Origin of the sequence: Sphingobacterium sp. BIGb0165, assembly GCF_024810095.1 — a bacterium.
Lineage (GTDB): Bacteria > Bacteroidota > Bacteroidia > Sphingobacteriales > Sphingobacteriaceae > Sphingobacterium > Sphingobacterium detergens.
On sequence record NZ_JANUEB010000003.1, the window covers coordinates 519,044 to 576,714 of the forward strand.

Below are 57,671 nucleotides of genomic sequence, written 5' to 3' on the forward strand. Positions count from 1 at the left end.
ATTATGTCTATGCGAAGCAGGGTCTGAATGGGACAACAGACGCTAATAAGCTCATCTCTGATACGGTATTGGTGAAAATTGCTGATAATATCGCGCTCAAGTGGAATAAAAAAAGCAATTCTCTTATTAAAGATTTCAATTATCATAACTATCTGAAAAGTAAAAATACCTTACGACTTATTGCTGAAAGTATTGGTTCTACAACTGATCTTGGGGTCTTGGTTTGTTCGAAGAAAAAGGGGCACTTAAAAGTTGGAGATGTAGCATTTCTCTATCTAATGGAGAATAGGAAATTTTATTTGTTCCAATGTTTAAAAATACAATTTGATGTGCTGGATAAAGATTGTAAGATCCCTCGATCCCTTTTAGATTATATAGATAAAAATCGTCATACCGTTGGAAAAAAAGTCAGCGAATGTATGATCTAACATTTCTTTTCATCATTACTGCGTATTCTACCTGCGTACTTTAGGAATAGCTTATGTAACGTGTTTTTTTTATGTAAAATTATCTAGCTGTAAATAAGTTAGATATAAAAATTTTTATCTGTTTTTTTGAATACGCAAAAAGGCTACAGTATCCCAGTTTGATATTTGTGACAACGAAAAAGGAAAAACAAATAAAAGTATCAAACATGGAAACAAAGATAAGAAATAGGCTAAATGAAATAGCGGAATTAGAAGGCATAAGCATACTGTTTGCTTGTGAATCAGGGAGTCGAGGCTGGGGATTCCCCTCGACAGATAGTGATTATGATGTTCGGTTTATCTATGCAAGAAAACCTTCAGATTATTCCAGCGTTTTTCCGTTGGAAACAGAATTGCGCTATCCTATAACTGGAGAACTGGATATATCTGGTTGGGATCTAATTAAAGTACTGGCGTTGTTGTACAAAAGTAATGTTAGCCCATTCGAATGGATACAGTCACCAATTGTATATCATGAAACTTCCGGATTTAAAGAAGGTTTTCTACCATTGATCGAAGACTATTTTAGTGCGCGCAGACAAGCACATCATTATCTTGGAATAGTTCGTAGTAAGATCGGCGATCTCTGCGGTGGGACTATACCACTCAAGACCCTGTTTTATATCTTGAGATCTTTGTTGGCTGCGGAGTGGTGTATCACCTATCGTTCTTATGCACCAATGGCTTTAGCCGATTTATCTGGATTAATGCCTGAGGGGATACGAACCGAAGTTGCGAAATTAGTACAATTGAAGAGTGAGGTAGACGAAGGTTTCAACTTTAGCTGTCCCGCAATAATAAAAGATTATCTGGAAGAAAGATTTAATCATTTGGAACATGAAGTGCATGATCTTCCAATGGTTAAGCTCCATAAGGAGGGGCTTGAAGATTACTTTAAAACTATACTGAAATGACTATACATGAACTTCGGGATAATGGACTAATCCTGTTTGAGGCAGTGGTTGGAAGTCGGGCTTATGGACTAGCGACCGCTACTTCGGATACAGATATCAAGGGTGTCTTTTATTTACCGCGCGATTATTTTTTTGGGAATAAATACATTGCTCAAGTTGCCAATTCGAGTAATGATGAGGTTTATTATGAATTGGGGCGTTTCGTGGAACTCCTTTCCAAAAGCAATCCCAATATATTGGAACTTCTGGCTAGTACCGATGAATGTCTCTTATACAAAGATCCGATCTTTGAACGCTTTAAGATTCAGGAATTTATGACTCGCGAGGCTGTGACTACTTTTGCCCAATACGCAATGGTTCAGGTACATAAGGCGAAAGGATTGAATAAGAAAATTAACAACTCCATGGACAAGGAACGTAAAAGTTTGCTTGATTTCTGTTTTGTAATCGAAGGGAATGGTAGTCAACAGTTAAAACAATGGCTGGTCAATCGCCAATGGAAACAGGAAAATTGTGGTTTGGCAAAGATAGATCATACCAAAGGTATGTATGCATTGTTTTATGATTTGACAGGAAAGTTTGGATACAAAGGTATTATCTCATCCACAGCAAGCGATGAGGTCTCCTGTAGCTCGATTGCAAAGGACCAAACGTCCAGTGCATATCTCTTTGTTAACCATGAAGCCTATTCTTCCTATTGTAAGACTTACAATGAGTACTTTACTTGGGTGGCCAAACGCAATGAGGTTCGTTTTCAGGGCACAGTGGGCCATGGTCAGGGGTATGATGCCAAAAACATGATGCACACGATCCGCTTGTTGGAACAGGCAAAAGAGATCTTGTTCAATGGTGAATTGCATGTACATCGGCCAAATAGGGAAGAGCTCCTGCTCATTAAAAGTGGAACATACAGTTATGAGGAACTTTTTCTGCGCTCCCAACAGCTTTTTAAAGAGATACAGGATCTTTCTTTGTCGAGCATGCTTCCAGCGGCACCGGATCAGGCTATGCTGACAAAACTTTTGGTGGAATTACGGGAAGAACTCTACCGCTGATGTTTGTCCTACTTCGAGGCGCAACCTCATCGATTGATTGAAGTTCGCCTCAAGTTGCGATAGATCTCTACAATCGATATGTGTGGTCTATTCAAGAAGCTTAATTTGAAATTAATGATGCTGCAAATAATCGATTATTTTGGACAGATATTAAGTCCTACCCCCCGAATCATAAATCTATCTGGTATTCAGGATCATTACTTACTATATTTATAAAGCAAATTAAAATTGCATATTTCGGTTGCTGGAAAGGCTATGAGTAAAATTGAATAATGGTATTTTGGGGTTTAAGCCGTTACAAGGGATCTTATAGAGTACCACAAGACTCGGTCAGCATTTGTCAAAATATGCCAATTGAAAAAGAATAATAAAAGCATTTCAAAACAGATGAGTTACGATATTTCACTATACAGGACTGAAACAAAGGTAAGGGAGGAAAATGCTCATGATGCGGATTTTTTCGAAAAAGAGGAAAACCTTGTTCCTTTTACTGGACAACAGTTTCAAGAGCTTAAAGAGCGACTTTTAAGCTACAACTACAAGATCACAGGAGAGGATGATCATGGTCTACATTTTAGCCATTCCGATGGCGATTTTGGCATCGCCTTATTAACAGGACATGCCCTCTACTTTACAGCAAGCTGGAATGAAAACTCAATTTTTGAAGTAGGAATGGTCGCTTCAGAATTTACTGACAGTGGAGAATACGCAAAGTATGATTTCCAGCGTGGGGAATGGGAGGTCTGGGAATGATCAGGCGTTCCCATAAATTATTTTCGGTATTGCGTTAATGTCATACCTGTTTGTTTCTTAAAATAACGTGTCAAATACGAACTGTCTTCAAAATTGAGACGGTAGGCAATCTCTTTAATGGATAAATTTGTGCTGCGTAGGAGAGCCTTTATTTCCAATGTAACCTGTCTATCTATCAATCCTTTTGGAGAGTCATTCAAGAAATCTTTGATGATTTGTGATAAATAGAATGGGGTAATGTTTAATTTGTTGGCATAAAATGCGACACTGCGTTGCTCAGTACTATACTTACCAACTAGATCCCAAAACTTCCAACACAATCTTTCAGTATGGCTATATTGCCGCATTGTGTTGATCCCCGTTACTGGCATCGCTTCAGCGATATAGAGAAAGATGCTTTGTAAATGATTTCGTAGCATTGTATGCTGATGGAGCGTACATGCTGCCTTTATATATTTGATTTGTTCTATCCACATTTTCAGTAGAATAGCTTGCTCAGGCTGGGGTCGGCACAATGGTGATTGATGCAGAAATAAGAAAAGTTCATTTGGTAAATCATAGGCGACCTCCGATGCCATTTCTTTGTCTACAAGACAGTAAAAGGCGCTAAAATCACTCGATAAGCGTTGCACAACAGTGATACTGTCTTTCGCTAATACCATGATATCGTTGGGTTTGAGTAGATAATTTTTAAAATCTACATTCACCACGGCACTGCCTTTAAGGCAAACGATAAGATTGGTGTAACTAAGGGGTAAAGGGTAACCGAGACTTTCTCTCAAGGTACTTTCTCCAAGGCTGACAATTTCCTTTCCTTTAATCATATTAGCGAATAATTTATGCTGGCTTGCGATAAGCACTTTGAATATTTTTTTAGCAGTTTATACTTCTTTATAGTTTTCAAAAGTACCCATTTTACACAGTTTTTGTTTATATAAGCCTGTAAAGTCCCTATATCTTTGCAACGTACTAATAAAAAAATAGATTATTATGATTTTAGAAACAGAAAGATTGATTTTGCGACCATTTAAGGAGGCCGATGCTGCAGATTTATATCATTATGCCAAAGACGCTAATGTAGGACCAATAGCGGGGTGGCCACCACATACGAGTGTGGAGCAGAGCAGGGAGATAATCAATACAATATTTGCACAGGCTGGGGTATTTGCGATTGCACTCAAAGAAGATAATATTGCCATTGGAATGATTGGTTTGATTTTGGGGAAGAACAGCAATTTCCCAATTACAGAAGCTGAAGGGGAGATTTCCTACTGGATAGGGGTGCCATTCTGGGGACGAGGTTTAATGCCCGAAGCGATCCGTGCAGTAGTGCGCCATGGTTTTGAAGATTTAAGATTGGTGAATATCTGGAGTGGATATTATGAAGGCAATGCCAAGTCTCAGATTGCACAAGAGAAGTGTGGATTTAGATATCATCACACAGAAGAGGGGAGCCATAATGCCTTTTTGAACGAGGTTCGTAAGGAACATATAAGCCGTTTGACACGTGATGATTGGACTATGGCTAATTATGGTAAGGTTTCATTCTAATAGGTTTGCGTGTCACTTCAAAATATATGTTGGGACTGTATTATTAAACTCTATATATAGATATATCAGCTTCACCCAAAAATGGGGCTGATATATTCTAGTAAATACTCATTTTTTTCTTTTGTTGCACGACCATGTTTATTTGTATGAAAGGCTAGAAATAGTTTGTTTAGATCAGGAATTATTTCCTATGATCCATGACATTAAAATTGTAGTAGGGGCTAACAATATTATTGTTCTGATCTATGGGGCTTGCCTGTATTCCATTCGCTGTTGGCATAAGCTTAAAGTTATGATAATCAATTTTTGAGCCTTTGAAAGGAGGATCTAACGTTATAGTACTGTCAGTGCTCTTGTACCTTCCATATGAAATATCCGAGCCAACCAAAAATACACTTTCATAAATGTAAGTACTATCACTCCGTAGCCTAATACCAATACCATTTATATCACCGTTAAAATATAATTCCATGAAAACAGGCTTATTGAGTTCCTTTTTTACACTATGATTTAGTAAAAAGGCAGTGATCGTGATACATACGCACACAAGTGTTAGCAAAAAAGAACCTAACTTTTTACTCGTTTTGTATCCTTGGACATCCTTGAAAATTACAAAAATGGTTAATAGGATATCACATATTAGAATGAATATCCAAAAGAAATCAGCTATAAACGAAGTTCCATACTGCTGTTGATTAATATAACGGAGGCTTATAAAACCTAAGATCGCGACAATAATAGTTCTTGTAAAACTCATAAGAATTCAGATTATATTTTTGACTATTTTAATCATTCAAGTTTAAAAATCAATTAAAATACATTAATTTTCATTTTTTTTACATTGTGAATTGGATAAATATTTTGTTCTTGGTTCAAGCTCTAACTAAGTGGTTTTACATTAGCCATTGGAACAGGCTAAAACACGGATATTCTTATAATTTTTATATTATTGTAACACCATAAAAATCTAGAGACCAGCTGTTCGATATTCTGTAGGTGTTTTCCCTGTCCATTTTTTAAATGCCCGAACGAAGGCACTTGGCTCAGCATAGCCCAAAATGGTTGAAATTTCTTTTACCGAAGAACTACTGTTTTGCATGTAATGGACAGCCAGTGACTTACGCACCTCCTCAACAATTTGTACATAAGATGCTCCCTCATCTTTGAGTTTACGTTGTAAAGTCCTTACACTGATATTGAAATTTCCGGCTACCGCTTCGATCGAGAGTGAGTAAAGGTAAGAGTTCGCTAGAAGGTAGTTGAATATCCTCTTGGAAAGAGCACCTGTTAACTCGTTTGGATTTTGCAATTTGTTCATTTGGTTAATGAGCAAAGTTTGCACCTCATAGTTGGCTGTAATGATTGGAAAGTCCAGGTATTCTCTGGGAAATTCTACCGTATAATGTTCTGCTTTTCCTATTGGACATTTCAAAATTATCTCATAGTCCATGTAGCGATCTTTCTGAAAGCTTGGTAGACCAACCTTCGTGGGTTTCAGATTTTTAAGTAACAGCCCTTTCAATTCATAAATTGTAAACGCTATCAGGAAGTCTCCGAATTGTCTTTGGGTCATCTGGAAATGGTCAAAACCTGTATTTTTAAGGTATTGGATGACACATGTTTTAGGTCCGAGTTCTATTTCCATTGTATAAAGATCCGTGACTAGGTGCATCATTGATCGTACTTGTAGCAGAGCATCTTTCACAGTGCTACTCGTCTGGATAATCTGTCCGACAATATTCAGCGCCGCTAACTGCATTGTGGCTCCAAAATGCAAGCCTATCAGCTCATCTTTGGAAAACTGAACAATGTTCTTCCACAGATTTTCCACCTGTTGGTTAGAGATATCAAACCTGGCGCTGTTCATTAACTGGGCAATCGAAAACCCTGATAATGCAGTAATTCTAGCATTATCTAGCCCACGCTCGCCACAAAAGGCAATTAAGGCTTGCAACATGGTCTGTCTATAATTCATACTGTAAATCTAATGATATGTTTTACAGTTTGTATCTGATTGTCGCATAATGTCAATACCCTGTCGCTTATAGATAATCCAAAGCCGTCCGTACAGCAGTACTTTTGAGTAACAAAAAGATAGAGATTATGACACTAAAAAATGTATTGCTGACCAATGCGATCAGCTCAGGAATGACCGGGCTCTTATTAGCGACCATGCCTTCTTTATTTACACAACTATTTAAAACACCACACAGTAGCCCATTTACCTTGGTGGGAGGTTTCCTGATCGTGTTTTCTGTATTTGTACTGGCAACGGCTATGAAGAAAATTATCTCGAAAAGCTGGACCAAATTTATCATTACGCTAGATGTTATTTGGGTTATTGCCAGCGTTATTGCTGTCATCTCCTTATTTTATACAATCAGTATTATAGGTTCTGTTATGATCCTAGCTGTTGCCGTATGGGTTGGAATGATGGCTTATTTGCAAAACAGAAATCTAAACACTATTTGAGATGGAAAATATCAATGCTTTTGTGGATACCTTCCTAGGTTGCTTGCAGCGGCGAGAACTGAAAAATCTGGTTGATCTTTTTGCTGAAGAGTTTTACCTGGAAATTCCAGGCAATACTGCAAAGATAAAATGGCTGGGATCGAGAAGTTCAAAACCGGAGGTGGAACAACTTTTTAAGCTATTGTGGTCAGCTGTAGAACCCGTAACGGCTGCAATACAGACAGTATTGACCAACGAAGATCAGGCTATTATAAAAGGGAATTTTACCTCCAAGATGTTGGAAACAGGAAAGCTGGTCAGTTCTGTATTCTTTATTCACTTGAGGATACATAACCATAAAATTATCGAATATACGCTCTTGGAAGACAGTTATGCGGTTTCAGAGGCTTTGCTATAAAGATTGCCTAGTCTAATGAATAGGATAAAATGTATAAATTCAATTAAGAATTTATACATTTTATATAAGGAGGGTCTGTACCAACTGAACAGTTATATGCAATCTATTAACTGAAACAATTAGCAAACCAAAAATAGTATTTGGCTAAAAAAGTATGGTTTTTGTATTCTTGTATATGTGTAAAAATTAATATCTTTATTTTATATAGACCATTTTTCATAAATAAATGCAGGATTTTAATCAAGCCCCCTTCCTATGGAATGAATTGCGATATGCAATAGCGTTCGATCGAAGTCAGGTTGCATTTAAAACCTTATTCAAAAGTTTTCACCCCGATCTATATGAGTTTGGTGTCGCCATAATCAAGTCGTCGGAACCAGTAGAAGATATTATCTCAGAGATATTTATGAAATTGTGGCTATTGGAAGATAAGTTAATGGAAATAGAAAATATTAAAACTTATCTCTTTAGGTCTGTTAGAAACAATGCCATAAAATATCTTGAAAGACAACCCTCTCATGTTGATATTTCTGAGATTATTGATTTCAATTATCAATCTCCAAGTGTTGAACAGGAATATATATCAAATGAGAATCTGAAAATTATACAACAAACTATTGAGGAACTGCCCTCAAAATGCAAAATGGCTTTTACCCTCGTAAAAGACCTTGGCTGTACGTACCACGAAACGGCCGCTATTATGGAAATTTCCAAAAATACGGTGGATCGGCATATACAGCTTGCCCTGCGTCGTCTAAGAGAATCAATTTTTTTAAAAAAAATAAATAGCTAGTATACAGCTGTTTGAAGTTTTATTTCATTTTCAATTGGTGACATTCATCCTCTTTTGGCTCTTATTTTAAAGAATCAAAAGGAACTATGAACCAAGATCAATTTCTAGATTTATTAAATAGACAGCTTGAGGGAAGACTAAATCCTGAAGAAAAGCGGCTTTTGGAGAAATTGATCAATGAAGATAGTCGAAATAAAGTTCTTTATAATTTTATTGTAAGTAAAGTTCAATCTTCGCAATCGAGTATCCCAAATACTGAATCCGCATTTGATCAAATATGGCAACAGATAGAAAGCACTGAGTCAGAAATCAACACAGTGAAATCCGAGGAGATCGCGACTCCGTCGTTACGCTTATCTTTATTTGAGACGCTGAAATTAAAAGTTAAGAAAGTGGGCTATCCTTTTTATTTAGCCGCTGCCTCTGTACTAATTATCCTTTCCACCGGCATTTGGTGGTATAAACATCAAGCGAGATCCATTGAGTATGGAATGCATTATAGTAGTGCTAAAGGAGAGAAGAGAATTCTTAATCTTCCAGATGGCAGTACGGTCTGGCTGAATGGAGATAGTAAACTTTATTTGGCCAAAGGTTTCAACAAAAAGGATCGTCATGTCAAATTAATTGGTGAGGGTTTCTTCTCGGTAGCGAAAGACAAAAGGCATCCTTTTATTGTGTCATACAAAGACGCTGAAGTGAAGGTTCTTGGCACCAAGTTCAATATCAGAGCATATCCTGACGAGCATAAAATACAGACCTCACTCGTAGAAGGTGCGATCGAAATGACAGATAGAACGAATGGCGAAACCTACCGTATGATACCGGGTGAAAAAATAACTATTGCGGAAAAATTAGTTCAGCAGGCCTTGCGAAAAACTCGCAGTCCATTGGTACAACGTACAGAACTCCAAATTCAAGAAGGGGAAAAAATGCCATCGGAGACTTTGTGGCTTGAAAATAAGCTCTCGTTTGAAGGCGATCCGATGTCTATCGTCGCTTCTAAAATTAGCAAATGGTATAATCGAAATATTATAATTAACAATACGGAGCTTGAAAATACGACGTTCACAGGAACTATGGAAGGTTATAATCTTGACATGGCTTTAAAGACTATTACACTGGCTAATCCAGCTATACGTGTTAAACATGAAAATGACACAATTATTCTATATTAACCCTAAATAAACGATGAATAAAGACTACACATAACCCATCAAAAAAAGGATACACCGGTTGATGTATCCTCTAAGTTCATGAAATAAAGAGTACAAGGTCCCTGAGAAAGATAATGTACTCTATGGTTCCATAATCAAATTAAAACTATGAAAAATAATTTACATGGTCAGGTATTTTTTGCACGAAAATCAAGTACCATTAAATATGCATTAATGACAAAATTAACGCTAGCGCTCACTTTTGCATTTACCGTAAAGGTTTTCGGAATAAGCACCAAAGCTCAAGAGAAGGTATCTTTAAAAATCAGGAATACTGATCTTAAAACTGTGTTAAAAACAATTGAAAAGCAAACCAAAGTTAAATTCATCTATTTTGACAATGTTGTAGATGATAAAAACCTACCTTTAATCTCTGTCGAAAATCAAAATTGGAACAATGCTTTGGCGCCATTGCTGAATAGATTTCAGCTTCGAATGGAAAACACGAGCGAGAATACTTATGTGATAACCGTTAATGCTAAATCACTACAAGGTCTCGATATCAAAGGAAAAGTTGTGGATCGTCAGGGCTTCCCGCTATCTGGTGTAACCTTGGTTGAAAAGGACAAGGATCGCGGTACAAGTACCAATGACAAAGGCGAATTTACGCTCAGAGTAAGTGGCCCCAATGCAATACTGCTCGTTAGTAATGTTGGTTTTATAAGTCAGGAAGTTTCAGTTAGTCAATCTTTTATGGCGATTACCTTACAAGAAGATTTAACCTCTTTAGAAGAGGTTGTTGTCGTTGGTTATGGTACACAGAAGAGGGCAAATCTTACTGGATCTGTGGCTTCCGTTGATATGGAAAAGGTATTGGGCGATAGGCCGGTAACGAGTAGTTCCCAAGCCTTACAAGGTGCATTACCGGGGCTTCAAGTGACATTTGGTGGGGGGCGTCCGGGAACTTCAACCGAATTGAATATTCGTGGTTTACCTTCAATTAATGGTGGATCTCCTTTGGTTTTGGTGGATAATGTACCTATGAATATGGATGATGTCAACCCAAAAGATATTCTAAATGTCACTGTATTAAAAGATGCGGCTGCGGCTTCAATTTATGGTGCTAGAGCTGCTTTTGGTGTTATACTCATCACAACTAAGAAGGGGACTCGAAATCAACCAACCAGCATCAATTACTCCAGTAATCTAACTTGGAGCCGGCCGTCAACTTTGCCGGAAAAGGCAACTCCTTTGGAGTTCGTTCAGGCATTAAAAGACTTCGGAAACAGTTCAAATTGGGCAGGTCAAAATGTGGATACCTGGCTTGAACTGTTAAAGGAATATCAGACCAATCCCTCTAAATATGCCGATGGTATAGCCGAGATAAACAATACAAAATATCCTTTGAAAGAATACGATCTCTATAACGAAGTGTTCCAGACAGGATTTGAGCATTTACACAATCTGTCTATTCGGGGCGGTTCCGAAAAGATAGCATATAGGCTATCCGGTATGTATAGCAATGAAGATGGCATTATGATTACCAAAAAAGACAGCTACAGCAGGTATAATTTTAATGCTTTTGTGAATGCTGAACTGTTTAAGAATTTTAATGCAAGTGTCAATGTATTTTATAAAAAGGATAATCGCCTGACTCCAGCAAATATGGGCGAAATGTTTTACAGAGCTCTCACATTCGGATCCTATCTCAATCCGGGTGAAACCGTTGATAACGATGGAAAAACTATTCCCTATGGAACTCCAAACAATTACCTTAGGTACGAGGATGCCGCACGTAGATATGAGGAAAATCTTAGACTTTTTGGAAAATTGGAATATAATCCTTTACCCGGCTGGAATATAACCGCAGAGTACACCTTTAGCAAAAATAATCTAAACAATAAAAATGCCCAGAATAGAAATAGGTATATGAATCCGAACAATTTCAATACGGAATATCTATTTAATCAGGATTTTTATACCCGGTCAAATTCGCAGACAGATTATAATGCCTTAAATTTTTATACGAGCTATAGTCGTGCGATAGCAGATCATAATCTGAAAGTACTGGTAGGAACAAATTATGAGAAAAGTTATATCGAATCCTTTTCAGCCACAAGGTACGGCATATTGAGCCCAAATTCGCCTTCATTGGGGACAAGTACGGGGACACAAAATACATCCGATAGTTTCGGTCAATACGCTGTGTTGGGTTATTTCGGAAGAATTAACTATGATTACAAAAACCGTTATCTTTTGGAGCTAAATGGTCGCTTGGATGGTTCTTCCCGTTTCCTTAAAGATAGCAGGTTTGGATTTTTTCCCTCTGTGTCCGCGGGATGGAACGTCGCAGAGGAAGGTTTTATGGAGCATCTTAAAAACAGCATTCCAATGCTGAAATTTAGGGCTTCTTATGGAGAGATAGGCAACCAAGTAGTATTGAGTTCCGATAAAAACCAGGTCTATTTCCCAACAATTCCACAAATGAATACGGGTAATGCCAACTGGATAGACCCTAATACGGGTGTCCGTTTTCTGACGATCAATCCGCCCAATTTAATCAGTTCGACTTTTTCCTGGGAAAAGGTTCGCACCTTAAACCTAGGTGTTGATATTGCATTGTTCAACAGTAAACTGAATGGAAGTTTTGATTGGTTCAGACGTCAGACAATTGGCATGCTTTATCAGGGAGCAGATTTACCGGCAGTTTTGGGATCTGCACCACCATTTCAAAATGTGACTGACCTTGAATCGAAAGGCTGGGAGCTCGAACTTTCCTGGAAGGACAAAATCAAAGACTTTAAATATTCGTTTACCTTTAATCTTTCCGACAATAGGGCATTCATTACCAAGATCAATAATAGCGCAGGATTGATAGATGGTTATTACAAAGGGAAAGAAATTGGTGAGATATGGGGCTATGTAAGTAATGGATATTATACAAATGACGACTTTCAGCCTAATACATTGGATGCTAATCTGATGAATGGCAAACTTAAAGAAGGTATACCTTTTTTCAAGGGAGTGGCGCAGAATCCCGGTGACATGAAATACGCGGATCTGAACCAAGATGGTATTATTTTCAATGGCACCAATACGGTATCCGATCCGGGCGATATGAAGATCATCGGTAACAGCAATAGACGTTTTCAATTTGGATTAAATAGTAATTTTTCTTATAAAAATATTGATCTGAGCATTTTCATCCAGGGGGTGGGTAAGCGGGATATTTGGTTAGATAATTTCCTGATGTGGCCCTATAATAATCAGTTTGGAACGCTCTACAAGGGCAATCTTGATTATTGGACTCCGGAGAATACGGATGCGACCTATGCAAGAATATATGCAAATGCTGGATTAAATACCAGTGCCAATAGGCGTCGGCAGACGAAATATCTTTCAGATGCATCTTATCTGCGTGTACGGAATATTACGGTAGGATATACAGTGGACAATAAAATTTTACGCAGTAAAGTGGTCAACAACATCAAATTCTTTGTGTCGGGTGAAAATCTATTTAAAGCCGACCATATGCCCAGAGGGATGGAAGCCGATGGAGAAGATATCGGTTCGGGAGGGATTTATCCATTCCTGAAAAAATACAGTTTTGGTGTCAATGTTACTTTTTAATCATTAGAAAAACGTAAAATATTATGAAAAAGAGATTTATCCAATATATCATTTTCCTTGGTTTGAGCACATCCTTATCCAGCTGTAGCAATTTACTGGATCTGGATTCCGAGGGGACTTTAACCGAACAGAGCACATTCACTAACTACAATAATTTTATTTCGTATGCCTGGCAGTTTTATGGTACCTTCCCAGGATACAACGTTTCAATTCCAGATTCAGAGGTGAACAGCGATTTATTTGCAACTGCTCAAGCCAATAGTACTTCGGACTGGATCTGGCAGCGTATGGTTGTTCCTTCAACGAGCGTAGATTATAAGGATCCATTTATACAGATTCGTTCCATTAATATTCTTTTGGATAATATTGATCAAGCCAGCCAATTGTCTGAGTCTGAGAAAAAACATATTCGCAGTATCGGGTACTTTTTCAAAGCTTACCAATACATGGACCTGTTGAACAAATTCGGCAGCGCGATCTGGGTAGAACATGCCATCGATGATGGCGATAAGGAAATCTTATATGGTACCCCGAGCGACCGCGATGAAATCGCTGCTCATATTCTGGAAATGCTAAGCTATGCGGGAGAAAATATCAAAGAAACAGGTGATGGACCTAATACGATAAACCGTAAAGTTGTATTGGCCTTGACCGCACGCTTCGGTTTGCGTGAAGGTACTTGGCGTAAATATCGACAACTTAAAGATGCTGAAAAATACCTGCGTCTATCAGCTTTAGCTGCGGAGAAAATTTTGGTCAATAATATTCCGTTGATAAACAATTATGATTTGCTTTTTAACAGCGAGTCATTGGCTAATGTCAACGAAGTATTTCTTTACAAACAGTATGAATTGAATCAGATTACACATGGTCTGGCCTCTAGAGCCCGTAATTCAGCTGGTCGTTGGGATCTCACCAAGAAAGCCGTCGATATGTACCTGATGAAAGATGGGCAAACCCGTTGGACAAGTACTGCATTTGATGGGGATCAAAGTGCTTACGACGAATTTCGGAATCGGGATACCCGTTTATACTATACCATTCCACCTCCTTACAGAGTAAAAATGGGGAAAACAAATTTACTATGGGAATATACGGATAATCCAAATGATCGGGAATATATAGATTTAATGGCTACATTATACATTATCTGACGATAAGCATAAAACGTTACCATGGATGAACTGGGAAGGTCTGATATTGAAAGAAGAACCCCATTATGTAGATTTTACAAATGGACAGCCCTATAGTGTAAGTTATACGGGCTATCGTTTCTATAAATTCAGCAATAAAATCAATCGAATCCAAAATGTTGATATCAATGATGCACCAATATTTAGACTTGGTGAAATTTTGGTCAGCTATGCAGAGGCAAAATACGAATTAGACGAAATCAGCCAGCAGATTATTGATCAAACGATAAATAAATTGAGAGCACGGGGTGGTGTGGCGCCATTGCAGTTAACTGCAATCCCACAAGATCCTACACGCGATCAATCGGTGAATACCATCCTTTGGGAAATACGTAGGGAACGGGCAGTGGAATTGATGGGCGAAGGTTTTCGATTCGACGATCTCAGAAGATGGAGAAAAATGGATTATGCAGTAGCGACAAAATTGGGCCGATATATTACTAAAGGTGTGGATGTTCCGGCCAATACACCTATCCCAGTTGAAAATGGATCGACAAAAGGGTATATCTCTTACGAAGGTAAGGCGCCGTCACCATTTCCGGAGTATTATTATTTATACCCGTTTCCTTCTTCGGAACTTGTACAAAATAAAAATTTAAAACAAAATGAAGGTTGGTAATTACTTAACTTTGGATATACATGAACCTACTAAAATCTATTAATAATAAGAAGGTAGCTGTAGCTGTTTTCTTATTGGCTATATCAGGAGCCACATTTGCTCAAAATAGGGCGACAAGACCCAATATTGTTTTTATTATGGCGGATGACCTCGGTTATGGGGATCTTGGTGTATATGGTCAGAAAAAAATTGAAACCAAGCATATAGATTCACTAGCCAATAAGGGAATGAAGTTTGAGAACTTTTATGCTGGTACCTCTGTCTGTGCACCTTCGCGTTCTTCTCTAATGACAGGACAACATACTGGACATACCTATGTAAGAGGAAATAAAGAAATCGAACCAGAGGGACAACAACCGTTGGCAGATTCAGTACAGACAATAGCTATGTTGTTGCAGAAGGCGGGCTATGCGGCAGGTGCTTTCGGAAAATGGGGACTAGGGATGGTCAATACTACCGGATCACCGGATCAGAAGGGATTTGACGAGTTTTATGGTTACAATTGCCAACGTCAATCCCACCGTTATTACCCTACTCACCTTTGGCATAATAAGGAACGGATTGAGCTTGATGGTAATGGATTATTGGCCAAAGGTCAATATGCACCAGCATTGATCCAAGAGAAAACTCTTGCCTTTATTGATGCGAATAAAGACAAACCTTTTTTTCTCTTTGTACCTACTGTGCTTCCCCATGCCGAACTTTCTGGTCCAGAAGATGAATATTACCAGCAATATGCCAATTCATTTGATGAAAAACCACATAAAGGAAATGATTACGGACCAAAGGCAACAGTTCCGGGTTATGCTGGTGTAGAGAAACCGCATGCAATGTATGCGAGCATGGTAAGTCGTATGGATGCTTATGTTGGTCAGATCGTAGAAAAACTACGTCAAAACAAATTGCTTGACAATACCGTAATTATATTTACAAGTGACAACGGTTCACATAAAGAAGGGGGAGCAGATCCTAATTTTTTCAATAGTTCTGGAGGTTTACGTGGAAATAAGCGTGATTTGTATGAAGGAGGCATCAGGACTCCGTTCATTGCCTATTGGCCGGGAAAAATAGCTGAAGGAAAGACATCAAGCTATCTGGGGGCATTTTGGGATATTATGCCAACGATGGTCGAACTTGCTAAGGCAGATAAACCCAGATATACAGATGGGATTTCTTTTGTTCCTACTTTATTGGGACGCAATAAACAACAAAAGCAACATGATTATCTTTATTGGGAATTCCATGAAGATGGTGGACGTCAGGCCTTACGAAAAGGTGACTGGAAACTCATTTTGCAGAAAGTAACTACCGGTACTCCGATTAAAGAGCTGTACAATCTCAAACAAGATCCAAAAGAACAGAACAATGTTGCGAATAGCAATCCGAAAAAAGTACAGGAATTGCAACGCTTGATTGAGAAAGCGCATGTGGAGAGTGCTATCTTCCCGTTGACCAATAATACCAAATAAGATGTAAATCATTTACAAAAGATTTGGCAAACCGAATAAATATGGCCGCTTGGGACACCCAAGCGGCCATATTTATAACGATCACATTATTTTTTCGATACGTTGCTTATTATTGTCTGTATCCTGACTGCGTTAATTTTTCTGTATATCAATTAAGATTTTGACTTCAGTGGGATCATTAACCAGAGCTTCAAATCCTTCTGAAACGATATTGTCTAAGCTTATTTTGCGTGTCACAAGTTTCTCTACGGGCATACGTCCACTATCGATAAGTGCGATAACCTGTGGAAAGATATTACGATAAGCAATAATACCTTTAATGGTGATTTCCCGTAGCACTTGATCCAGTGCATTGGTATTTACAGGTTTACCAAAAAGTGCAACTAAAACAGCCGTTCCACCATTTTTTAAACTATCAATTCCAGTTGTATAGGAGGCTTGTACACCAGCGCAATCTAGAAATACATCCACTCCAAGCTCCGTGATGGACTTAATCTTTTGTGGTATACCTTCTTCTTTTGCGTTGATGATATGGGTAGCACCGATGGCTTTAGCCTTCTCCAATCGCTTGTCAGCGATATCAGTCACAATAACTGTTGTTGCACCTGCTGCAATTGCTGCCTGAACGCACAGTAAACCTATTGGACCAGCTCCAGAGACCAATACCGTTTCTCCGATTTTAAGTCCACTTTGGAGTACTGCATAAACTGCTACAGCGGCAGGTTCCACTAATGCCCCCTTTTCGAACGACATGCTATCGGGTATTTTGTGTACCATATAGTCTTCGACGACAACATACGGCGCAAATCCACCATTGCTGGATAGGCCTACAAATCCCAAAGGTTCAGATAAATTATATGCACCATTTGCGATAAAAGGACTATCGAAGTTTTTAAAAATCGGTTCTACGACCACACGGTCACCTACTTTTAAATGATGGACGCCTTCACCAATCGCATCTATTACTCCTGAAAACTCATGTCCTAATGTAGTGGTTCCTTGATGCCCATTTAGTGGATAAGGTTGATCTACTGGGATTAATTGGGGACCATGTACATATTCATGTAGATCAGATCCACAGATTCCTGCGAAATGAACAGCTATTTTAACTTGACCAGACTTCGGTTCAGGAATTTCAGTTGATTCTACTCTGATATCTTTTGCAGCATACCAACGTGCGGCTTTCATTGTATTCGTCATGTTATCTCCTTTTTTGAATATAAACTAAGTTAAGCAGAATGAATAGGGATCATCGTGATCCATATCTCAAACGTAAATGAGATGGATCATTTTAGCCGAAAATTAATGTGGAGATCCTATAATTCGAAATGACGGTCATGATTCATATTCTGAGGATTTATTAACGAGCTGTTGCAATAGGTTGCTGCTTCAAATTCGCTGATGCTAACCGAAAGGAAAGAGATCGAAGAAAGCAATTTCTTGAGACGGGCAGTGATTGTTTTTGAGAGATTTGCCTTTTGTTCCGTAGTTCGTCCCTCCATAATATATCCGAAGACATGTAAGAAATTAGTCTTATTGCTTCCAAGTTTATAATGGTGGAATGACTGAATTCTAACCTTTATGTCATTGTTAGCAAAAATTCCTGTAGCGTCTGCGGTATCATATACAGCGTCCATGAGTTCGTCGGGAGCTATCGTTTGAAGAATATCTTGTGAACATTCTATAATAAAATGAGGCATAAAGAATATTATCTGTTTTATACCTAACAGAAGGAATTCGAAATTGTTTATCAGGATTTTATCATCTCTAAAAGTTGATCGTCAATTTCGTTTACCCCTATGTTGCAGGGCTGATACTTTATTATCCATCTGTTTTCATACGTCCCGTTTTAAAGGGGTATGAAAACAGGTGAAGTGTATTCAGTATTGAACGATTTAGTTCATCTTAATCATTGTCATGATTTTCAGTAGCATATGAAAACTTAATTGATTTTTGTGGATAAGTTTCCATACTCATACGGCTGGTATTTTTGATGATACTTTTTAAGCTGACCCGATCACCCAATTTAAAATAAGCTTCTACGATTTGATAATCCAATAGATAAGGGCCACAAAAGTAATTTCCATTGGCATCTTTTTCTATGGTTCCCTGATAAAGTCCCGCTTTTGTTTCTTTTGGCATATGTGTTTTATTTGAAAACAAAGGTAGGAAGAGTAATTGGTAATTCGGTGTCAATTGTCATATTCCTTTCGCGACTGTCAATATTTATAGCCAATAATGGCATTATCGTCATTTATTTCGCATGTTGGTTTGATCTTAATATCGTGCTAATCCATTTCAGATAAACTTTGTTTTTCGAGAAGTCATTATGCCCTTCATTGTTTAATGTGATGAAACGATCTGAGCTTTTTAACAGTTTGGAAAGTTTCGCAGAGGAACCATAGTAGACAGCCTTATCACTGCTGCCGTGGAAAATAATAATCGGACATTTTACCTTCTTCAAATGAGATGCATTATCAAAACGGAAGGGGATATTTGTGGTGTCTAATTCAGGAGCAACATTGTTTACCCAGTCTGCTAAATTATAATATGGGGCCTGTAAGATCAGCAGACCCGGCTGGTTGTTGGCTGCAATATTAGAGGCAAGTGCACTGCCCATAGATTGGCCCAATACGATAATGTTATGTTCAGAATAGATTGTCTTTAGTTTATTATAGACTATTTGAATATCATTATATAGCATACTTTCATCGGTAACTTTACCTTGGCTTTTGCCATAGCCACGATAGTCAAGCATAAAGATATCATAATTATTCGCTGTATATATACGCGCAATTTTACCCCAAGTGTCCAAGGCTCCATTGCTTCCATGTAAATAGAAGATGAGACCTTTGGGTATTTTGGTTTTAAATAATAGTCCATTCAGAATAATACTATCCTTCATCGGAATGTATTTCTCTTCAAAAGGGGTATCGAAATTGAAAGCTAAATTTTCGATCTTTTTACCTGGGAATAATTGCTCGGTCAGCAAAGTGTTCCATTCTTCTTTCGACCACGATTTTTTATCCTGACCATTACAGATGGAAGGAAAAATCATCGTAGTAAGAAACAAGTATATCACCCAAATAGATAACTGTTTGGTCCATATTTCCGTAGATGATATATTGATATCCGATTTCATTGCATTGTTAGCCTGTTAATTGGGTGTTCTTTCTAAGTTATTGCTAATATCTCAAATTGAGATTTTCCGCCGTGCGATCTCAATTTTTGGCCACCGGGATATATCACCGGACAACTTTATGAGAAATCCAGTGATTTTATTTATTAAGTTTTGCAACCTGAATGGCGATGAACTTTGGTAAATAGTTTGGTGTACAATTTTTAGCCACCATTTCGTCTTTATAAAGCCCTGTTTGCTCACCGATATTTATACATCTTTTTCGGAAATTTTCCTGAAAAATACCGATTTGAGCGGCGGTAAAATTCATCGCCCACTGGACTTCAGATACTTCATTTTCAATTCGGGTTTCAATCTTCGAAAGCAATTCCTCGCTATTGGGCGGCGGTGTTTGTCCCACCCATCGCAGTCGGGCTTGATGGTACCAAAAAGTACGTCTTTGAAGGGGAGATGTACTATTTTCCCAACTTTCCATTAATGCGATTGTACGTTTGTCTTTGGCAAGTTGATTCGCCATAAGCCAATCAATCAGCTGCAGTTTTTCGTCTTCCCGATGTTGTTCAATATCACTGACCAACCTGTCAATAATTTCTTTAGAAAGTAATTTCTTGTCCATCAGTAAGATCGCCAATTGTCGGGCAAGGTAGTGTGTTGTAGACCACAGTTCCATGGCTAGTTCGTGGTCTTTTTTTATATCGTTAGCAATTTTACGCAAGTCACCAAGTTTGGTCTTCTTGTTGCTAATTTGCGTGATAATATTTTCTGCTGTCGATGATAGTTCCATAATTGTTTTCCGATAAATAACAGATGAACGACATTTACTTGCTTAATCATTGTCAGGACACCAGTGTAAGGTGCATCTTATTATATTTATGTGCTGATCAAGCGTTATTATATCGTGAATTTACTAATTTTTTAACTGCCGATAACATGGTAAAATATAATCGGTATAAATTATTATTCTATTTTTGTTTGTTGACCTCGTCTTTTTGAGCAAAAGACAAGAACCTACTTGTTTGGTATAAAGCTAAGGATGTGCGGAGGCCGTTCAACAAGATGGCGATACTTTTGACGTTATATTTAGATAATGGAATTAAGAAAAGAAATTGAACCTGATTTTCAAACATTGGAAAAACGTTATCCGGAAGTTCTAAAACTCATTCTGGCATATTCTGACTATTGTGAAGAGAACCGGGATGAAGATAATACCGAATATCAAAAGCTTGAAAATAAGCTTCATGAAATGACGGGGAAAGATATATCTCAATTTAATCTTTGGGAATGGTGGGAGGAAGAAGGCGCTGAAGTTTTGGCATTCAGAATATCACTTCCCGCTCCGAAAATTATTGAACATATCACAAAGGATGAACTGGCAGAAATTGTGCGACGGCAAAAGACTTTTGTTATGCAGGACGAGGATGATAAAAGTTTGAAAGGGCAGTTTCATTATCATCTTGATGATTATTTCATTGATTTTCTAACCTTAAATTTTACAACCTTTGACCGCAGATTGTTTCAAAGACAAAAAGATAAACAGGGCAATTATTTTGAATATAATCAAAACGAAATTGTTGAAAAATTATGGAATGACGGTGCGAGATAAAGTAAAGGCATTTGATTTTGTAATTTAACCAATGCCTACAAGCGAGAGTTTACCTAATTGGTGCAGTCCTATGTAAGATATTGAAAACCTGTTCGTTTAATTTTATTTTAGTATTTTAACTGAGTGAATACTAAATCATAAACTAAGCGAACATTATTATGATAAAGACTTTTTTTACTGTCACCGCGATCCTGATTATATCATTTGTTTTTGCCCAACAGCCTCAAGTAAAGGTTGAGGAGGGGATAATGGAGGGAATTACGTTATCCAGCGGAGTGCAGGCATTCCGTGGGATTCCTTTTGCAAAACCGCCGGTTGGCAATTTGCGATGGAAAGAACCACAACCTGCCGATCATTGGACAGGGGTTCGAAAGGTAGATCGCTTTGGAAATTCACCAATGCAGAAAGCGATCTATGGGGATATGAGATTTCGTTCTCCGGGTATAAGTGAAGATTGCCTCTACCTGAATATATGGCGACCAAAGGCGGGGGAGGCTGGTAAACTTCCTGTTTTAGTTTATTTTTATGGTGGCGGCTTCAATGCCGGTGATGGATCAGAAAATCGTTACGATGGGGAGAGTTTTGCCAAAGAAGGCATTATTGTCGTTACGGTCAATTATCGTTTGGGCATCTTTGGTTTCTTTGCGCATCCGGAACTAACCCAAGAATCACAAAAAAATGCATCAGGGAACTATGGTCTCCTGGATCAATATGCGGCATTAAAATGGGTCAAAAAGAATATAGCTGCCTTTGGAGGTAATCCTGATGAGGTTACCATAGGTGGCGAATCTGCAGGAAGCATGTCTGTTTCCGCTCAGATGAGCAGTCCGCTTTCTAAAGGGCTATTTAAGCGTGCTATCGGTCAGAGCGGAAGTATTTTTAATTTAAGATATGGTACTATTTCCCTTGGGGAGCAAGAACAACAAGGTGTTACATTTGCGGCCAAAGTCAATGCAGGCAATCTCAGCCAATTGCGTAAAATTCCTGCCGCAGAACTACTTGACTGGGCCAGTGAGCCCGGCGCCTTTATGACACGTCTGATCATAGATGGTTATTTTCTCCCCAAATCACCGTTGGAAATATTTGAAGCAGGGGAACAGTCCAAAGTTCCTCTACTTGCGGGCTGGACGTCTACAGAGGCTCCTTATCTCGCCTTCACAGGCAAGTCTTATCCATCACCGGACAACTATGAAAGGTTAGTACGCGAACAGTTTGGCACTGGAGCTGATGAAGTACTCAAATTATATCCCGGAAAAACAGAAAGTGAAGTCCTCAAATCGGCGACTGGGCTAGCCAGTGATAATTTTATTGTTTACAGTACTTGGAAGTGGCTCGATTTGCAACGAAAAAACAGTGGTCAACCTGTTTATGTTTACATATTTAGCAAAGCGCGGCCACCGATGAAAGTAGCTTATAGCAACGTGGAGACAGGGCTTGCTGGTGGGATAAATAAAAAATCTGCCAATACGGACAAAGAGAATCTGCCACCGGCCCTCCCGGGAGCATCCCATGCCAGTGATATTGAATATCTATTGGGAAACCTGAAGAGCAATGATGTTTTTGACTGGACGAAGGATGACTATAAAACTTCACTACTGGGACAGCGCTACTTCATCAATTTTATTAAGACCGGTAATCCCAATGGAAGAGACCTTGCTGTGTGGCCAAAAACCACAGCAACAGATAAATTTATGAATATACTTAACATAGCTATTGAAGCAAAGGCATCTCCTGAGCAATTCAGAGACAGGTATCTTTTTCTTGACGGTTTATTTGTTGAAAAGGAGCAAAGATTTCTAAAAAGTCCATAGCCAATTCCGTTAAAGCTCTGATCGATAAAAAATATAAAGATGAAAGGAGGCTCTTAGCTTTCTATTTACCGCAAGCTCAAAACTATTTATGGTCATAGCTGTTATCAAAGAAACTTTTCATAAACCAGATTAATCATAAGGCTTGTGAGCCACTTTGCTGAGTGTGCTTATTTTTTAGCATTATTTTGTTTAAATCAAACGGGAGATACCAATTGGAGACTGTGTATGACTTATGAAGATGATATGTTAAAGATTACCAATGTAAAACGAATTGTGATGTATGGCAGTAAATCCTGATGTGATAATTATAGGTGGCGGTCTTGCCGGGCTCACGAGTGCACTTCATCTGTCCAAACAAGGATTAAAAGTAACATTAATCGAAAAGCACAATTATCCTCACCATAAAGTGTGTGGAGAATATCTTTCTAATGAAATTGTACCCTATTTGTGTTGGCTTAACGCCAATATAAATGAATTGCATCCAACCTATATTCAACATCTTAAATTCACGACGCAAAATGGAAAATCGGCTCAGGTCAAATTGCCCTTGGGCGGTATTGGCGTAAGCCGGTATTGTTTGGACGATTTCTTATACCAAAAAGCAAAAGCAAATGGATGTGCGATTGTGATAGCCAGCGTTTCTGGAATATCTTTTAGTGACGATATATTTGAGGTTTCGGTTCAAGATCAGATTTTGAGAGCAAAGATTGTGCTTGGTGCTTTTGGAAAACGTGCCAATATCGATCAGATTTTAGCTCGTGATTTCATGAAAAAGACATCGAAATGGATGGCGGTTAAAGCACATTATTCAGGTGATTTTCCGGACGGCCTAATTGCGTTGCATAATTTTCCGGGAGGATACTGCGGCATTTCAAAAATCGAGCATAATGCGATAAATTTATGTTATCTAACAGATGTAGAGGTGTTTAGAAAATATAAAAATGTCGTCGATCATCAGAAGCATGTCTTGTTTACGAATAGTCATCTTAAATGTTTTTTTGAACGCAATACGGTACTTTTTGATAAACCGCTTACCATTAGCCAGATTTCATTTGAAAAAAAAACAGTGATAGAAGATCATATCCTGATGATCGGCGATGCGGCGAGTCTGATCCACCCCTTTTGCGGTAATGGGATGGCGATGGCGATACACAGTGCAAAAATAGCTTCTGAACTTATTGTGGACTATTATGCTGGCAAAATAACCTCACGTGAAGGACTGGAAAAAAGTTACATCAACCAATGGCGAAAAAACTTTGCGAGACGCCTATTTTTCGGAAGGATTTTAGCAAAAGTGCTACGATACGAAGTTGGTATTAGGGTCTTAATGAGGGTTGCCACACTTTTTCCCGCAGTGTTGACATGGATAATCAAACAAACTCACGGAAATATGAAGCAAATAAAATGGGGATAAATACAAAGTTTAGAACTGAGAAAAACGAAATTATGGACGATTTTTCACTTGAAGGTGATGAACTCCGCATTACTTTGGACGAAATATCGAAAATAAATCATTTTTTGGGGGGCAACAAGATTACTTTAGATGGCGTCCGGACATTGTTATTAAAAGCCGATACAACCAAAACACTAAACATTGTCGATATCGGCTGTGGTAATGGTGAGATGTTACGTATGTTGAGCAACTATGGTTACAGTAATAATATAGATCTTAAAATAGTGGGAATAGATGCCAATCCATTCACTGTTGACTATGCTCAAGTTTTATCAAAAGATTATCCCAATATTTCATACCTGTGCGGCGATGTATTCGATAAGAATTTTGAAATGGCAAAGTTTGACATTGCACTATGTACTCTTACATTACATCATTTTGATACTGATCAGATTATAGAACTAATAAATATCCTTGTCAAAATTTCAAACATAGGGATAGTAATCAACGATTTGCAGCGGAGCAAAATTGCCTATCGACTTTTTCAAACCATTTGTGTTGTTTTTAAGTTAAACAATATGACCAAGAAGGATGGACTTATTTCAATATTACGTGGTTTTAAGAAAAATGAGCTTGAGGAGTTCTGCAAACAATCACATTTAAAAAACTATATGGTCCAGTGGAAATGGGCATTTCGTTACCAATGGATAATTTCCAATATATGAATGTTAAAATAATAAGTGTTGCCAAGCAACTGCCCAAATACTCCAGCACAACTGCTGAAATACTTCCACTATTGGATATATGGCTTAAGGGCCAGGAGCACCGGTTTATAAAAAAAGTAAAGAAACTTTTTGAGGGTTCGGCTGTCGACAGGAGGTATGCTATTATGGATCCGAATGAGGTTTTTACTGCAACATCATTCGAGGAGAAAAATAACATTTACATGCGGGAAGCCATAGTATTAGGTGAGAAAGCACTTCGTAAGGCTCTCGAAAAGGTAGGATGGACACCCCAATCTCTGGATTATATCATCACCGTCAGCTGTACAGGGATTATGATACCCTCATTGGACGCATATCTTATCAATAAGATGAAACTCCGGCAGGATATTGTCAGGCTGCCAGTTACTGAAATGGGTTGTGTTGCTGGAGTTTCCGGTATTATTTACGCCAAAAATTTCTTGCAGGCCAATCCCGGAAAACGTGCTGCTGTAATTGCCGTCGAAGCACCAACAGCAACCTTTCAGCTGTCAGACTTTTCAATGTCCAATATAGTTAGCGCTGCGATATTTGGAGATGGCGCCGCCTGTTGTTTACTTTCATCTCATGAAGCAGATCGAGGACCTGTGATACTTGACCAACAGATGTATCATTTTTACGATACTGAAGACATTATGGGGTTCAAGCTAACAAATGGCGGTATGCAGATGATATTGGATGTTGAGGTTCCCAATGTGATCGCATCGCATTTTGATGCAGTCATACATCCATTTTTACAGGAGAATAGTTTAGAAATTGAAGACATAAAATATATGATTTTTCATCCTGGAGGTAAAAAGATTGTCGCAACAATAGAGCAGATTTTTGCCGAGTTTGGCAAAGATATTACAGATACCAAGGCCGTTCTGGCCCAGTATGGCAATATGTCAAGTGCTACAATTCTTTATGTTCTCGAGCGTATCATGGCACGCGACCCTCAGGCCGGAGAGCTAGGATTAATGTTGAGTTTTGGCCCCGGTTTCTCTGCACAGCGAGTTTTATTACAATGGTAATCTTAAAAAACAAGTCGATGGATTTGAATGATATTATTGCGCAATTGCCTTATGGGGAGCCATTTTTATTTGTGGATGAATTGATGCATGTAGATGAAGAAGGTATTATAGGAAACTATACTTTCAATGAAAATCTAGATTTTTACAAAGGGCATTTTTGCGGTAATCCAATTACTCCGGGCGTTATTTTGACCGAAGTAATGGCTCAGATAGGGCTGGCCTGCTTTGGAATTTATTTGCTCGGTAGTGATTTAAACAATGGTATTGCGATGGCATTGACCTCATGTGAAATACAATTCTTAAAACCGGTGTATCCTAAGGAGAAGGTTACCGTTATTTCGGATAAGATATATTTTAGGTTCGGGAAGCTCAAGTGCGCTGTCACACTGAAAAACGAAGCCGGACATGAGGTTTGTAAAGGGACCCTGTCAGGTATGATGACGAAAGAGATATGAATAGAGTTGTAATAACTGGACTAGGGGTAGTTGCCCCAAACGGAGTAGGAGTACCCGCCTTTTCAACGGCCATAAAAAATGGACTTTCGGGTATAATGCATGATCCTTTACTGGAAAGGCTACAATTCTCTTGCCAGATAGCAGGAACGCCAGTGATATCCGAAGATCTCAAAAGACAGTATTTTACCGACTTGGAGCTGAGAGGATTTAATAGCACCGGAATATTATACGGTGTCATTGCTGGTATGCAAGCATGGGCAGATGCAGAGCTACCAATAGATGTTACTTCTGAACCGGATTGGGACAGTGGAACTGTTTTTGGGTCAGGTACCTCCGGCATAGATAAATTTCGTGAGAGCATTTATAAAGTAGATGATCTGCAAACACGGAGGCTAGGAAGTACAGTAGTGGCACAGACGATGAACAGTGGAGTCAGTGCATACCTAGGAGGAAAACTCGGGCTTGGAAATCAAGTGACAACCAATTCATCAGCTTGTGCTACGGGTACGGAAGCCATTCTGATGGCCTATGACCGCATTCGTTCGGGAAACGCAAAACGGATGGTAGCAGGAAGTACAGGAGATAGTGGTCCTTACATCTGGGCGGGTTTCGATGCCCTGCGGGTCTGTAGCTCTCAATATAATGAACATCCACAACAAGGGGCTCGGCCAATGAGTGCAACCGCCGGAGGGTTTGTCCCCGGTAGTGGAGCGGGTGCTTTACTATTAGAAGATTTGGAAAGCGCCTTGTCGCGTGGGGTAAGGATATATGCAGAATTGCTTGGAGGCCAGGTGAATTCGGGAGGTCAGCGTGGAATGGGGAGCATGACAGCTCCTAACAGCGATGCTGTGCAACGATGCATCATCGATGCACTAAAAAATGCCGGCATTTCTGCTATGGATATTGATGCTATCAACGGGCATCTTACTGCAACAGCCAAGGATGCACTCGAAATAGAAAATTGGACCAAGGCGCTTGAACGTAGCGGGAAAAACTTCCCTTACATCAATTCGCTCAAAGGCTTGATCGGACATTGTCTCAGCGCGGCAGGTAGTATTGAAAGTGTCGCTACAGTATTGCAACTGTACGAAGGGTTCTTGTTCGGTAATAGCAATTGTAATGATCTACATCCCGACATTGCTGCTCTTATAGATCCGCTGAAAGTACCGCTGAAAACAACCTACTTGAGACCCAATATTGTAGCTAAAGCCAGTTTTGGCTTTGGCGATGTAAATGCCTGTCTAATATTTAAAAAATTTAATAACTAAGTCTATGAACAGAGAAGAACTAATTGCTGCATTAAGACCTATCATAGCACCATATACTGCAAATGATGACGCTTTTGGGAAGCTTAGCGAGAATACTGATTTCATCCATGACCTCCAGATCAATTCTGCCAATCTGGTTGATATAGTATTGGATATTGAGGAGAAATTCGATATTGTTATTGACAATCCCGATATGGAACGTATGCTCAATGTAAAGGCAGCTATCGATATCATAGAAAGCAAACTTCAAATGAAATGATTGGTAATGACGTCATCGATCTGGTGCAGTCCCGCAAAGACAGTAATTGGCGACGTAGGGGATTTATTCCGAAATTATTTGGTGCTGATGAGCAATTGTTAATAGCAAATAGTCCAGATCCCGAGACTACGCTATGGCTCTTATGGAGTATGAAAGAGGCAGCTTATAAGGCATGGAATAGAGAAACCAAGATCCGGAAATACATGCCCAAAAAACTGGTTTGTACAATATCCCGACAGTCGGTCAGTAATGCTTGTGGCCGGGTTGTTTGTGAAGGGAAGATCTACTATACTGAAACAATTTTTGCACCTGATTTTATACATTCCATAGCTGTTAGTGTTTTTAGTCATCTAGACTACGTTATTGAGATCGAAAAAAATGAAATTGTCAAAGATCATTTTGGCATTCCATATATTGCTGTAGAGGGGGAGTCAGAACTATTTGCAGCTTCAGTAAGCAATCATGGCCGTTTTGAAAAAGTAGTTACAATTTTGCGCATATAAGGTTGTTCTACTTCTTGTCATTTGTCGGAAAGGTCTATTTTTTCGCTTAGGTAGGCTATTCCTATTAAAAGTTGTATTGAACAAAAGAATAATAAAAATGTAAGAGCGACATTCCATAAGGAATGCCGCTCTTTCAATATCGGATAAAAGGATACTGTTGTATTGGATTAGTAACCCGGATTTTGCACCAAGTTAGGTTCTACCTGAAAACTACTTTCGTGAAATGGCCATAGGTATTGGTGATTTAAGAACTTTCGATCCTCAATTTTAAGTACCTCAGACTGTCCAGCACCATTCAAACGCATGTGACCGAGAGCTGCTTGATTAAGTACCGTTTCTGCCGTTTTCCATCGCAAGATATCGCTATAGCGTAATCCTTCGCCAGCAAATTCGATTCTTCTTTCGTTGCGGATGAGCGCTATCCATTCCTGCTGTGATTTTGCAACTAAATTGACATCCGCAATGCTCATATCAAGTCCGGCTCTTTTGCGAATTTGGTTGATACAACTTTTAGCCAGTTCATCTATTTCATTCAACATAATTTTGGCTTCGGCATAGGTTAAAAGGACTTCGGCGTAGCGGGCTAAAGAAAAATGCATATTTCCACCAGTACGGAACGCATCGGCTTGGTCCACAAATTTCTTAAACCAGTATCCCGATCTACTACTGCGTAGGTTTTGGTAGTAAAAAGCGCTTTTGGAATCATAGATGTCTATTTTTTCATTATTGAAGAGATCGCCATGACCAAATACACTGGCTTCATATCGTGGATCGCGGTTTAATTTTGGATTAAGCTCATAGGCTTGCTTGCTGTATAATGGACAGTTGTCAATTGGCCGCCCCTGTAAAGTCCAATAACTATCCACGAGTGCTTTTAGAGGAACGACATAAGATTGTCCATTTCCGGTTCGATATTGTGGAGCCAGATGTTGAAATGACGCCGTTGCTGAGTTATTATGACTCTCCATATCGAACTTTATGATAAACTCTTTGTTGGTTTTATCTGCTTGATAGTTAAATAGATTGGCATATTGTGGGTGCAGTTGATATTTTCCACTATCCATTATTTCCTTAGCAAGCCTCTCCGCCAGTTCGTACCTTCCATTATAGAGCGCATAGCGCATAACCAATGTTTTAAAAGAATACTTATTGAACATATATGCATTTGTAGTACCTTCATTTTCTGGAAGTCTATTCGCAACATCTTCACTCATTTCAAAGAGCTTGTCGAGGATTTCGGCTTTAGGGGTCACTGCTGGTGTTGCCTCTTCCAGTTTAACAGGAGTAAGCACAAAAGGGACATTACCCCAAAATTCTGTGATTCTGAAGTAATGCCAGATGCGCAAACCTTCAAGAATTGCTTTATACCTTTGCCGCGTAGATTCATTTTCGACATAGGGTACATCAACATTTGCCAAATAGGTGTTAATGCGTCCTATATGCTGATTGTGTAAATTCCAGTAATAAACAGCTAAAGCAGAGTTGCTGGTCATATTACCGTTGGCAATGATCATATGGTGGTCTGTCTCAATACGGGCATAAGCATTGTCCGAACGACCTTCGGTCATATAAAAAAGGAGACGACGTTCACCAGGGCCCATAAAAGCATCCAAATAACTGCTATAGACCACACGACGTAAATCCTCCTCTGTGTTAAAAAACTCATCAAAGGAAGTTGCTGTTGGATCCCGTTTATCAAGAAATTTTTCGCAGCTACTAAGTGTTGCCAAAGCTATTATCAGGGTAATAATTTTCTTTTTCATTGTTATGATATTAAAAAATGCTCGCACTTAATCCAAAACTGTATGTTGCCATCCGCGGGTAATTTCCATTACCACTACCGATCCGCTCAGGGTCTAGTCCTTCCCATTTTGTCAAGGTGAATACATCCTGAGCGTTTACATAAATCCGTAGGTTTTTGACACTTTTACCAATGGACGGAAAAGTGTACCCAAGTTGAAGTGATTTCACACGGAAATAGGCCGCATTGCTGAGCCATACATTACTCAAAAGTGTGTTCGGTGTAGAGCCTGTCCATAGACGTGGGAAACGGCTATTTGGATTTTCCGGACTCCAATGGTCGGCAACATATTCAACACGTGGTGCCCCAAGATCATTGCTGTTTCCATCTACATAAACTGGATAGGCTTCCTGACCAGCTAGCCTACCAGTTCTCTTACCCACACCTTGACCTAACGCAGAAAAATCCCAGCGTTTATAATGCAGGTCAATATTGATAGCGTAATTGTAATAGGGTAGTGGATCCGCCAGATAAACGCGGTCATTGTCGTTAATGAGGCCATCCTGATTTTGATCGACATAGCGGATATCGCCAGGTCTAGAATTGGGCATTTTTGCTGCTGTTTCATCAATTTCTTGTTGACTCTGAAAGTAGCCATTTGATTGAAAGCCATAATAATTATTGATCGGGATCCCTTTATACCATATCTGATCATTGTTACCTTTGAAAATCAAACGGTCATTTTCATTATAGCCAGCCTTGAGTATGCGGTTGCGATTATTGAACAGCATCGCACCGACTTTATAGGAGAAATCATCTTTCTTGTCAGACCAGTTAACCGAAACTTCCCAACCATCGTTCTCTACCGCACCAATATTTACTGCTGAGACCAGGGTGTATGAGCCTGTTAGGGGCGGAACAGCAAATTGGTCATAGATTAAATCATACGAATTCTTATGGTATACCTCGGCTGTTAAAGAAAGTCTATTTTTGAACGCATTCATATCGAGACCAAGATTCCATTGTTTTTGTTTCTCCCATGAAAAATTAGAATTAGGGACGCGCATTGTCCATCCCCAAGTATTGACAGATTCCTGCCACAGATACGGGGCTACATTTTCATTACCAATTAAACCGTATGAGGCACGGATCTTAATATTGTTAATCGCCTCGGATTCGAGAATAGGTTTGAAAAAGTGTTCATTATGCAGGTTCCATGCAAAGGCCCCTGATGGAAAGAATCCCCAGCGATGACCCGGTGCAAATTTACTGCTTCCATCCGAACGACCTGTTAATTCAAATATATAACGGTTATCAAATGAATAGTTTAATTTACCAAAAAAAGAAGCCTTGCTAATTTCTCTAAAATCGGTGAAGGTATAGCTCATGATCTCAGAACCTGCGGTGAGATAGATTTTGTCTTTGTCCTGACGTAGTTCTTTATTGTAATTTACCAATGCTCGCGCAGTCAGCTGGCTCTCGCTTACTCCCTGTGAGGCATTCACATCGTTACCCCATATGCTGATTGGCGCCCCTTTTTCATCAAAGAATTTGTAGGTTAATCGCTTTTGTTTGTCGGCAGATTTATTGATCATGTATGATACATTTCCTTCGATATTTAGGTTACTGTTAATATTGTATTTAGGTCGGAGATTGATCGTACTACGGTCATGCATATAGTTTTTGGTACCACCATGTTTAATCGAAGCTATCGGATTAATGTTGTTATGCAGAATGAATGGTTCAGGCCTGTCTACATCATAGTAGATCTGTTGTGTTGGGTTTAGGCGCCAGGCTTGTTGATAGAGCCCGTGACCATCATCATTTGCCATCAGCCGATTGACTTGCAGACGATGGGCGTAAAAATCGGCCATCAAAACAAACTTATCTGCAATATTGATATTTGTGTTGAATCTGGCCGAGAATTTTTGCGTCCCTTCAATATTGTTAAGGCCATTTTCCTTAATATGGCCCAACATAAGGTTAAAAGTACCTACACCACCGCCACCGGAAATACTAGCGTTGTTGTTGATTGCTGTAGATGTGCGTTCCATTATTTCATCCAGCCAGTTGACCCCTTTTATTTTTCCATTAGCATATTGTTCAATTGTTTCATCGGAATAGATCGCTGGTTGCCCTTGTTGGATCAGTGTTTCATTTCGCAATTTCATAAAATCAACTGCGCTAACAAATTCTGGAAGATCTATCGGTTTGTTTATTGCATACCAGTTGTTTGTAAAAACCTTGAATTGGCCAGTTTGTCCACGCTCCGTTTCGATGATGATAACTCCATTGGCACCACGGGAGCCATACATAGATGCTGAAGCCGCATCTTTAAGTACTGTAATACTTTTCACTTGGTTAGGATCGATATCGTGGATACTCTGTTCCATTCCATCTACGATGACCAGAGGATCGGCATTTTGTAGTGTACTGATACCGCGAATAGAAATGGTGCCAGGTACACTGCCAGGAAGGCTATTCCCTCGCATCATTGTAACACCAGCAATTGTTCCCGAAAAGGCATCCTGCATTTTATAGATTGGACGGTTTTTTACTTTTTCCATATCCATTTGGGATACGGAGGAGGCGAGGTGCTTTTTATCGACCTCTGAAAATCCAACGACCACCACCTCTTCAAGCCCAATTTCGTCGTTGTCCATGACGATATTGAGCTCAGTTTTGTTGTTGATGGGAAGTTCAAGTTGCTTAAAGCCCACCGCACTGAAGATCAATGTACCTTTATTCCCGTTTGGGAGAGAAAGTTGAAATTCGCCTCTAGCATTTGTTGAGGTTCCTATGTTTGTCCCTTTGAGCAAAATGCTGACTGCATTTAATAGATTTCCTTTTGTGTCATGTATTTTCCCTTTAATAGTTCGTTGCTGATACAGCATTTCACTACTTGATTGATCATCAGATACATTTTCCTGTTTCCGTTTTATGACGACGGTACCACGATGTACCATGTAATAAAATGCGCTATTTTTAAAGAGCTGATCAAGTGTTTTATTCAGGGTTGCATCTGTTATTTCAAGATTTGCTTTTTCATTATTCAGTAAGCCCTCCATAAAGATGAAACGTACTCCTGTCTGCTTGGTGATGTTTTTGAGTACCGTTTCAATCTTTGCATTTTTGGCGTGCAGTGTAATCTGAGCAGAGCTTGAAGCATAGGCACCCATCATGGATGTTGCTAATAATATTCCTGTCAGTTTCATTTTGATTAGATTGTTCAAAATTTTTCCTTTGTCTATAGGACAAAGAATTCCTTTTGAATAAAATAAATTATTCATAATTTGGTAGAGAATTAATAGTTTATGATCAGTTGTTAATTCAGTTAGATGCAGGAGTATTGGAGTACTTCTGCATTCTTTTTTATACAATATTTAGGTATTTATCTTCTTACATATTATAAGCCCTCCTTTTCTTAGTTAGATAGTTTATTTATTTTTGTCAGTCGGTTTGCTAACGATTAATTTTTCTTTGTCGATTGTTAACTGATAGCCGGTCAGGTCTTTCAGTAGATTACAGACCTCTGCAAGGGTCACATCTCTTTTTATACCTCCTTTGTAACGCCTTTTGTCTAATGAAACGTTGGAGTCAATGTTGATACCATACCATCGGCTTAATTCATCGAGAATCTGCTGCATATTTTTATTATCGAAATAGAAATAGCCATCTTTCCATGCCGTCGCTTCTTCCATATCTGGTATAGGAAAGGCTACCAATTGACTGTTAACCATTTTTACTCCATTTCCAGCATCTATAAAAATCTCCTTTTCTTGTCCATTGACTTTTAGGCGTCCTTCTGTTAGTAGTACTTTGGCGTTGGGCTTATAGGAATTGATATCAAAAGCTGTTCCTATAGCTTGGATACTAAGGTCATTAGCCTCTATGATGAATGGTCGTTTTGTGTCCTTGGCAACTTCAAAATAAGCTTCACCTTTTAATGTTACCTTCCGTTCATTTTCAGTGAAATTTGCTTTATAAATCAGTTCTGATTCCGAATTCACCCATACATGTGTACCATCACTTAGCGTTATCGCTATAGTAGATCTCTTGGGCACAATTAAGGTGTGTATCGGGTTGGACCCTTCGGTTTTGAGCTGTGAGTATAGTAATTTTCCATCTTTTAATTCGATACCTTGAGAAAGGCTTTGATCGACTTGTTTATTCATTAAGTTAATGTCTTCTTTTCCTTTAATCTTCAGGATAGCACCGTTTTCCCCCGGAAGGACATCATTTTTCTGTCCATAGACCTTATCTGGGATAAGATAATTGATAGGTTTCAGATAGGATTTCCAGATCCAAACAAAAGTAAAGAGTACTAATAGTGAGGCAGCTACTCCGATAGTAGTTTTCCATTTTCCATTCCACCGACGATAATTTGGAGCAATTTTTCTTTCATTATATTTGGTTTTTAAAATTTCCCACTCCTGATCCAGATCGGTGCTGCGTAAATCAAATGGAACTTGGATATCCGTATTCGCAAGACGATGGCGTAAACTGTCCTTTGCGTCAGGATATTTTTCCAACAAACGTTTTAGCTCATTTTCCTGTGCAGTAGATAATTGTCCATCTTTCAGGAGTAATGAAGCTAATTCAGCCAATACTATTTTATCGGTTTCTATCATAATTCAATAACTAAATAACTTGAGGAATCAAAAAGGGTGACTCGGGATGAAAAAAAAATAAAAAGGAATAATCTTTAAAACAAAAGGAAGTTTAATATTAAATTTAGGAATTTGGTTTTCAAAAGGTTTATTGCACGCATGCGTTGGGTTTTTACGGTATTGACGGACACATCCAATTCCTGTGCGACCTCGTCATATTTCATGCCATCCAAGTAGATTAAACGGCAGATCCGCTGACAGCCTTCAGGTAATTGGTCAAGTTCGCGGTGTAATGCGCCAATCAGTTCGGCATTGATAAGATCGTCCAGGATATTATGATTGTCGGATTCTTCTACGGTGATGGAATTGCGTATCTTATCAAATACCATATTCCGTCGTTTGGTGTTCATTGCCATATTTTTTACGGAGGTGTAGAGAAAACTTTTGATAACACGTTCTCCTTTCTCCAACAGCTCTGGTCTATCCATTAGGACAATAAAAGCATCTTGTACAATATCCTTGGCTATTTCCTCCGAGTTGACCCATGGAAAGGCAAACGTACAGAGCTGTAGAAAATATGTTTTAAAATAATATTCGATGGATAACATTACCTAGCTATTTTTTAAAAATATAGCTATTATACAAAAATATTGGGAACAATGTGCTTAATTTATATAAAGCGAAGCCAGAGCTGTTTTTGCCAATAAGTAATTGAAATGGATGTTTTTAAGGGTTGTTTTTTTTGCTTTAGTGGGATGATTCGGCTGTTGTTTTTATCTTATTTGCTTTAAAATTGTAACGAAAAAAAGTTTTGTATTTATGCCAAGAAACTTCCACCATCGGCTACAATTATTTCGCCAGTTTTGAAACCTGCGCGGATTTTCCTCTTTCCAGTTCAGTGAGATACCTTAGGAGATTTGTGCTGAATGTTTGTATGCATACTGTATTGACTCTTATCGGTGCAAGCTCAAATCCAGGTGGACCGTAAGGCTCTCAGCAGCAGATGTATGTCTTTGGTTGAATTTGGCTTAATCCATCATTTAAAATCAACTTTAGACCTAAAAAAACCATCATTTTCAGGGATATTTTAGTTTGATACCTTTAGTTACTTTTGATATATACTATGATTAAAATAGTGCGATGAAACAGACCCTGGTTTTAATTTCCTTTGTAGCATTTGCTGGCTGTAAAATCAATACACAGAAATTGCAGATTTCTGCTATTCAAACCGTACCAAAACGAGTGGCAAAAGAGAATCCCGAAACTGGTACAACATATACTTTTACAAGCCGTAACGAAATAGCAGAGCGGCTCGCGCCCCAGATTTTTATGCTTTCCAAAACTGCTGAAACGCTAAAATTTCGTATACAAGGACATATTCATTCCAGTGGACATACGATGAGTCGGGTCAGAAAAATTCGTTTCGAAAAAGGCGAACAATATGGTAATACCATTACACTGCGCTACTTTGTTGAAATCAAGAAAATTCCTGGCAAGGAAAATGCAGATGTACGCGGTTATAATTATACAAAAGATGAAAAGTATAAAATACCGAATGACGTTAAATTGATACAAATCGAATTGTATGAAGATCGACTCAATGACACATCAGTTATCAATCCCGCGCTCATCGCTCAACATACCTTTAATTTTTTTGCGAAAATATAAAGGCTTATTTGTTTGACAAAGCAAGAGGAATAGGAAAAACTTGTCCCATGGCAATCTTTAATCTGTTGAAACCCATTAACTCTATGCTGTACAAAAATGAGATAATATGAAACCTAAAAAGATATGGGCCAATTTGGCGGTTGCTAATCTAGAACGCACACAGAAATTTTACGAAGTACTGGGATTTAAACCCAATAATCCATATACTTCTAATGAGTTGGTCAGCTTCTTTTTTGGAGAAAATGATTTTATAATTCATTTTTTTCTGAAAAATATACTGGAATCGAATGTAAAAGATGTCAATTTTGGCGATTCTCAGATAAGCAATGAGATTATATTCACGCTTTCCGCAGAAAGCAAAGAACAAGCAGATCAATGGGCCAATGAAGTTGAAAGTGCTGGGGGAACGATTGTATCAAAACCGACCAGTTTTGGCAATAACTATTATGGATTTGTCTTTGCTGACCCTGATGGTCATAAGTTTAATGTCTTCAAGATGTAGTAAACATCTGGCCCTACGTATGTTTTTTTCTAGCTTACTTCCTTAAATAACCACAAAGCATAAGCAATAATTTTCAATGCTGTTTTTTATGCGATAAAAAGTTACTTTTTAAAGGTGATGTATATTTTAAAGATTATATTTATCGAATGGAATTTATATTATCAATAGTAATTGCCAATATCTTTATTTTGCTAGCATTACTTCATCTCTTTTGGGTATTCGGAGGTCAGTGGGGGATTAGTGCTACCATACCTACGGACTTGAATGGAAGAAGGTTATTTAATCCTGGTTGGCAAGGGACTTTACTTGTCGCCATTGGATTATTGTTTTTTGCATTGATAAACCTCTCTGCCATTGGGGTGGTAAAGGTTCCTTTCGAGAATCACTATGTTCTTTATGGTATGTATGTGATTAGCGGTATTTTCTTTTTGCGATTTATAGGTGATCTGAAATATGTTGGAATATTTAAGAAGTATAGACAGTCCGTATTTGCATCGCGGGATACCTATATCTATAGTCCGTTATCCCTGTTTTTATCACTTTCCAATGGAATTTTAGCAGTTTTATTATAAGGGCTATGGTCCTGTTTTTTTGCTCTCGTATTTATTATTTTTACTTCTACTCTCCATAAGGCATTTTATTTGCCTTTGGTCCATGATTAACTTTTCATCATTTGATTAAGATATACAATAACTAAAATAAGGATTTAATCATAGAAAAGCGTGGGGCAGATTTCTGGAGTTAGTGCTATCGTCATCGGGTTTATATTAGCGGTCGATACCAATATATTAGAATAAATAAAAGAAGCAGTTCAAAAATCAAAAATGTGCTCTAGGAATTGAATATTTGAAAAAGATAGTGTAGATGGTTACGAAATAAAAAAAATAGGAGTGTCCGACGTTTGTGGACACCCCTCTATAGGTCTAAGCTAATCGAAGACTAATTGGAAAAGACCCCGAAGTCAGCCAGATGTGAATAGAAGAAATCACCCCACGAATTCACAGACTCTATTTTAAGATAGCGCGTGCTAATTGTTGAATCAAGATTAACATTGATCCAGGAACCAGAAACTTTGCTCAGCTGAGCTGATTTAATTAAGGTCCAACTTGTACCATTGGTGCTTGTATAAATATTAATATCTTTCATCGCTCCATTCAGATTATCGCGGTTTCGAAATGCAAGTCCTTTTACCGACCGTAGAGCACCCATATTCACAGAGAAGAAGTGAGGTTGTGGTGTTTGGGCTGAAGACCATGGCGTATGCCAGATTGTACTTCTGTTCATATCTAACACATTGCTTGCGGGAGCACCAGATTCGTTGCTGTCACTGCCTAAGATTGACCAGCCTGTTGTTGGCAATAGTTTATGCGTGACAACTTTGCTGAGATCAGGAACATTATTGACAAAGTTGTAAGCATAACCTAATGTTGAGCGACTTCCGTTGACATGCATAAAGCCGATACGCATTTCATAATTTCCGTTTAAATCATAAAAATCTGCCAATGGGCACTCGAATCTGAAGCTATCTTGGCCAATGATTTTTGTCGCCCATTGTACGGCATCATAATCATTGTTACCACCAAAAGGCTCCCTGTCATGCCAAACGACGATATCATTTACAGGTTTGGTTGTGGTAAATTTTCCGGAGATAATGATCCTGTCGTTGCTGTAGCTTGAAGATAATGAAGTGATCTCCGCAGATGCCGCACCATACCAGTCATTTCTTGTCACGGTGCTAAACACCTGGCTGTTATTAAAGGTTGCTGCAGTGGTAGCTGTCAATGAAGTGGTGGAGATTCCATAAGTTGAATTGCCAGATCCCATCAATGCAGTCCCTAAAGTCGGAGCCAATGTCTTGTTCATCCGGTTATGGCTAGCATTTAAGCCATGGCCAAGTTCATGAATCATTCCACCTATCCAAACTGTTGCTTTCCAACCAATATCTCCACCTATTCCGAGGTTTTTGGCGTCCAGATTTATGTAATCCAATGCATAACAGGTGGTGCCAGTACCATAGAATGGTGGGCCTCCCGGATTAGCCGGATCAGTATTATAAGTAGGAATAATAATCAGGTTATGCTCACTTTTTTTTGCTGTGGGGTTCTGTGCAAAATAAGCATCGACTTCGGACTTTACAGCACCACTACCACCTGAATAAGGATAGGTTGACTTGCCGAAATTTCCGGCAATGTAGTGGATATTGATCAGGGTGTCATTTGTCAGATCCAATCCGAAGGATTTGCGCCCAAAACCTTCACGGTTCATATTCGTGGCGAATATTTCCTGCGCATCAAGAAGGATCCGACTGATTCGTTTTCTAAAGTTAGGAATCGAATCGACATCATTAGGTACGAAATAAATGACATTGAGTTTGTACGGATTTTGGCGCCATTCATTCGTAATTGTTGTGTTGGATGCTTTTAGTTTTAGATTTTCACTGTTTTCATCCGTGGGGATGAGCGTCTTATTACACGACGCTACACCCAGAGCCAAGGTGGCAATCAATAAATTTAAAAGTTTTCTCATAATGGTTTATATTGTATAGTAATGAATATAAACCATTGAGCTTATTATCTAGAAAAAAAATTACATTTTTTATCCAATATTGTTTAGTCAATCGATTGATAAATGGATTTTAATAATTGTTTTGTAACATTTATTAATTCAGTTGATAAAAATTAAGTTATAAGACTGAGGTGGTTTATCCCTTTTATAAATAGATCCGAAAACTATTATTGTCAATGAAAGATAAGGTCTATTGTCGAACCGATAGTAAAGACCACTATTGTAAACGTAATATATCCTAGAATGTATGCGGCAAATGCTTTTAGATAACTAGCTGTTTTTTGTGGATCGAAGAACTGTCCTATAGACCAAACGCAATATAACATACCTACTATACTAGAGAGCACCATAACATTTTTATGTGTAGTACCTTCGATTATTGCAAAAAGTGAATGTATTATCATGCTCATTCCTAGAGTAAAACACAACAGGATAATGATTTCAAAAAGATTGAGCCCATATTTTTTAAAAAATAATTTTGCCCAAAATGCAATAAATATCCCTATCATAATATTGGCATAACCATAATGGGTTTGAATCCATAGATACATAGCGCCCGTTGTGGAGTGTCGGGATTCATAATAACTAACATATTTGTCTTCAACATGAAAATAATGGCTTACAATCGAGTAGATCAGTGAGGTGACAATAATAAAAATAACGGGTTTGACCAAGCGACTTCGATTCTCAGAAATGTAATTCCGAACATTTTTTCCCGGAGTGGTGACTAGTTCGCGGATAGTATACAGAATCCCCCGTTCGAAATGAAGAACATGTTCGATCTCATGGGCGATGTATTGTGCATCTATTCTTTTAAGGACCGCGGGTTGACCACATTTTGGGCAGAAATTGGAAATGATATCAGTTCCACAGTTTTTGCAATTTGTCATTTTAAGGTAATTAAGGCTGTAATGATATGTTTCGGTTTGTTGTTCGCCAAAGCTCTCCGATTAGGGATAATTGTTGTCCACATAGTCAATAGATTTTTGGCTCCCTATTGATTTCTATTTTGCTCAAAAATATTACTGATTATCCTAATAAAAGCTACACCTGAGTGTAGTTTTATTTATTTTTGAAGTATAGAGTTTGAACATGGATGTTAACAATTTATTTTCACCCAAGAATACGGTGGATAGTCTTTCAGCAAAAGATTTAGAACAGACCAAAGATTATGTAGAAATAGTCAAAGCTTTCGCACGCATTACCTATCAAAGTATCTATGTGATAGATTATCAATTGAAAGCATTTGAATTTGTTTCAGATAACCCGTTGTTTCTGGCAGGTTTAAGCTCAGAACAGGTTGTTGAGATGGGATACGGATTTTATCAGAAATATGTCCCTTCGACGGATTTTCAGATGCTCATTCAGATCAACAATGCTGGCTTTAATTTCTATGAAAATATTCCATTGGAGGAGCGGAAGCTACATGTTATATCCTATGATTTTCAAATACAAGATGCAAATAAGAAATATATTTTGATCAATCACAAGTTAACACCGTTTTTTCTAACCGAGAAGGGAAAGATATGGAAGGCCATGTGTATCGTATCTCTATCTTCAAATGTATCTTCAGGAAATGTAACCATAGAAAAGCTTCATTCTGATTTACAGTGGGAGCTTGACCTATTGACCGGTAAATGGATCGCCCGTGGAAAAATTAATCTCACAGAACGTGAAATCGAAATATTACGTTATTATCATCGCGGACTTACTATCCACGAAACTTCCGAGAAGATCTTCATTTCAATCGATACGGTTAAATTTCATCGACGGAAATTATTTGAAAAATTGGGCGTGGGCAATATGAATGAGGCCTTGACCTTTGCTTTGAATAATAGGTTGTTATGAGTATTCCGTTGCCAATCTCGTTTTGATTAAACAAAGCGATTCGAAGTTCCGACAAGATTTGCAAAAGAAAATGTAATTCTAATCATATCATTATGAATATTTTAATTGTTTAAAGTCATCCGAGCGAAAAATCCTATACTTTTGATATATTCAGCCATCTGAAGAATATATTGGCAGCCCAAAAATGGAATGTTGAAGTTTCTGATTTATATGCAGATAATTTTCAGGGTATTATGACCGCAACGGAATACCAAAGAGAAGGGAATGCAGACACAGCGCTGCCAGTTCCTAGGGATGTGATTGAAGAGCAGCAAAAAATTGAAAATGCTGACTGTATTATCTTTCTCTATCCGGTCTGGTGGAGCGATTGTCCGGCAATGATGAAAGGTTGGTTTGACCGGGTATATTCGGTTGGCTATGCCTATGGACAAGAGCCAGACTTGCCTAAAATGAAAATAGTCAAATATGGAATAGTTATCTGTACTGCAGGTCATCCCAATAACTTTTTAGAGGAAATCGGCATTGCCCAAAGTATGGAGAAAGTTACGCTTGAGGACAGGTTAGGGAAACGCTTTCAGCACCAGGAAATGCTTATACTAGGGGGCACCTTGGCAATTGACAATCTGCGGGAAAAACATCGGGAACAAGTCAATGAATTAGTGAAAAAGATAAACATTGATCCGTTGTTGTGATTGGCATAATCGGGGCGAAATTTTGGATATGTGACTCTTTATAAGAATTATTATTTCGTAAATTTATCTTATGAAGCGATTCCGATATCTATAGACGAATAGCTTCTTCATCCTTAATACAACGAATGCATGGACAGCACGAAACGAAATAGGGGCTTTCTCTTCACACAATATACCGAGCCGTTTCAGACACCTTTTGATAAATTATTTAATATTTTCAAAGAACTGATTACACATACTGCTGGTGATTTTGATGAAGCTATTGATTGGTTGCGGCAGTTGGACCGAGAGTTCAAATTAACTACTCCAGAATATACGATCGATGATTTCATTGCTGATCTCAAGAACAAAGGATACATCCGAGAAAAATTGGGATTTGGTGGCGACGGCGGTGTAGATCTTACCTCCAAGCTGGAAAAAGCTTTGCGACAGAATGCATTAGATCAGATTTTTGGAAAGATGCGAAAAGGAACGTCAGGCAACCATAAAACCAATCATCAGGGACGGAGCGACGAAAATATGGGGGATTTTAGGAGCTTTCAGTTTGGAGACAGCCTAGAGAAAATAGCATTGACCGAGAGTCTGAAAAATGCACAGATCAATCATGGGATAGGAGAGTTTAGCTTATCAGAAAATGATCTGGTCGTAGAGGATACGCAGTTTAAATCGCAAATGAGTACGGTGTTGATGATTGACATCAGCCATAGTATGATTCTATACGGTGAAGACCGGATCACACCAGCGAAGAAAGTGGCCATGGCCTTATCAGAGCTCATCATTACACGTTATCCCAAAGACTCTCTTGACATCATTGTCTTCGGTAACGATGCCTGGCCGATAGCGATCAAAGATCTGCCCTATCTGCAGGTAGGACCATTTCATACCAATACTGTCGCTGGCCTACAGTTAGCGATGGATATACTCCGAAGGAAACGGCATGCAAACAAACAGATCTTTATGATTACTGACGGAAAGCCGAGTTGCCTAAATATGCCAGATGGCACTTATTATAAGAACTCGATGGGGCTGGATCCTTTTATTACCAGTAAGTGCTATAGCATGGCAGCACAAGCCCGAAAGCTGGGGATACCAATTACTACATTTATGATCACTTCAGATCCTTATCTGCAGCAATTTGTTGACGAATTTACATCCTCAAATCAGGGCAAAGCATACTACACGGGACTTGGGGATTTGGGCGGAATGATTTTTGAAGATTACGAAGAAAATCGCAAAAAAAGAATACGATAAACAGACGTTTATCGATAATAGGATATCATCTTGCGCAACGTTTGCGCCTCATCATTAGAATATATGGATTATACGAAGATTACAACATTTGGCGCATTGAAAACATCAGGTTACAAACCTAAGACGATAAAAGAAGAATTGCGCCAGAATCTGATTACAAAAATAAGCAAAGGCGAAAACGTTTTTACTGGTGTACATGGTTACGAGGATACAGTTATTCCTGAACTTGAAAGAGCTATTCTCTCCAAACATAATATTAATTTTCTAGGTCTTCGCGGTCAGGCAAAGACACGTCTGGCTAGGCTTATGATAAATCTGCTCGACGAATATGTACCTGTGGTACAAGGATCGGAGATCAATGACGACCCATTTAACCCGATATCGCGCTATGCACTGGAACTATTGAAGGAAAACGGGGATGACACCCCGATAAGTTGGCTTCATCGAAGCGACCGTTTTGCCGAGAAACTTGCCACTCCTGATGTGACCGTAGCAGATTTGATCGGTGATGTAGATCCTATCAAAGCCGCTAATCTGCGATTGAGTTATGCGGACGATCGTGTGATTCATTTTGGCATGATTCCACGGGCAAACCGTTCGATATTTGTGATTAATGAGCTGCCCGATCTTCAAGCTAGGATTCAGGTGGCCCTTTTCAATATCTTGCAGGAGGGGGATATTCAGATTCGCGGATTTAAGTTACGTCTACCATTAGATGTACAGTTTGTGTTCACTGCAAACCCAGAGGATTATACCAATAGGGGAAGTATTGTGACGCCGTTGAAGGATCGGATAGGATCACAGATATTAACACACTACCCCGCATCTGTTGAGGTGGCGAAGGCAATTACTGCCCAAGAGGCCAATTTGGAAGTTGCGCAGAAGGAGCGAATATACGTTCCCGAACTGGCTCGTGAATTAATTGAGCAGATCAGTTTTGAAGCCCGAAATAGCGAATATGTCGATGAAAAAAGTGGTGTCAGCGCACGGATGAGCATCACGGCATTTCAAAATCTGTTAAGCACAGCCGAATTGCGTATGCTTAGAAACAGAACAAAAGCGACAGCGGTGCGCTTGGGCGATTTTATGGGTATCGTACCGGCTATAACTGGTAAGGTGGAGCTCGTTTACGAAGGTGAACAAGAGGGGGCGGCGGCTGTTGCCCTGCAGTTGATTGAAAATGCCGTAAAAAGTATCTTTCCGATCTTGTTTCCCAAAATTGAGAAACTGGAAAAGGAAAACGAGCGTTATCCCTATGATGATATCGTTCGTTGGTTTTCGGAATCGGAGGGTATTGAGCTGTCCGATGAACTCACTGATGCAGATTACGAGAGTCTGTTGGATCAAATGACACCTATCCAAACGCTGATACAACAATATCAGCCAGAGGCCAAGGCAGAAGATCGCTACTTCCTGACCGAATTTGTACTTTGGGGGCTAGCGCTAAATAGCAAATTAAGTAAATATAGGTTAGGCAATGGCCTGCAGTTTCAAGATAACTTTCAAGGATATCTGAGAAACAATCTATAACAATCCGATAAAAGCTTTCCTCAGTCAGTTCGAGGGAAGCTTTTTTGTTTTTATGTGTTTATCCATTGTAGGATATATAATAGGGAATAAAGATAAGCCTTGACTGCTTTTCCAAACGAATATAAATCCATTGATAGTGAAATTTGCAGAATATTTAGTCCCCGATTTCTCTCGGCTGCTGGCTGCATACTTTATATTTCGATCAATTTTCCTATATATTTTTAATACATTGCTGGGTTTCATTCTTATACTGATTTCGTGCTGTGATATAGGCAAAGATCTTCCTCCAAATACTATAACATAATCTGATACAAGTTGGGTATTATCTCCTGCGCGCGAAGACTCCTGGGGATCACCAATTTCTATCCTACGGATTATCTTTTCTAATTCGAAGCTAATGTTGAATATTAATATGTAGATAATCAAAACCAACAACCAGTACCTAATTTTTAGCGTTATTAATGCCATTCCAAGTAATATATTGATGGTTCCAATAGTAATTCTGAAATAAAGAATAGACTCCAGCTCCATCTCGTACGAGTAGCAACTCTTACAAAAATGATATTGATAGAGGGTATGAATATCATTAAAAGTAATTAAACTGTTAAATAGGACCATTAGTACACCGATGATCCTACAAAGAATGGGCTGTGTTAGGATATTGCTGACAATCTTCTTTACATAGCCTGTCGATCTTATCATAGTTTACTCCAAGATAAATTTGATGTAATTTGTTTGCAAATAGGGATGGACAATACGCCTCTTTTCCAATTCAGATCATATAGCAAATAAAAGGACAAACTGAGCATATCCCCCAGTTTTGGTCAATCTATAAATTAGTATAGGTTTTACTTCTTTTTCAGGTAACGGTTTATTACTGGACTGAAATCTATTTTGGAAGATATCAGTATATGGTCTACTAAAACCGATTCCGGAAATTCATCCAACGATTTAAAATTAATACAGCCCTTTTGGAACTTGGCTTTGGGCAATTTTGATTTTAGCTTACCCATGAGTTTCGGGTTGGAATACATCACCAACGAGTGGAATGAAATATAATTTTTGGCAATTGTAAGCCCATATTTGAAAACACCCTGTTCATTATAACTGATCGCATTGGGATTAGACATAAATTTTCCAAAACTTTCAGAAACGGCTTTGTCGTTTTCTAATATTACTTTTCGAAATTGACTAATCGCTTGTTGCTCGGTTTGCGAAAGCGTACTGATATATTGTTCTATTTCCATAATTTTTTATCGTCCCTAGGTCTTTAGTTTACCATCTAAAATTATTCAATTTTCTTTGATTCAACTATAGTTTCATTTAAAAAAAACAAACGCCCCACACTTAAGGGGCACCTCGTCGAAAGACACGATTTCTATGGTCCATCAATCCTTAATGAAGGCGATGGCCTTGATCAAATCTGGACTAAAAAGCTAAATGTAAAACCAGAGGTCGGTTATATCAATGAGTTCGATTTTAATAAGGAAGAACCAACCAGAATGAAGAGCCTTGAATTGAAAACAGATAACTATATTCTGTAGGAGTGTATAACCTTAGATAAGAAATGGGGGAGACAAAGCTATCATTTTTGAGCATTCGGGAAAGAACAATAGAACTGCAGTGACACTAAAACACCCCAACTGGAATGAAATCAAGGAATACGATAGATGGTGCAACTTTAATTGGGCCATGTTTCTCCAGCGATTGAAGATTACTGTGAGGATGGAGCCCTGAGATAGGCTAACCTCTGCTCAAAATCACCGTTCTAAATGTTGCGATTGTTTCTCATATTCATGTTGCGAGAGCAGCCCTGAGGCATACCTAATTTCCAGCACCGTTTTCTTTTCTGCTGCTGTCAATGGTCGCTGTTCTAATCTTTGGACTGTTTCTTCCTCATTGTCCAGCGCACCAAGTATATTGGTCTGCCGATGAAATGCCTGAAAATATCTCAGCCCAAATTTTCGCAGGGATGGCGCATCAAAATGCAATCCATCCGGATTGGAATTTAGCTTGCTAGCACTCACAAAATAACAATTGTCACTATTTTCGGTAAAGCCTAACAAAGCTTCATTCACCTCGCGGGATTCAGTAAAGTATTGCCCGTATTGTCCGAACGGTAAAAAGTCGCCAAGCCCGCCCGAAATAAAAGAAATGTCGGCCGCATCCAAGGCATTTCGGAATGCATCGACTATATTTTTCAATTTTTCAGCATATTGTTTTGAACGTCCCATTAAACTATCATTTTCACCCTGATGCCAGAGTATGCCATCCAAGGAACTGTTTTCCATGGCTAACTTAGCCTGAAAAACAGCATTTTTGAATAGCGGGCCATCGGTGCGCCAGTCATCCAGACTACTTCCGCCATCAGCACATGGAATAAGCCCGATCTCACGATCTGGATTCTCCTCAAGCCAGGCAGCGGCAAAGCTCGATACAAGACTTATTCCGGATGTTGGACGGTCACAATTGATAGGTTCCCACATCATTTGCCAAGATCCGTTGCGGAGCATTTTGATCCTCTCATCGAATAGTAGGGGTGCCTGATTTAAAAATCCTCTTCCAGCCATATTGGATTGGCCGACCATCAGAAAAGAATGTACCATATCTTTGTTATTATCTTGTTGTCCGTTTAAATACTCATCAACAATAGGGAGATCTGCTTCTGCCCAGTCGTAATTCTTTAGCTGAGCTGCGTCTACCCATATCGCTTGCGCATGTTCCAGTGCATCCACTTCGTCCGAAAGCAGACTGCATACAAAAGGATAGAGTTGTAGCGAGAATTCGGCGTAATGGTGCTCTACCATCGTGAGAGCTTTATGTATATTAATATCAATATTGAGCTCCTCTTTGATCTCCCGAAGTAGACAGTCTTCTTTAGACTCTTCGGCTTCAATCTTCCCACCAGGAAATTCCCATTTCAATGGTAGCTTCATCGACGCTGAGCGTTGGCAAATCAGAATTTTATTGGCGTGTTGTATAATCGCACAGGTTACTTGCAGCATAGTTTCCAAAGGTAATGATCTTCCTTGTTAGGAGTATCAACTTTATCATAATTTCCACATATTGAATTAGGATTAGCCGAATTGAGCTTTCACCTTATTCTTATCCTATTACAGGGTCCATCATAGAAAATCGGTAGATAGCCATTTGGGTTTGCTAGAATATACTTTGATTAAAAAAAACAAACAAAGTCAATCTAATTTTTATATTTGCACCTGCTGGATTTCTAATTTTAACTAGCTGCCTGAATACCAATAAAAATAACCATGAACAAAGAAAAGTAAGGAATGGATAAAATCAATTTATTAATTATTGTAAATATAATCTCTTTATTCATTTCACTGTTTCTCGCATTTTTCTTGTTTACGCTTAAAACAAAGTACAAAACAAGTAATTTATTATTTGCTGTTTTTCTACTATTAAATGCAATAGATGTTAGTGAGCCCTTGTTTAACATGATGGTTGATGGCCCATCAAATCTGGGTATGTTTAAAAGTACCTTTGTTTTCCTGCAGATCCCCATTTTTTATCTCTATATCATATCTGTTTGCTATGCTGATTTTAAGTTAAAGCCAAAATATTTACTACATCTACTCCCATATTTGATCGTTAATTTGATTTTACTGCCGCGTTTTTATACTGTTGATGCAGCATCGAAAATGAGTTTTATTCAGAACCGTCAAAGTATGATAGAGTTTCAGTTCATTCATATTCTAATACATTTTCAGATCGTTATATATATGATAACTGTTTTTCGCGTACTTAGAAAATCAAAGAAACTATATCTTGAAAACTTTGCAGGGAAAAGTGTCAGTTCATATAATTGGTTGTTTCAGTTTACCATTGTATTGACCATTTTATATCTCGTAGCTCTTTTAAAAAACATTCTTAAATTTTCGGATTATCCACATATTTCAGAATGGTTAAAGATTGGACTTTTAGTATCTTCTCTTTTTGTTTTTTGCTGGTATCTATTTAAAGCATTAAATAATCCGGATATTTTTAGAAATATTGACTCAAAACTAAGGCTAGTTTCTGAGCTCGTTTCAGAAGAAAATAGTCGTGAACAGTCAACCATAGCTGAACAGAAACATAATGAAGAGCTTGTGAAGTTAAGAAAGTATATGGTCGAGAAAAAGCCCTTTCTTAACCCATCGCTCACCATTCAAGATGTATCCAATGAGATTGAAATTCCAGTTCGGGATTTATCTCTTTTAATCAACCATCAAATAGGACAGCATTTTTACGATTTTGTGAATACTTACCGCATAGAGAATGCGATTGAGATTTTAAAAGATCAGACAAAAAATAGGGTCACTATCCTAGAAATTTTATACCAAGTTGGCTTTAATTCGAAATCTTCCTTTAATACTGCGTTTAAAAAACACACGGGCATTACTCCAACTAGCTATCGTAAGAATCTTTAAATAGATGCTTGTAATTACTCGTACACCTTTTGTAATTACTCGTACTCATTTTTCTGAATAAATACGAGTGACTGCATTTATTCGGTCGCATAACTTGAATGTCTTCCACATCTTTGTATCGGGATAAATTTTAACCTAAATATGATACAATGAACACTTCATCAAAACTTTTAGTTGGACTATTATTTATTAGCAGCTTTTCTTTTGGACAAAACATGAGCAAAAGAATTGATTCCATCGTAAATGATAATTATAAAAAAAATCCTGAGGTAGGAGTTAGTGTTGGCTTTATCAATAACAATGAAGAATATTATACGGCCTATGGTAAGTTGAATGCAGAAAGTCAAACAAAAATTAGTAAAAACTCCATCTTCGAAATTGCGTCAATCACCAAAATCCTGACTTCAAATTTAATTGCGCAGGCGGTTATGGATCATAAAATAAAACTGGATGATTATATTGATGGATTTCTTCCCAAAGAGTATATACTCCAGCCAAATCTTCGAAACAAAATTAAAATTTCGGATCTGGCCTCACATCAGTCCGGTTTACCTGATTTAGATTTTCCGAAATTGATAGAACTGAACCCGCAGCAGCCTGTCAGTAGTGTGACCGCAGAAACATTAGCTGGGATAATCAATAATTGCAGTGAACTAAAAGATTGCGGTAAATATCGCTACTCCACAATTGGATATACTTTATTGGGGCAAATATTGGAGAAAGTGTATGGTAAGAGCTATGATGAAATTATTAGAACCAAAATAATAAAGCCATTACATATGACCAATACCTTAACGAAGGATTTTGATGTAAAAAATAGAACAACAGCTCACAATCCAAGTGGAGGAATCCAGGAATTTTTCAAATGGAATATTACAGCTTCCGCAGGATTAATAAAGTCCGATGCTTCCGATATGATTACATATTTAAAAGCAGTTTTAAATCATGAAACAACGGTTGGTAAAGCTGCCGTTATCACCGAAAAAGTAGTATATAAAGATGAAAAGAGAGAGATGGGATTAGGCCTTAATATTGTATCGGATGATAAAAATACAATTTATATGAAATCAGGAGATTCTATGGGACAGTCTTCCATTATTTGCTACAATAGAAATAAAAAATGGGGTATCATCATACTTCTTGACCAGAGAAACTCCAAAATGAGGCAAGATCTGTTGAATATAATTTATGATACAGTCTTAAAATAAATAGTGCTATAAACAAAAACAGTAAGCCAAAGAAAATAAATAGGATTGCAATAAGAAATTGACCAATCCAACAGATATTTAAACACAAAAAACACTTAAACCCAAGAAAGAATGAACCCATTATTTATAATTCCAGTCGTATTAATCATTGCAGGTGTAGTTTTCATGATTACCATGAATAAAAAGCACAAAACAGCAAAGTCAGAAATTGATTTGGATACTGAAAGAACTAAATATGACCGATACAAACAGGAACTTTTGGCGCAGGATTTTTCAAAATTAAGACAATGGATGAATGGCAAACCCATTGATGCGTTTACTTCTGCATCTGTTCCCCAGTCAACAGCCAATAAAGTGCAGGAGCTTGTAGCTGATGGATTAAAAAATGTAGCATTATCCACAATAGGAGTAAAACTTAGACGAATTGAAACAGATTGTTTTTGGGTCTTAAGTAGAAACGATTTGTATTTTTTCAGCACCAATACAATAGGCGAATTAGATGAACATATAGTATTTGATAATTTTAGAATTGAAAAAGCTACCCTTCGATATGGAGGTATTCTGAAATCGCAATTGGGTGTTTATGCAAAATCATCGGAAGAATATTTGCCAAAAACACATGTTATTACTTTTGATATTGATGGAAGTTCATTATCTCTTGAAATCCATGATAGACTTAATTATCGGATTGACCCGCAAGATCTGCTCAATCTAAAGATACAATTGGAAACAAGAGCAAAATATCAGGTCGTTGGTGAAAAATTTATTGGAGTTTTACAGGATAAATTTCCTAATCTAACCATGTCATAATATAACATGGATTTTTTGAAGTTTCTAAATCCATTTTAAACTAATACCATTAAATGATTAAAATACAGTAAATGGCCAGTTGTTAGACCATCTTTAACCTATGACCGGCAATAATAGTTCGGGTTAACTCGTTACAGATATACAAGTAATTTGCATTTTTATGTCCAGATTTTATACGGTAAAGCGAATAATGCTCGGTCAGATGATCATCATATTCTTAGCACATTGTACCAATCCGGAAAGAAAAAAGGATAGTACTCATGACCGTACTGAACTTGTGCCAGAACCAGATAAGAATTTAAGGGAGGAGTATGAAAAGAAGCAGGATATTTCAGAAATAACTCAAACCTTAAATACCTTTTTTATGAATTACAAGAGCCGCTTAGAGACTGTCAATATGAACCTTCTCAGCAAAGACTTGGCGACATTGATCACCCAAGCGATCGCTAAGGAAAAAAGTGAGGCACTCAAAACAGCCAATGGTAGCGATCCGACCGAAAAGCCAATCTTATTGGAAGGAGATATTTTCACGAGCGAGTATGAAGGTGCTGAACAATTTGTTTTGGATAGTATTATAGTCGAAGGCGAGATGGCCAGAGCTATTCTGGAGTTTAAGAATTCCAAATTCAAACTAAATTGGTTTGATGAAGTGGTTTTAATAAAGCAGGAACGATGGTTAATCGATAACGTGGTTTTCAAAAGCAGTACACCTGAATATCCATCGACTAAAGCTATTCTGGAAGCTTTCATTAGCCATAAAGATTAAGCTAAGCTATTCCGTCTAGACCCTCCTATAAAACTACACCCAAGTGTAGCCTACATTCGGGCGAACTGTGATATTTTTGGATCAATAAGAACAAACTAACGCATGAAGAGCCAGAAAAACACAGTACAATTGATTCAACTATCTAACAGAACAAAAAGGATCAATTTAAAAATCACCCTCATATTACTTTGTGGAATCCTTTTTGGAAAAGTTTATGCGCAGAAAATTGAAGTCTTAAATTTTGCAACTTTTCACATGAAATACACACCTGATGCACATAAAGTAAAATTTAATGAAAAGGATGACAAAAATAAGAAAGAGGTTTATAAAATTGCAGAGATGCTGGCGGAATTCAAACCAACAATAATTTGTGTGGAAATACTTCCACACAAAAATGAGGAATTGAACGCCGACTACGGGAATTTTAAGAAAATTAAAGATTATACACCAAAATATGGAGGGGAGATAGCCCTAATTGCTTACGAAATTGGTAAAATGACCGGCGTAAACAAAATATATGGTATCGACGAGCAGCAGACCGCAGCTTATAACTATAACATAGGGAATGAATTGGAAAATCAAGTAGACAGTATAACCTCAAAAAAATACAACGCCAGTATTCTTCAAGAATTTATGGCAGCAGAAAACCTTTCTCTGCTAGAAAAATTGAAGCTATTTAATCGCAAAGCGACTTTCCAAAAATTTATAAATCTAAATGCTGATATATTAACTCACAACAGTACAAATGGCAATTTCGAAGGGGCAGATGAAGCGAGTAAATTCTATAGACGAAATCTGCGGATATTCTCCAATTTGAACCAGATACCAGTCAACAACGATGATCGAATTCTTATAATAATGGGAGCTACCCATAGCGCTTTTTTGGATGAATTCATGCAGAGAAGCCCCAAATACCAGCTTGTTGATATTGAAAATTATCTGAAATAAATAGTAGGAATATAAGGTAATTTAAGGCCATTTGGATACTTTCCAAACGGCCTTTTTATATTTATAGCATAACCCATGTCTTCGTGTTATGCTGTACAGTTCTTTGAATAAGTCCTCAAATTTTGATCCTCAAAAGAGTAATCACATTGTTTGAAATAAGCTTATAACCAATTTACACTTCCTGTTTCAACATCATAATTGGCACCAACAATCTTGATCTTACCTTCTTCTTCAAGTTTACGAAGTGTTGAACTTTGTCTGCGAATATCTTTAATTGCGTGTTTAATATTCTGTTGGTTGAGTTTCTCAAGCAATACACTATTTTTTGATGAACGCTCTTCATTCTCATCAATCACTTCATTGATAATAGGATCAAAATGATTAACTAAATGGTTCAAGTTGTCCATTCCCATTGTTTCGATTTGTGCAGCATCCAATCCACCTTTCAACGCACCACATTTGGTATGGCCTAAAACGACAACCAGTTTAGATCCAGCGACATTACAGCCAAATTCCATAGAGCCTAGAATATCTTGATTGACAAAATTTCCTGCAATTCTGATACTGAAAATATCACCCAAACCTTGGTCAAATATAAGTTCAGCAGAAGTGCGGCTATCGATACAGCTTAACACCACAGCAAATGGCCATTGACCCTCACGAGTAGCATTTACCTGTTCGAGTAGATCCCGGTTTGCTTTTAGATTATTGACAAAGCGTTGATTGCCTTCTTTTAAGAAGTCTAATGCTTTTTCAGGAGTAATTGTCGATTGTGTTTCGTACGTATGTGCCTTCATAAAATTTAAATATTTGAATATTAAAGATAGGATAAATTCGTTAAATTTTAATGGCAAAAAGAGCTCCAATTTCTTCTCCCTTGAATTTTCTATCTGTACAAAGCAATGCACAGCACATGTAGGACTATTTTTTTGATATCTGTTAAACGGGTAGATAGAAGCCTAATATATACTAGATTGCCGTCAAATTTGCTGATACAATGACTCATGCCACTGCGAAGCAAAAAAAGCTTATGAATCTGCGAATCATAAATAGCTATAAACAAATATTAAATAGCCTTTAACTTTTGTTGTTATGTAAGTTACCTTTATATCGAGTTGGTTTTTAATTCTTTTAGGAAGTTATAAATCTGCTTGTCAAATAGTATCAAGAAAACTTTTCTTGCTACGCATAATCGAGAAATAAATATGAAATTGATTTTTATTATTCTTTTTTCCATAAGCCTTGTTTACGGGCAGTCCGATAAAAATCTGACCGTCGGCTATGGAGATCGGTACGACAGCTTGCCTAAAATAAATTTCAAGACCGCGGCAGCAGAAAACTATGAAAAGGCATTCAGCGCCAATACCGTCGTCGATATCAGGCCTGCAGTTGAAAAGAAAAATTTTGTGATTCCAACAGGAAAAGGTAATTTAAAATTTAAAAAGTATGATTCCTCAGCAGGCCAAGGGGATGGATTCCGGGGTTGGGAGTATAACGGCTATTTTCCACAGTTGAAAATGCATATTTTGGTAAGCCATTCTGTTGCCGAAAGTTTAGGTTTTAGCGATTTGGTTTTGTTGGATAGCATCGAGGGTAGCCAGCATAGGATTGCTTCGGTCGGTGATGGTGCTGTTGAAATTCCTATTCCATCTCCTGACGCACGGTTTCTGGCATATTACTACAATGAGGTATACGCACCTAATAGCTGTTTTATAGGAATTCTTGACGTGCGAAAAGGAACTCCATTTCGGATTCGTCTTTCCGAAAACAGTAGTTTTCAAACCGAAAACTGGGCAGTCGAAAATATTAGATGGATCGATCAGAATACCATAATTGTAAAAGCTTATACACTTAAAAAGGTCGACAATGAGAGAAGCAAGCAGTTTACTTATTACACTGCTGAGTTAAACAATTAAATAGATCTCAAGTAAAGTACCATTCATTGTGGACGTTCTGGATTTTAAAACGACTTTATCATGTGGAAAAATATTACGCTTATTATACTCGCTCTAATGGCTTTAAGCTGTAGAAACGAAAGAGAACAAAAAAAACGAACTGATCCACAACGTGCAGTTATCACTGTGGATGAAAAGAAAGACACAGGAGGAGTTCTACTGACTGAAAATAAAAATATGCAGCTAGGAGGGAGCGATAGCGTGGACCTATCCGCTGTACACAATACGAATGAATCTAACACAATTACAAAAATAAAATTCAATGAACTTGTAATAGCCATTAATGGCATGGCTATTTTTGATGCAGAAAAAATGGAACGGATTCAAAAAGATACTGCTGAGATCGAAGCTGAAGTTGGAGAAACCATTGAAGGACGTACCATCTCCATTTCGAGCGAGCAACTTATCGGTTTGAACATTGAGCAACGCTATGAAACGAGTGTAACCATTATGAATGAAGGGCCTCACTGTGATCTTATTGATTGGGAGCATTTTAATTCCAACTGGAAGTCGTTAAAACAAAATTCAAACGGGCAATTTGTAGGTGATAAATACACCGAAGAGGATTATAATACCTTTCCCGAAGTCTCGATGGATGAGTTGAAACAAACAGTAAAAGAGCAGTGTGGAGAGGATTGGTTTAAACTTTTGGAAAAAACAAATTCTCCACGTGAATATCCTTGTGCCATAAGTATAAGTCGATATTTCTTACGAATCGTAGGTAAGCGGAAAGACAATGGACAAAAAGTAACCAAATTAATTATTATTAAAACCCCGATGGGATGTTAATGGTCGAATGAACCATTCTATTTTTGCCGTTATTTTCCGAAAATCACACTTTCCCAATCTTAAACAATATCCCCATAACTATTGTGAAAATGGTCTTTGCAACTGCTGTAGTCTTTGGGTTACCAAATTGCATAATAAGTATCAATAGAAAACGTAAACGCTAAAGTATGTCTGAACGCCTAAAGCATCTTGTTTCGCCACTTTTTATTTTTTTTCTTGTTCTATTAATTATCAATGATTTTTTTCTGAAAGCGGTATTCCATAATACGTTTACCGGAAAACTATCTGATTTCAGTGGACTTTTTATTTTCCCTATTTTCTGGTCCGCTATCTTCCCTAAACAAAAATTAACGGTTTTTATATCCACAGCAGTCTTATTTGTCTTTTGGAAAAGTGAATATTCCTCGGTTATCATACAATTTATGAAGCCCTACTTTGGTATTGGAAGAACCGTGGATCTTTCGGATCTGATCGCATTACCCATGATATTGTTGGCATGGTTCTACACAAAAAGGAGGGCACAACAGTCCGTCAATCCAGCCTTAATGACGCGATTGAGCACATATTTTAGCGCAGCTGTCGCAATTTTCTCTTTCTGTGCTACCAGCCAGCAAAGATATATCCAATCTTTTGATCAGCCGCAGTATGTACTGTTAAAAGATCCGACAATCCAGCATCTTAATTTTGATGATGAATTGGAATTTCATAAAAGCGATTCCTTACTTGTTGTCAAAATAAATTATCTATCTACCAGTAGGCCTGAGCGGAACGATGATTACAATAAGAATCAATCGATCAAAACTCTTGATCTTGCCATTTTACATCGTTTAGCAGATAGTGCTAGCCTGGTTTCGCCCGGAAAAATAACTTTGCTCACAGTCAATACTGAAGAGGGGAGTGATTCTTTAAGATTTAATGGTGGGCGACTTGATGGACGGTTCATCAGGACAAAAGGAGGTAAGACTATTATTGAAGGATTTTATAAGATGGGATTGGAAGACTCCACCTGGATAATCAGGGACACGATCAGTGCCGATAAGGTAATAAAGACATTTGTTAATGGAGAAACAATCAATATCAAACACTATAGCCATGATAAACTCCAATCCTCTTCAAATATCAACACCCGTGCTGACACCATTTTTAATATCTATTTGCAGTTAGTAATTCTGGTCCTATGTCTGGCGGGGATATGTTATTTATTATATAGAAATTATCGCAGGGCCATCCCGGATCATTTTAAGCTCAAATTACTGTGGAGATTGCTGTTGTGCTTTATTTCACCGCTCCTCGTCTGGCTGTTTTATGTCGGGATCATGTTATTGCTTATGAATTATAGTCAAGATATTTTCGAGACTTTAGCGACAATTATCTTTATTTTTATCACAGTTTGCCCATTGATGTTTGTTATAGTTTTTTTGATAAAGATCAGAAGGCCAATAGATATTCTCTGGTACAGTCTCTTGTTCGCTCTAGCAGCCAGTATCTGGGCAACGTACCTCACACTTGGAGCGCTTTCACAATGAAATGATAAACTCACCTCTGTTGAAATCCTAAAACCACGAATAATAATCTAAAGGAAATGATTACCATTGCTTCGGATAAATGTAAGTATCTCGAAAAGTTTATAGCTATCCTTGGTCCGGCGTCTTAGGTGTATTGGGCGATGATATCCTTGTCACAAAA

52 protein-coding genes and 1 pseudogene (1 of these 53 cut by a window edge) are annotated in these 57,671 nt (G+C 38.1%); 37 read left to right on the forward strand and 16 right to left on the reverse strand.

What is annotated here, in order from left to right:
• The 4 genes from M2408_RS08715 to M2408_RS08730 all read left to right on the forward strand — a co-directional run.
• Nucleotides 1–428, forward strand: partial view of a hypothetical protein gene (locus tag M2408_RS08715; protein ID WP_259180895.1) — the 3' portion only. It extends 73 nt beyond the left edge of the window; 428 of the gene's 501 nt are visible here — the last part of the coding sequence; its start codon lies beyond the left edge, outside the window; it ends in the stop codon at nt 426–428.
• A gap of 206 nt (nt 429–634) precedes the next feature.
• Nucleotides 635–1,381, forward strand: a complete 747-nt coding sequence (locus tag M2408_RS08720) for a nucleotidyltransferase domain-containing protein (RefSeq protein ID WP_259180897.1) — start codon at nt 635–637, stop codon at nt 1,379–1,381.
• Nucleotides 1,378–2,436, forward strand: coding sequence for a nucleotidyltransferase domain-containing protein (locus tag M2408_RS08725; protein WP_259180900.1), 1,059 nt, complete (start codon nt 1,378–1,380; stop codon nt 2,434–2,436). Before M2408_RS08720 ends, M2408_RS08725 begins: the two co-directional genes overlap by 4 nt.
• 387 nt (nt 2,437–2,823) lie before the next feature.
• Nucleotides 2,824–3,189, forward strand: a complete 366-nt coding sequence (locus M2408_RS08730; protein ID WP_259180902.1) for a hypothetical protein — start codon at nt 2,824–2,826, stop codon at nt 3,187–3,189.
• Nucleotides 3,190–3,206: 17 nt separating this feature from the next.
• On the opposite strand, the gene M2408_RS08735 is transcribed toward M2408_RS08730, so the two are convergent.
• Nucleotides 3,207–4,013 (reverse strand): AraC family transcriptional regulator, encoded by an 807-nt coding sequence (locus M2408_RS08735; RefSeq protein ID WP_259180904.1) that lies wholly within the window; start codon nt 4,011–4,013, stop codon nt 3,207–3,209.
• Between the two features lie 166 nt (nt 4,014–4,179).
• On the opposite strand from M2408_RS08735, the gene M2408_RS08740 reads away from it, so the two are divergent.
• Nucleotides 4,180–4,740 (forward strand): GNAT family N-acetyltransferase, encoded by a 561-nt coding sequence (locus M2408_RS08740; protein WP_259180906.1) that lies wholly within the window; start codon nt 4,180–4,182, stop codon nt 4,738–4,740.
• Nucleotides 4,741–5,707: 967 nt separating this feature from the next.
• Here M2408_RS08740 and M2408_RS08745 read toward each other — a convergent pair.
• Entirely contained in the window at nt 5,708–6,715 is a 1,008-nt protein-coding gene (locus tag M2408_RS08745) for an AraC family transcriptional regulator (RefSeq protein ID WP_259180907.1), read from the reverse strand.
• Nucleotides 6,716–6,843: 128 nt separating this feature from the next.
• Here M2408_RS08745 and M2408_RS08750 point away from each other — a divergent pair, with 128 nt between their 5' ends.
• The 8 genes from M2408_RS08750 to M2408_RS08785 all read left to right on the forward strand — a co-directional run bounded on the left by M2408_RS08750 (nt 6,844) and on the right by M2408_RS08785 (nt 16,467).
• Nucleotides 6,844–7,212 carry a hypothetical protein gene (locus M2408_RS08750; protein ID WP_259180909.1) on the forward strand — a complete coding sequence of 123 codons (369 nt, stop codon included), beginning with the start codon at nt 6,844–6,846 and terminating at the stop codon, nt 7,210–7,212.
• A gap of 1 nt (nt 7,213) precedes the next feature.
• Entirely contained in the window at nt 7,214–7,609 is a 396-nt protein-coding gene (locus M2408_RS08755) for a nuclear transport factor 2 family protein (protein WP_259180911.1), read from the forward strand.
• 226 nt (nt 7,610–7,835) lie between these two features.
• Nucleotides 7,836–8,402: an RNA polymerase sigma-70 factor gene (locus M2408_RS08760; protein WP_259180912.1), complete on the forward strand. Its 567-nt coding sequence runs from the start codon at nt 7,836–7,838 to the stop codon at nt 8,400–8,402.
• Between the two features lie 86 nt (nt 8,403–8,488).
• Nucleotides 8,489–9,577, forward strand: coding sequence for a FecR family protein (locus M2408_RS08765; RefSeq protein ID WP_259180914.1), 1,089 nt, complete (start codon nt 8,489–8,491; stop codon nt 9,575–9,577).
• A 474-nt stretch (nt 9,578–10,051) separates the two neighbouring features.
• The gene (locus M2408_RS08770) at nt 10,052–13,186 is read left to right on the forward strand and encodes a SusC/RagA family TonB-linked outer membrane protein (RefSeq protein WP_409049486.1); all 3,135 of its coding nucleotides are present in this window, start codon (nt 10,052–10,054) and stop codon (nt 13,184–13,186) included.
• Nucleotides 13,187–13,209: 23 nt separating this feature from the next.
• On the forward strand, nt 13,210–14,340 hold the full coding sequence (locus M2408_RS08775) for a RagB/SusD family nutrient uptake outer membrane protein (protein ID WP_259180917.1): 1,131 nt from the start codon (nt 13,210–13,212) through the stop codon (nt 14,338–14,340).
• Between the two features lie 25 nt (nt 14,341–14,365).
• Complete coding sequence (locus M2408_RS08780; protein WP_259180919.1) at nt 14,366–14,998, forward strand: RagB/SusD family nutrient uptake outer membrane protein; 633 nt, start codon at nt 14,366–14,368, stop codon at nt 14,996–14,998.
• 20 nt (nt 14,999–15,018) lie between these two features.
• Nucleotides 15,019–16,467 carry an arylsulfatase gene (locus M2408_RS08785; RefSeq protein WP_259180922.1) on the forward strand — a complete coding sequence of 483 codons (1,449 nt, stop codon included), beginning with the start codon at nt 15,019–15,021 and terminating at the stop codon, nt 16,465–16,467.
• Between the two features lie 132 nt (nt 16,468–16,599).
• Here M2408_RS08785 and M2408_RS08790 read toward each other — a convergent pair whose 3' ends face one another.
• The 5 genes from M2408_RS08790 to M2408_RS08810 form a co-directional block, all read right to left on the reverse strand.
• Nucleotides 16,600–17,667, reverse strand: a complete 1,068-nt coding sequence (locus tag M2408_RS08790) for a 2,3-butanediol dehydrogenase (RefSeq protein WP_259180924.1) — start codon at nt 17,665–17,667, stop codon at nt 16,600–16,602.
• A 116-nt stretch (nt 17,668–17,783) separates the two neighbouring features.
• The gene (locus tag M2408_RS08795) at nt 17,784–18,167 is read right to left on the reverse strand and encodes a 5-carboxymethyl-2-hydroxymuconate Delta-isomerase (protein WP_259180925.1); all 384 of its coding nucleotides are present in this window, start codon (nt 18,165–18,167) and stop codon (nt 17,784–17,786) included.
• 205 nt (nt 18,168–18,372) lie between these two features.
• The gene (locus M2408_RS08800) at nt 18,373–18,609 is read right to left on the reverse strand and encodes a hypothetical protein (protein WP_120257052.1); all 237 of its coding nucleotides are present in this window, start codon (nt 18,607–18,609) and stop codon (nt 18,373–18,375) included.
• Between the two features lie 112 nt (nt 18,610–18,721).
• Entirely contained in the window at nt 18,722–19,609 is an 888-nt protein-coding gene (locus M2408_RS08805) for an alpha/beta hydrolase (protein WP_259180926.1), read from the reverse strand.
• A gap of 136 nt (nt 19,610–19,745) precedes the next feature.
• Complete coding sequence (locus M2408_RS08810) at nt 19,746–20,390, reverse strand: DNA alkylation repair protein (protein ID WP_259180928.1); 645 nt, start codon at nt 20,388–20,390, stop codon at nt 19,746–19,748.
• A 303-nt stretch (nt 20,391–20,693) separates the two neighbouring features.
• Between M2408_RS08810 and M2408_RS08815 the strand changes: the two genes are divergently transcribed.
• The 9 genes from M2408_RS08815 to M2408_RS08855 all read left to right on the forward strand — a co-directional run bounded on the left by M2408_RS08815 (nt 20,694) and on the right by M2408_RS08855 (nt 28,672).
• On the forward strand, nt 20,694–21,209 hold the full coding sequence (locus tag M2408_RS08815; RefSeq protein WP_259180930.1) for a hypothetical protein: 516 nt from the start codon (nt 20,694–20,696) through the stop codon (nt 21,207–21,209).
• Nucleotides 21,210–21,367: 158 nt separating this feature from the next.
• Nucleotides 21,368–23,020, forward strand: coding sequence for a carboxylesterase/lipase family protein (locus tag M2408_RS08820; RefSeq protein WP_259180932.1), 1,653 nt, complete (start codon nt 21,368–21,370; stop codon nt 23,018–23,020).
• 280 nt (nt 23,021–23,300) lie between these two features.
• Entirely contained in the window at nt 23,301–24,434 is a 1,134-nt protein-coding gene (locus M2408_RS08825; protein ID WP_259180934.1) for an NAD(P)/FAD-dependent oxidoreductase, read from the forward strand.
• 32 nt (nt 24,435–24,466) lie between these two features.
• Nucleotides 24,467–25,138 (forward strand): methyltransferase domain-containing protein, encoded by a 672-nt coding sequence (locus tag M2408_RS08830; protein ID WP_259180935.1) that lies wholly within the window; start codon nt 24,467–24,469, stop codon nt 25,136–25,138.
• The gene (locus tag M2408_RS08835; protein WP_259180936.1) at nt 25,135–26,187 is read left to right on the forward strand and encodes a type III polyketide synthase; all 1,053 of its coding nucleotides are present in this window, start codon (nt 25,135–25,137) and stop codon (nt 26,185–26,187) included. The genes M2408_RS08830 and M2408_RS08835 overlap by 4 nt, the downstream gene beginning before the upstream one ends.
• Before the next feature lie 17 nt (nt 26,188–26,204).
• Entirely contained in the window at nt 26,205–26,642 is a 438-nt protein-coding gene (locus M2408_RS08840) for a 3-hydroxyacyl-ACP dehydratase FabZ family protein (protein WP_259180938.1), read from the forward strand.
• Nucleotides 26,639–27,910 carry a beta-ketoacyl synthase gene (locus M2408_RS08845; protein ID WP_259180940.1) on the forward strand — a complete coding sequence of 424 codons (1,272 nt, stop codon included), beginning with the start codon at nt 26,639–26,641 and terminating at the stop codon, nt 27,908–27,910. Before M2408_RS08840 ends, M2408_RS08845 begins: the two co-directional genes overlap by 4 nt.
• 4 nt (nt 27,911–27,914) lie before the next feature.
• Entirely contained in the window at nt 27,915–28,169 is a 255-nt protein-coding gene (locus tag M2408_RS08850; protein ID WP_259180942.1) for an acyl carrier protein, read from the forward strand.
• On the forward strand, nt 28,166–28,672 hold the full coding sequence (locus M2408_RS08855; protein WP_259180945.1) for a 4'-phosphopantetheinyl transferase superfamily protein: 507 nt from the start codon (nt 28,166–28,168) through the stop codon (nt 28,670–28,672). Before M2408_RS08850 ends, M2408_RS08855 begins: the two co-directional genes overlap by 4 nt.
• Before the next feature lie 167 nt (nt 28,673–28,839).
• Here M2408_RS08855 and M2408_RS08860 read toward each other — a convergent pair whose 3' ends face one another.
• The 4 genes from M2408_RS08860 to M2408_RS08875 all read right to left on the reverse strand — a co-directional run bounded on the left by M2408_RS08860 (nt 28,840) and on the right by M2408_RS08875 (nt 35,631).
• Complete coding sequence (locus tag M2408_RS08860) at nt 28,840–30,435, reverse strand: RagB/SusD family nutrient uptake outer membrane protein (protein WP_259180948.1); 1,596 nt, start codon at nt 30,433–30,435, stop codon at nt 28,840–28,842.
• Nucleotides 30,436–30,445: 10 nt separating this feature from the next.
• Nucleotides 30,446–33,703, reverse strand: a complete 3,258-nt coding sequence (locus M2408_RS08865; protein ID WP_259180952.1) for a TonB-dependent receptor — start codon at nt 33,701–33,703, stop codon at nt 30,446–30,448.
• Nucleotides 33,704–33,850: 147 nt separating this feature from the next.
• The gene (locus tag M2408_RS08870; RefSeq protein ID WP_259180954.1) at nt 33,851–35,044 is read right to left on the reverse strand and encodes a FecR family protein; all 1,194 of its coding nucleotides are present in this window, start codon (nt 35,042–35,044) and stop codon (nt 33,851–33,853) included.
• Between the two features lie 74 nt (nt 35,045–35,118).
• A complete protein-coding gene (locus M2408_RS08875) occupies nt 35,119–35,631 on the reverse strand; it encodes a sigma-70 family RNA polymerase sigma factor (RefSeq protein WP_259180956.1) in 513 nt (170 codons plus the stop codon).
• A gap of 532 nt (nt 35,632–36,163) precedes the next feature.
• Here M2408_RS08875 and M2408_RS08880 point away from each other — a divergent pair.
• From M2408_RS08880 to M2408_RS08890, 3 genes are all read left to right on the forward strand, one after another.
• Entirely contained in the window at nt 36,164–36,691 is a 528-nt protein-coding gene (locus M2408_RS08880) for a hypothetical protein (protein WP_259180958.1), read from the forward strand.
• A 106-nt stretch (nt 36,692–36,797) separates the two neighbouring features.
• The gene (locus M2408_RS08885; RefSeq protein ID WP_259180961.1) at nt 36,798–37,193 is read left to right on the forward strand and encodes a VOC family protein; all 396 of its coding nucleotides are present in this window, start codon (nt 36,798–36,800) and stop codon (nt 37,191–37,193) included.
• Nucleotides 37,194–37,339: 146 nt separating this feature from the next.
• Nucleotides 37,340–37,765 (forward strand): DUF3995 domain-containing protein, encoded by a 426-nt coding sequence (locus M2408_RS08890; protein WP_259180963.1) that lies wholly within the window; start codon nt 37,340–37,342, stop codon nt 37,763–37,765.
• A 367-nt stretch (nt 37,766–38,132) separates the two neighbouring features.
• Here M2408_RS08890 and M2408_RS08895 read toward each other — a convergent pair whose 3' ends face one another.
• The gene (locus tag M2408_RS08895; RefSeq protein WP_259180964.1) at nt 38,133–39,719 is read right to left on the reverse strand and encodes a discoidin domain-containing protein; all 1,587 of its coding nucleotides are present in this window, start codon (nt 39,717–39,719) and stop codon (nt 38,133–38,135) included.
• Between the two features lie 212 nt (nt 39,720–39,931).
• On the reverse strand, nt 39,932–40,648 hold the full coding sequence (locus tag M2408_RS08900; RefSeq protein WP_259180966.1) for a DUF3667 domain-containing protein: 717 nt from the start codon (nt 40,646–40,648) through the stop codon (nt 39,932–39,934).
• Nucleotides 40,649–40,850: 202 nt separating this feature from the next.
• Between M2408_RS08900 and M2408_RS08905 the strand changes: the two genes are divergently transcribed.
• From M2408_RS08905 to M2408_RS08920, 4 genes and pseudogenes are all read left to right on the forward strand, one after another.
• Nucleotides 40,851–41,606 carry a response regulator transcription factor gene (locus tag M2408_RS08905; protein ID WP_259180968.1) on the forward strand — a complete coding sequence of 252 codons (756 nt, stop codon included), beginning with the start codon at nt 40,851–40,853 and terminating at the stop codon, nt 41,604–41,606.
• Nucleotides 41,607–41,731: 125 nt separating this feature from the next.
• Nucleotides 41,732–42,298: pseudogene (locus tag M2408_RS08910) on the forward strand (NAD(P)H-dependent oxidoreductase); the annotation flags it as partial.
• A gap of 129 nt (nt 42,299–42,427) precedes the next feature.
• Nucleotides 42,428–43,549, forward strand: coding sequence for a VWA domain-containing protein (locus tag M2408_RS08915; RefSeq protein ID WP_259180970.1), 1,122 nt, complete (start codon nt 42,428–42,430; stop codon nt 43,547–43,549).
• Between the two features lie 63 nt (nt 43,550–43,612).
• Nucleotides 43,613–45,079 (forward strand): sigma 54-interacting transcriptional regulator, encoded by a 1,467-nt coding sequence (locus tag M2408_RS08920; RefSeq protein WP_259180972.1) that lies wholly within the window; start codon nt 43,613–43,615, stop codon nt 45,077–45,079.
• Between the two features lie 848 nt (nt 45,080–45,927).
• On the opposite strand, the gene M2408_RS08925 is transcribed toward M2408_RS08920, so the two are convergent.
• The gene (locus tag M2408_RS08925; RefSeq protein ID WP_259180974.1) at nt 45,928–46,326 is read right to left on the reverse strand and encodes a DUF1801 domain-containing protein; all 399 of its coding nucleotides are present in this window, start codon (nt 46,324–46,326) and stop codon (nt 45,928–45,930) included.
• 513 nt (nt 46,327–46,839) lie between these two features.
• The gene (locus M2408_RS08930; RefSeq protein WP_259180976.1) at nt 46,840–48,084 is read right to left on the reverse strand and encodes a sialate O-acetylesterase; all 1,245 of its coding nucleotides are present in this window, start codon (nt 48,082–48,084) and stop codon (nt 46,840–46,842) included.
• A gap of 285 nt (nt 48,085–48,369) precedes the next feature.
• On the opposite strand from M2408_RS08930, the gene M2408_RS08935 reads away from it, so the two are divergent.
• The 5 genes from M2408_RS08935 (at nt 48,370) to M2408_RS08955 (ending at nt 53,241) form a co-directional block, all read left to right on the forward strand.
• Nucleotides 48,370–49,509 carry an AraC family transcriptional regulator gene (locus M2408_RS08935; RefSeq protein WP_259180979.1) on the forward strand — a complete coding sequence of 380 codons (1,140 nt, stop codon included), beginning with the start codon at nt 48,370–48,372 and terminating at the stop codon, nt 49,507–49,509.
• Nucleotides 49,510–49,724: 215 nt separating this feature from the next.
• The gene (locus M2408_RS08940) at nt 49,725–50,717 is read left to right on the forward strand and encodes a serine hydrolase (RefSeq protein ID WP_259180981.1); all 993 of its coding nucleotides are present in this window, start codon (nt 49,725–49,727) and stop codon (nt 50,715–50,717) included.
• 111 nt (nt 50,718–50,828) lie between these two features.
• The gene (locus M2408_RS08945) at nt 50,829–51,527 is read left to right on the forward strand and encodes a hypothetical protein (RefSeq protein ID WP_259180985.1); all 699 of its coding nucleotides are present in this window, start codon (nt 50,829–50,831) and stop codon (nt 51,525–51,527) included.
• A 202-nt stretch (nt 51,528–51,729) separates the two neighbouring features.
• Nucleotides 51,730–52,293 (forward strand): hypothetical protein, encoded by a 564-nt coding sequence (locus tag M2408_RS08950; RefSeq protein ID WP_259180986.1) that lies wholly within the window; start codon nt 51,730–51,732, stop codon nt 52,291–52,293.
• Nucleotides 52,294–52,548: 255 nt separating this feature from the next.
• Entirely contained in the window at nt 52,549–53,241 is a 693-nt protein-coding gene (locus tag M2408_RS08955) for a DUF5694 domain-containing protein (protein ID WP_259180988.1), read from the forward strand.
• Nucleotides 53,242–53,402: 161 nt separating this feature from the next.
• Here the strand turns inward: M2408_RS08955 and M2408_RS08960 are convergent, their stop codons facing one another.
• Nucleotides 53,403–54,038, reverse strand: coding sequence for a carbonic anhydrase family protein (locus M2408_RS08960; protein WP_120259164.1), 636 nt, complete (start codon nt 54,036–54,038; stop codon nt 53,403–53,405).
• Nucleotides 54,039–54,446: 408 nt separating this feature from the next.
• Here M2408_RS08960 and M2408_RS08965 point away from each other — a divergent pair, with 408 nt between their 5' ends.
• From M2408_RS08965 to M2408_RS08975, 3 genes are all read left to right on the forward strand, one after another.
• On the forward strand, nt 54,447–55,157 hold the full coding sequence (locus M2408_RS08965) for a hypothetical protein (RefSeq protein WP_259180991.1): 711 nt from the start codon (nt 54,447–54,449) through the stop codon (nt 55,155–55,157).
• A 60-nt stretch (nt 55,158–55,217) separates the two neighbouring features.
• Nucleotides 55,218–55,985 carry a hypothetical protein gene (locus M2408_RS08970; protein WP_259180993.1) on the forward strand — a complete coding sequence of 256 codons (768 nt, stop codon included), beginning with the start codon at nt 55,218–55,220 and terminating at the stop codon, nt 55,983–55,985.
• A 167-nt stretch (nt 55,986–56,152) separates the two neighbouring features.
• Nucleotides 56,153–57,511, forward strand: a complete 1,359-nt coding sequence (locus M2408_RS08975; protein WP_259180996.1) for a hypothetical protein — start codon at nt 56,153–56,155, stop codon at nt 57,509–57,511.
• Nucleotides 57,512–57,671: the final 160 nt, after the last annotated feature.

What these genes read in the sequence shown, in the direction of transcription:
- M2408_RS08780 (WP_259180919.1), top strand. Translation starts at nt 14,366, where the DNA reads ATGAACTGGGAAGGTCTGATATTGAAAGAAGAACCCCATTATGTAGAT.
- M2408_RS08935 (WP_259180979.1), top strand. Translation starts at nt 48,370, where the DNA reads ATGGATAAAATCAATTTATTAATTATTGTAAATATAATCTCTTTATTC.
- M2408_RS08810 (WP_259180928.1), bottom strand. Translation starts at nt 20,390, where the DNA reads ATGGAACTATCATCGACAGCAGAAAATATTATCACGCAAATTAGCAAC.
- M2408_RS08745 (WP_259180907.1), bottom strand. Translation starts at nt 6,715, where the DNA reads ATGAATTATAGACAGACCATGTTGCAAGCCTTAATTGCCTTTTGTGGC.
- M2408_RS08835 (WP_259180936.1), top strand. Translation starts at nt 25,135, where the DNA reads ATGAATGTTAAAATAATAAGTGTTGCCAAGCAACTGCCCAAATACTCC.
- M2408_RS08845 (WP_259180940.1), top strand. Translation starts at nt 26,639, where the DNA reads ATGAATAGAGTTGTAATAACTGGACTAGGGGTAGTTGCCCCAAACGGA.
- M2408_RS08905 (WP_259180968.1), top strand. Translation starts at nt 40,851, where the DNA reads ATGGATGTTAACAATTTATTTTCACCCAAGAATACGGTGGATAGTCTT.
- M2408_RS08945 (WP_259180985.1), top strand. Translation starts at nt 50,829, where the DNA reads ATGAACCCATTATTTATAATTCCAGTCGTATTAATCATTGCAGGTGTA.
- M2408_RS08950 (WP_259180986.1), top strand. Translation starts at nt 51,730, where the DNA reads ATGATCATCATATTCTTAGCACATTGTACCAATCCGGAAAGAAAAAAG.
- M2408_RS08815 (WP_259180930.1), top strand. Translation starts at nt 20,694, where the DNA reads ATGGAATTAAGAAAAGAAATTGAACCTGATTTTCAAACATTGGAAAAA.
- M2408_RS08895 (WP_259180964.1), bottom strand. Translation starts at nt 39,719, where the DNA reads ATGAGAAAACTTTTAAATTTATTGATTGCCACCTTGGCTCTGGGTGTA.
- M2408_RS08870 (WP_259180954.1), bottom strand. Translation starts at nt 35,044, where the DNA reads ATGATAGAAACCGATAAAATAGTATTGGCTGAATTAGCTTCATTACTC.
- M2408_RS08720 (WP_259180897.1), top strand. Translation starts at nt 635, where the DNA reads ATGGAAACAAAGATAAGAAATAGGCTAAATGAAATAGCGGAATTAGAA.
- M2408_RS08885 (WP_259180961.1), top strand. Translation starts at nt 36,798, where the DNA reads ATGAAACCTAAAAAGATATGGGCCAATTTGGCGGTTGCTAATCTAGAA.
- M2408_RS08975 (WP_259180996.1), top strand. Translation starts at nt 56,153, where the DNA reads ATGTCTGAACGCCTAAAGCATCTTGTTTCGCCACTTTTTATTTTTTTT.
- M2408_RS08755 (WP_259180911.1), top strand. Translation starts at nt 7,214, where the DNA reads ATGGAAAATATCAATGCTTTTGTGGATACCTTCCTAGGTTGCTTGCAG.
- M2408_RS08960 (WP_120259164.1), bottom strand. Translation starts at nt 54,038, where the DNA reads ATGAAGGCACATACGTACGAAACACAATCGACAATTACTCCTGAAAAA.
- M2408_RS08750 (WP_259180909.1), top strand. Translation starts at nt 6,844, where the DNA reads ATGACACTAAAAAATGTATTGCTGACCAATGCGATCAGCTCAGGAATG.
- M2408_RS08970 (WP_259180993.1), top strand. Translation starts at nt 55,218, where the DNA reads ATGTGGAAAAATATTACGCTTATTATACTCGCTCTAATGGCTTTAAGC.
- M2408_RS08740 (WP_259180906.1), top strand. Translation starts at nt 4,180, where the DNA reads ATGATTTTAGAAACAGAAAGATTGATTTTGCGACCATTTAAGGAGGCC.
- M2408_RS08800 (WP_120257052.1), bottom strand. Translation starts at nt 18,609, where the DNA reads ATGCCAAAAGAAACAAAAGCGGGACTTTATCAGGGAACCATAGAAAAA.
- M2408_RS08860 (WP_259180948.1), bottom strand. Translation starts at nt 30,435, where the DNA reads ATGAAAAAGAAAATTATTACCCTGATAATAGCTTTGGCAACACTTAGT.
- M2408_RS08865 (WP_259180952.1), bottom strand. Translation starts at nt 33,703, where the DNA reads ATGAATAATTTATTTTATTCAAAAGGAATTCTTTGTCCTATAGACAAA.
- M2408_RS08735 (WP_259180904.1), bottom strand. Translation starts at nt 4,013, where the DNA reads ATGATTAAAGGAAAGGAAATTGTCAGCCTTGGAGAAAGTACCTTGAGA.
- M2408_RS08840 (WP_259180938.1), top strand. Translation starts at nt 26,205, where the DNA reads ATGGATTTGAATGATATTATTGCGCAATTGCCTTATGGGGAGCCATTT.
- M2408_RS08920 (WP_259180972.1), top strand. Translation starts at nt 43,613, where the DNA reads ATGGATTATACGAAGATTACAACATTTGGCGCATTGAAAACATCAGGT.
- M2408_RS08925 (WP_259180974.1), bottom strand. Translation starts at nt 46,326, where the DNA reads ATGGAAATAGAACAATATATCAGTACGCTTTCGCAAACCGAGCAACAA.
- M2408_RS08940 (WP_259180981.1), top strand. Translation starts at nt 49,725, where the DNA reads ATGAGCAAAAGAATTGATTCCATCGTAAATGATAATTATAAAAAAAAT.
- M2408_RS08820 (WP_259180932.1), top strand. Translation starts at nt 21,368, where the DNA reads ATGATAAAGACTTTTTTTACTGTCACCGCGATCCTGATTATATCATTT.
- M2408_RS08730 (WP_259180902.1), top strand. Translation starts at nt 2,824, where the DNA reads ATGAGTTACGATATTTCACTATACAGGACTGAAACAAAGGTAAGGGAG.
- M2408_RS08805 (WP_259180926.1), bottom strand. Translation starts at nt 19,609, where the DNA reads ATGAAATCGGATATCAATATATCATCTACGGAAATATGGACCAAACAG.
- M2408_RS08915 (WP_259180970.1), top strand. Translation starts at nt 42,428, where the DNA reads ATGGACAGCACGAAACGAAATAGGGGCTTTCTCTTCACACAATATACC.
- M2408_RS08825 (WP_259180934.1), top strand. Translation starts at nt 23,301, where the DNA reads ATGGCAGTAAATCCTGATGTGATAATTATAGGTGGCGGTCTTGCCGGG.
- M2408_RS08760 (WP_259180912.1), top strand. Translation starts at nt 7,836, where the DNA reads ATGCAGGATTTTAATCAAGCCCCCTTCCTATGGAATGAATTGCGATAT.
- M2408_RS08770 (WP_409049486.1), top strand. Translation starts at nt 10,052, where the DNA reads ATGGAAAACACGAGCGAGAATACTTATGTGATAACCGTTAATGCTAAA.
- M2408_RS08725 (WP_259180900.1), top strand. Translation starts at nt 1,378, where the DNA reads ATGACTATACATGAACTTCGGGATAATGGACTAATCCTGTTTGAGGCA.
- M2408_RS08875 (WP_259180956.1), bottom strand. Translation starts at nt 35,631, where the DNA reads ATGTTATCCATCGAATATTATTTTAAAACATATTTTCTACAGCTCTGT.
- M2408_RS08965 (WP_259180991.1), top strand. Translation starts at nt 54,447, where the DNA reads ATGAAATTGATTTTTATTATTCTTTTTTCCATAAGCCTTGTTTACGGG.
- M2408_RS08830 (WP_259180935.1), top strand. Translation starts at nt 24,467, where the DNA reads ATGGACGATTTTTCACTTGAAGGTGATGAACTCCGCATTACTTTGGAC.
- M2408_RS08900 (WP_259180966.1), bottom strand. Translation starts at nt 40,648, where the DNA reads ATGACAAATTGCAAAAACTGTGGAACTGATATCATTTCCAATTTCTGC.
- M2408_RS08955 (WP_259180988.1), top strand. Translation starts at nt 52,549, where the DNA reads ATGAAATACACACCTGATGCACATAAAGTAAAATTTAATGAAAAGGAT.
- M2408_RS08775 (WP_259180917.1), top strand. Translation starts at nt 13,210, where the DNA reads ATGAAAAAGAGATTTATCCAATATATCATTTTCCTTGGTTTGAGCACA.
- M2408_RS08790 (WP_259180924.1), bottom strand. Translation starts at nt 17,667, where the DNA reads ATGACGAATACAATGAAAGCCGCACGTTGGTATGCTGCAAAAGATATC.
- M2408_RS08765 (WP_259180914.1), top strand. Translation starts at nt 8,489, where the DNA reads ATGAACCAAGATCAATTTCTAGATTTATTAAATAGACAGCTTGAGGGA.
- M2408_RS08855 (WP_259180945.1), top strand. Translation starts at nt 28,166, where the DNA reads ATGATTGGTAATGACGTCATCGATCTGGTGCAGTCCCGCAAAGACAGT.
- M2408_RS08795 (WP_259180925.1), bottom strand. Translation starts at nt 18,167, where the DNA reads ATGCCTCATTTTATTATAGAATGTTCACAAGATATTCTTCAAACGATA.
- M2408_RS08930 (WP_259180976.1), bottom strand. Translation starts at nt 48,084, where the DNA reads ATGCTGCAAGTAACCTGTGCGATTATACAACACGCCAATAAAATTCTG.
- M2408_RS08785 (WP_259180922.1), top strand. Translation starts at nt 15,019, where the DNA reads ATGAACCTACTAAAATCTATTAATAATAAGAAGGTAGCTGTAGCTGTT.
- M2408_RS08890 (WP_259180963.1), top strand. Translation starts at nt 37,340, where the DNA reads ATGGAATTTATATTATCAATAGTAATTGCCAATATCTTTATTTTGCTA.
- M2408_RS08850 (WP_259180942.1), top strand. Translation starts at nt 27,915, where the DNA reads ATGAACAGAGAAGAACTAATTGCTGCATTAAGACCTATCATAGCACCA.
- M2408_RS08880 (WP_259180958.1), top strand. Translation starts at nt 36,164, where the DNA reads ATGAAACAGACCCTGGTTTTAATTTCCTTTGTAGCATTTGCTGGCTGT.